Here is a 57302-nt window from a genome sequence, read left to right on the forward strand (position 1 = left end):
CCGTTGAGGTAGATGCTCGGCACGGACATGACCTGGCGAATGGTGACTTCTTCCTGAAACAGCGCACCGTCGATGGCGACGTGGCGGATGTTCGGATTGAGCACGGCCATCAGGTTAAGCGCCTGGACCACGTCCGGGCAGTTCTGGCAGGACAGCGAAAAATAGGTTTCGAAGTTGTATTCACCGTCGAGGTTCTTGATCTGCTCGATGACTTCAGGTGCGGTCTTGGACGGATGACCACCGACCTGCAGCAGGGCCAGCACCAGCGAGGTGAACTCGTGGCCCATCGGAATGCCGGCGAAACGCAGACTGATGTTGCCACCGATACGGTTGAGCGCAAACGAAGGTTTGCGTAAGTCGTTGCCGTCGGTGCGCAGGGTGATCTTGTCGCTCAGGCTGGTAATGTCTTCCAGCATGGCGAGCATTTCCTGGGATTTGGCGCCGTCATCGAGGGATGCAACGATCTCGAACGGCTGGGTGACCTTTTCCAGATAGGTTTTCAGTTGCGCTTTGAGATTGGAGTCCAACATGAGCAGCGTTCCCCTTGTTGCGGAATTCGGGTAATAAAACGCCCGGGCGGTTCACGCCCAGGCGTTGGAACTCGGACCTATGAATCGTCCGAAAAACAGCGAGTTGGACGCTGCGGTGGGCGCAGCGCCTCTCGGCTGTTTAGATCTTGCCGACCAGATCCAGCGACGGGGCCAGAGTGGCTTCGCCTTCTTTCCACTTGGCTGGGCAAACTTCGCCTGGATGCGCAGCGGTGTACTGAGCAGCTTTCAGCTTGCGCAGGGTCTCGGAGACGTCGCGAGCGATCTCGTTGGAGTGGATCTCAACGGTCTTGATCACGCCTTCCGGGTTGATCAGGAAGGTGCCGCGCAGGGCCAGACCTTCTTCTTCGATGTGCACGCCGAAAGCGCGAGTCAGCTGGTGGGTCGGGTCGCCGATCAGCGGGAACTGAGCTTTACCGACAGCTGGGGAAGTCTCGTGCCAGACCTTGTGAGAGAAGTGGGTATCGGTGGTAACGATGTACACCTCGGTACCGGCCTTCTGGAACTCGGCGTAGCTGTTGGCAGCGTCTTCGATCTCGGTCGGGCAGTTGAAGGTAAAGGCTGCCGGCATGAAGATCAGCACCGACCACTTGCCCTTGAGGGACTCTTCGGTGACTTCGATGAACTTGCCATTGTGGAAAGCGTTAACTTTGAACGGCTGGACTTGGGTATTGATCAGAGACATCTACTAACTCCTTTTGGGATTCAGAACTTAACGCCGCCTAAGATAGCGCAGGCAGCGAGATATGGTTAATTGATTGAGGAAATAGACTCGATAGAGTCTTTCTATCTAACCGCTATCAATCTACGACGGCCCGTAAGACACCATCATTGCCCGACAATTCAGGCGAGGGTCGTACGCGAGCCGCTACCGCTCATGGCCAGAATGCCCGAATTCCTGCGACGCCCTGCGCACCAACCTGAGCAGCCCTCGCCACATCACTCGGACCAAGGCCGCCCAGTAGATATGCAGGCTGAGCGAAGCCTAGCAGCAGTTGGGCAGCGCATTGCCACCCCAAAGGTCTCGCTTCGGGGTGCGAGGCGGTAGCAAGTATCGGCGAGAGCACAATGAAATCAACCCCCATCTGCTTCGCCAGATCTAACTCGGCCAAATCGTGGCATGACGCGGCGAGCCATCGCTCCGGTTCTATGGGCCTGCCCGCGTCGGCGTACCTACGCAGCTGCGAGGCCGTTAGATGCCAACCGGCGTCCGGAAAATCATGGGCCCACTCCAATGGCCCTTTTAGCATTACCTGCGCACGCCCCGCACAAATCTCCAGCACTTGAGCTGCCAGCGCCCGGTACCGAGCGTCCGGCAGCGAGGGGCAGCGTAGCTGCAGCAGCCGAACCCCTGCATCCAACACGGACGCCACACCGCAAAGCAGCTCCTGTGGCGCCAAGTTGTCCGGGGTAATCAGGTACGACTTCGGCAGACGAGCCGCAGCGATTATCGGCCGGTTTGCCGCCGGAAAGTCATAACGCGGCAGATCCTCCGCAGACACCCAAGCCAACGGCTGCCCCTCGGCCCCGTGCGGCTCGCCGTCAAACTCAAGCACTTCCCAGACATCGAGGAGCACTTGCTTGTCCGGATAGTCATGGCGCACTTGGATCAGGGGCCTCGCAGCAATTACCGCAATGTCCAATTCTTCTGCCAGTTCCCGCGCAAGCGCAGCCTCTGCAGTCTCACCTTCCTCGACCTTGCCGCCGGGGAACTCCCATAGCCCACCTTGGTGCTTGTCTAAGGGGCGCTTGGCGATCAGCACATGACCGTCGGCGCCACGGATCACGCCGGCGGCGACGTGGAGCCGTTTCATGTTCCGACACCAAACGGAGGTCCGCCCGTCGCTGGGACCTGCCGCAGCAGTTTATTCACCATGCCGATTGCCAACGGATCAGGTGCGGTATTCAGCATTGATCCGCACGTATTCGTGAGAGAGGTCCGTGGTCCAGATCGTCTCGCTGCAATCACCGCGACCGAGTTCGATACGAATCTCGATTTCTTCCTCAGCCATGACCGCGGCGCCCTGTTCTTCCGTATAGCTCGGCGAACGTCCACCCTGGCTGGCGATACATATGGCGCCCAGATAGACATCGATCTTGCTCACATCCAGCTCGGGAACGCCTGCACGACCGACCGCCGCCAGAATGCGCCCCCAGTTCGGATCGGAGGCGAACAGTGCTGTTTTGATCAATGGCGAGTGCGCGACAGCATAACCAACATCGAGGCACTCCTGATGGTTGCGGCCACCGTTGACCTGGACCGTGACGAACTTGGTGGCACCTTCGCCGTCACGAACGATGGACTGAGCCACTTCCATGCTGACATCGAAGACCGCCTGCTTGAGCTTGGTGAACAGCTCACCAGAGGCTTCTGTGATTTCAGCGACGTCAGCCTTGCCGGTAGCGATCAGCATGCAGCAGTCGTTGGTCGAGGTGTCGCCGTCGATGGTGATACGGTTGAACGACTTGTTGGCCGCATCCTGCAGCAGATCCTGCAATACGGGCTGAGCGACCTTCGCATCGGTTGCGATATAGCCAAGCATCGTCGCCATATTGGGACGGATCATGCCGGCACCTTTGGAAATACCGGTCACGGTAACCGTCACGCCAGCGTGCTCGAATTGACGGCTCGCGCCCTTGGGCAGCGTGTCTGTAGTCATGATGCCGGTGGCGGCTTCGGCCCAGTGATTTTCATCGAGGTCGGCCAGCGCTGCGGGAAGCGCCGCCTCGATCTTCTCAACTGGCAGCAACTCACCGATGACGCCGGTTGAAAACGGCAGGATTGCATCGGCGTTAACGCCAGCCAAGGTGGCCAGGCTGGCACAGCTGCGGATGGCTGCCTGCATTCCAGGCTCACCAGTTCCAGCGTTAGCGTTTCCTGTATTGGTCAGTAGGTAACGTACCGTTCCCTGAGTCCGCTGCTTCGCAAGAATGACGGGCGCTGCGCAAAAGGCGTTGAGGGTGAATACACCCGCAACCGTTGAGCCTTCAGCGCAACGCATCACTACGACGTCCTTGCGGCCAGGTCGCTTGATACCCGCCGAAGCGATGCCGAGCTCGAAACCGGGAACCGGGTGCAGTGTAGGTAGGGGACCAAGACCGACAGCCATTGATGCGCTCCTTCAGAAAGGATGGATGGCCTTCGGCCACCGAAAATCAGGGAGAAAAACGCCGCGAGCGGCTAGAGCCGGTCGCGGCGCGGGTCAACACAGAAGGGTCAGCTTACTGAACCTGTCCGTGGCAATGCTTGTACTTCTTTCCGGACCCGCAAGGGCAAGGTTCGTTGCGCCCGATCTTTTGCTCGATACGGGTGGGAGCTGCAGCTGCCGCTACATCGCCCTCAGCCTCTGGATCCTCTTGGTCTGCTTCCAGCGCCGAAACCTCGGCATGCTGAAACTGCATACGCTGCGCCAGCTCTTCAGCGTCGCGGCGCAAACGCTGCTCCTCCTCGGCTGGGTCTTCGCGACGAACCTGCACATGGGACAGAACCCGAATGCTGTCGCGCTTGATGGACTCGAGCAGTTCCTGAAACAGCGTAAAGGACTCGCGCTTGTATTCCTGTTTCGGGTTTTTCTGAGCGTAGCCGCGCAGGTGGATACCATGACGCAGATGATCCATCGTCGACAGGTGATCCTTCCACAGATCGTCGAGTACGCGCAGGACAATCTGCTTCTCGAAAGTGCGCAGCGCCTCGGCGCCAGCCATTTCTTCTTTCTCGTTGTAGGCCGCTATCAGCGCCTCGAGGATGCGCTCGCGCAGCGTCTCCTCGTACAGCTTCTCGTCTTCGTCGAGCCATTGCTGGACCGGTAGCCGCACTCCGAAATCACTGTAGAGCACCGCTTCGAGCCCACTGATATCCCATTGTTCGGGCAGCGACTGCGGCGGAATGTGCTGATTGATAGCGTAATCGAGCGCCTCGCGGCGGAACTCGCTGATGGTCTCTCCGATTTCCTCGGCGGCCAGCAGACTGTTGCGCATGTGATAGATCACCTTGCGCTGCTCGTTGGCGACGTCGTCATATTCGAGCAATTGCTTACGCATGTCGAAGTTGCGGCCTTCGACTTTGCGCTGGGCCTTTTCGATGGCGTTGGTCACCATGCGGTGCTCAATCGCCTCACCGGACTCCATGCCCAGTGCCTTCATGAAATTCTTCACCCGATCCGAGGCGAAGATGCGCATCAAACTGTCTTCCAGCGACAGGTAGAAGCGACTCGAACCGGCGTCGCCCTGGCGCCCGGCGCGCCCACGCAGCTGGTTGTCGATACGGCGCGACTCGTGACGCTCGGATGCGATTACATGCAGGCCACCCGCCTCGAGTACGGCCTGATGACGCTTCTGCCAGTCGGATTTGATTTGCGCGACCTGATCATCCGTTGGATTCTCGAGCGCCGCCACTTCAACTTCCCAGTTGCCGCCGAGCAGGATGTCGGTGCCTCGGCCTGCCATGTTGGTAGCGATGGTCACCGCACCCGGGCGTCCCGCCTGCGCGATGATTTCCGCTTCTTTGTCGTGGTGCTTGGCGTTTAGCACCTTGTGTTCGATGCCTTCGCTGACCAGCAGACGCGAGACATATTCAGATGTTTCGATGGTTGCAGTGCCCACCAGAACGGGACGACCGTTGTTCTGGCAATCCTTGATGTCCGCGATGATGGCAGCAAACTTCTCTTCCTGGGTCAGATAGACCAGGTCGTTGTAGTCCTTACGTGCCAGCGGCTTGTTGGTCGGAATCACCATTACCGGCAGGTTGTAGATCTGCATGAATTCGAACGCTTCTGTGTCTGCAGTACCGGTCATGCCCGATAGCTTTTTATACAGACGGAAGTAGTTCTGGAAGGTGGTCGACGCAAGCGTCTGGCTTTCCGGCTGGATCGGCAGCCCTTCCTTGGCTTCGATGGCCTGATGCAGGCCCTCGGAAAGGCGACGACCTGGCATGGTCCGACCGGTGTGCTCGTCAATCAACAGCACCTGGTTATTCTGGACGATGTACTCGACGTTGCGATGAAACAGCTTGTGCGCACGCAGGCTGGAATACACGTGGGTCAACAAGCCAAGGTTGTGGGCGGAATACAGACTCTCGCCTTCGGCGAGCAGCTCTGCTTTGGTCAGCATTTCCTCGACGAATTGGTGACCCGACTCGTTCAATTCGACCTGACGTGTCTTCTCGTCGATCGAAAAGTGACCTTCCTGGGTAACGACTCCCTCTTCCTCTTCAATGTGCTGCTTGAGCAGAGGGATCAGCTGGTTGATTTGCTGATAGAGCTTGGAACTGTCTTCGGCCTGGCCGGAGATAATCAGTGGCGTGCGGGCTTCATCGATAAGGATCGAGTCGACTTCGTCGATGACTGCAAAATTGAGTTCGCGCTGGTTCTTTTCTTCGAGACTGAACGCCATGTTGTCGCGCAGATAGTCGAAGCCGAACTCGTTGTTCGTACCGTAGGTTATATCGGCCGCGTACGCCGCTCGCTTCTCTTGCGGCGGCTGGAAAGGTGTGACGATACCAACCGTCAGGCCCAGGAACTCATACAGCGGACGCATCCAGTTGGCATCGCGACGCGCCAGGTAATCGTTCACCGTAACGACATGTACGCCTTTGCCCGCCAGTGCGTTGAGGTATACGGCCAAGGTCGCTACAAGTGTCTTGCCTTCACCGGTACGCATCTCAGCAATTTTGCCTTCATGGAGCGTCATGCCGCCGATCAGCTGTACATCGAAGTGACGCATGCCCATCACACGCTTGCCTGCTTCGCGGCAAACGGCAAACGCTTCGGGAAGAATTTGGTCGAGGGTCTCGCCTTGGCCGAGGCGGGCCTTGAACTCTTCAGTCTTGCTCCGCAACTGCTCGTCGGAGAGAGACAGCATCTGCTCTTCGAGCGCATTGACGGATTGAACCGCCTTGAGCATGCGCTTGACCTCACGCTCATTTTTGCTACCAAAGAGCTTCTTCATTAAAGGCGCAAACATATCGACAAAAACTTCCATGCTGGGGATGGAGGCACGGCCGCAGGGCCACCACGGCTTCGTGCAAAGGGGGCATTCTACTCGGAAACGCCCGAGAGGAAAGGTGCCTGCTGCGCAGCTGCGCCAGCCAATGGCGCCTGGAACCAGGCGATCCGGTCGCAGGTTTGACGGGTGACAGCGCGATCAGAAGGCTATTGCAGGGTTCTGCTAATATGTCGGTTCTTCACTCACGAGCGTCAACCATGTCGTTTCGCCCCTTGCCGGCCCGAGCCTCTGCGTCGCTGCTGCGAGAGGCCAAACCGCTAAAAGCGCTGTTTGGCGAAGCGAGGCGACTGGATCGACTACAGCAACTGGTCGACGGCCAGTTGCAGCCCGCAGCACGAGAGTTTTGTCGTGTGGCCTCATGGCGCGAGGGAACACTGCTGCTGATCGTTACCGACAGTCACTGGGCAACGCGACTGCGCTACCAACAACGACGCTTACAACGGCAACTGCTGTGTCTGGAAGAATTCAGCGGCCTGAGTCGTATCCAGTTCAAGGTACAGCCCCCCGAAACGCCGCGGCACAAACCCGGGCCGCCGCCAGCACTGTCGGCGCGTGCAGCAGACAATATCCAGGAAACCGCTCGTGGCATTAAGGACCCCAAGCTCAGGGCCGCGCTTGAGCGGCTCGCCAGCCACGCCCGCCCCGACAGAGATGCTTGAACAGCATCCGCAGGCACCACGGCCACATGCCTGGCAATTGAAAGTCGCACCCCGTGCGAGCCAGCGTTAGGATGTCTGCCGGATCACAGTGAAAAGAGGTTTCAATGGTTAACTATTCGCGCGCCCCCTCGCCATGCTGATCGGCGCGCTTCTAGTCGCAACATGGCTGATCCTATTGGTTCGGTACCCCCTTCGAGCGGTACCGATTTCGCTGGGAGCGCTGCTTGGCCTTGGTATCGTTGCGGCCTGGGTGATCTGGCAAGAACAACGGGAAGAGCAGCTGCTTGCTCAACTCCAGCTGCGGATGTCGTATGCACCGACTAGCTGCCCGGCCGGACAGCCGTTGCTCATCATTCTGGACAACCATAGCCCCAAGCCAATGCGCAAACTGAGCTGGGAGGTAGCCGCCTACTCCCCCGGTTCCAGCCTTAATCTGGTGACCTCCAACTATGACGCGCCGCAATACCGTGGCCCAGGGGACCTGCAACCCGGCCAACGCTGGCAATCCTGCGCCCCGCTACCACCGCTGCGCTCAGGCTACCGGAGCAGCAACCTAGACTTTCGCGCCGAGCGGCTTAGAGGCCACTTCGCCAATTGAGCTGACAGTTTGATACCTCGACGCTTTTCAATCTTCGCCAGGCAGCTTATGCTGTATGGATAAACAGTATCCCATTCATTTGAGCCGAGGTGGCAGATGGCCGTCGAAGTTGTGTACCGCAGCAGCCGGGACCTGGAGCGCTTGTTCATGGATAAAGCCGAAGCCGATCGTCACGACAAAATGCTCGAGCTGGCCGAAGCCCTGGCTGCGGCACTGCAGAAGGCTACGCCTTCACTGAGCGAACAGCAGGCCGACGACATCGGCATCTTTATGGCCAGACACCGTGACCTGTTTGCGAAGGCATTTAAAAACAATCCGGAGGCATTGGAAGAGCTGCCAGCTTCCGCCGCGCCATCCTGAGACATTATGGCCCTGCGGTGATCCGTCGCAAGGAACACGTCCAGCGGGCGAAACTAGTCAATCGGTACTAGGTCCATTGGGGGCAGTCATCCAATTAGGTACCGGCATGAACAGTCCTTTCCAGAAAATCAGCGATGTGTTTCAGCCAGACTACAACGTCAATTTCAGCATCCAGAAACCCGACGGAAGTATTCTGCTAACCCTGACCGACACGGCAGGTGTGGCGGTGAAGCGTTTCATCAGCTCCAGCCAATGGCGGGACCAGCAGCAGCTCGAACGCTTGATCACCAGCCTGCAGTTCAGCCTCGCCATCGAACGAGGCGGACAGACCAGCTCTTATCGCCTGACCAAGCATTCGCACTCAGCCGTTCAGTAACCGTCGACCTGATTGCCAGGAGGCTCTGCAACTCCGACGATCACCCTGACTAAACAAGAACAATAGTTAGCCTCCCTCCGCCGGAGCAGTGCAGCCGGCGCCTGTCATGATTCGCGGCACGCATCTAGCCCTACTTCCCCTGACGAGGGTCACAGCCAGGCCAAAGCCTTGGCTCGTGCCACCGCCTGCGTACGTCTGGCCACCCCGAGTTTGGTATTGATTCGCCGGGCATGAGTCTTGACTGTATGCAGAGAAATAAACAGTTGCTCGGCAATCTCCTGGTTCGAACAACCCTGCGCGATGAGACGCAGAACCGTGAGCTCGCGGTTGCTCAGGATGGCCTCATCACCCGGGGCAGCGCTCTCTTCAGGCTCTCGCTCAAATTGCAGCAACCGATCACGCAGGCTTTCTCCCTTCCCTGCAGGCAACATCTTGGCAAGCCATTGTGGCTGGCGATGCTGCAACTCGTACAACGGCTTGACCAGATGCTGCTTTGCGGCCTCGCCGAGCGCCTTGCGAAGCTCCAGCTCCGCTTCGTCATGCTGGCCTTCCATTTGAAGCGCTTCGGCGAGCGTGAAGCGACACTCACAGGCCAGCCCCAACCGCTGCGAACGGAGGTTTTGCTCGATAAGTTCACGCAGCGTGTCGATGGCCAACGCACCCCGGTCGGACAGTAGATCGATTACCGCAAGGTAACGCTGAACCCGCGGCAGCAACTCGTAGAACCCAGAAGGTGCGATATACGCGTGGCCCTCGTAAAGTTCGAGCACCTGTATAAACACGGCCCTAGCCTTCTTCAATTGCCCCTGATGCAACCACGTCAGTCCAGTTATCAACGGCAGAATGCCGCGGAAACGGGCCTCCGGCACGTGTCGCCACTGTGCCAACCGCTCGGCCTCTCGCAGCCAATGGTAGGCCGTAGGGAATTCCTGATTGCGAGCTGCCAGCTCCGCCAGCCCGGCATAGCCAAAGAAGACATATGAATCACCACAGGTTTCCGTCTCGACTCGACCCTGCTGATACGCCTCGCGGGCCGGCTCGTCGAGCCCCTGATAAGCCAGCAGATGGCCCCATAGCAGCTTCAGTCGGCCGATGATCGGGCTATGGCCGACACCGTCGCGTAGCACCATCAGCGACTCTTCCAGCACTCCAACGGCTCGCTCGAACTCGCCAGTAATTTCCAGCAGTTGGATTCGATCAATGCTAAGCATCGCTTCATACAGCACGCTGCCCTTAAGCCGCGCAAGCTTCATGCCTTCGCTATTGTAATGCTGGGCCAACTCGAGCTGGCTTTCGGCTATCGCCTGCTGGGACAACGCCTGATAACAAAGCACCCGTTGCGCCCAAGCGTGGTCAGACAGAACCTCCAGAGCCTGAAGGCAATAGTCCCTGGCCTCAGGCTCGCCACGCAAACGCGCTAGAAAGCCGCGCAACGCTTGCCACTGAGCAAGCAGCTGCGCCTGACGTCGAGCATCGGGTTGAGGAAAGAACTTGGCCAGATCGGCGAGGCAGTCATCCACTTCGTCTAACCGAGCAGAAATGATCAAAGCCCAGCCATGCAGCACGATCAGCCGGGTCGTGCTGTTGAACAAATCTTGTGGAAGTTCACTGCGCCACTTCATGAAATGCGAAACGTTGTCGCCGATGAGCAGCTGCTCCTGCCCGTAGCGCTGTAAGAAGTTGGCTGCGACTTCTGGCTGTCCTGCCCACAATGCGTGCTCCACGGCCTCACGCATTTCACCGCGATTGGCAAACCACTGACAGGCACGCAGGTGCGTCTGGGTGGGTGATGCAACACCTGGCATGCGTTGCAACATCAACGCTAGCGGCCGCCACAGGCGATACCATTCACCACAGTTGTCGGTTTGGCGAATGAACAGCTGGGATGTCTTGAGCACATCAAGAAGATCATGTCCTATGCCGTCGAGGACATGCTCACACAGCTGCGATGAAAAGCGCGGCATACGTGCCAACGCGAACAGCGCGCGGCAGATATCCTCACTCTGCCCCTCGAGCACCTCGCGCTGCACATAATCCCGCAACAATGACGTACCAGCGGTCAACCGCTCACGAACCGCCTGCTCATCAGCATTTAATAACAGCAGACTGACACCGGCCAACCACCCTTCGCTGCCCGCCAATAGCTGCTTGAACGTGTCATCGGCGAGCTCCAGACGGTGTGCTTTGAGCAACAACCGCAGCTCGCCAGCCGTCAGCGCCAGCGCCTCGGCTTCCAGCTCGAACAAGTCACCTTGCAGCAATAGCCTGGGTAGCTTCCAAGCGGGTTGCCGACGGCTGCTAACCCACCAGCTGACGGATTCGGGCCCCCTTTCGATAAGCAAGTCGAGGCAGGCGTCGAACGGCGCGGTTACCTCTCTTGGATAATCATCCAACATGATCCAAAGCGGCCGCGGAAAGTCATTCAGCAGGTTGATGAGATCTTGCTGAACGTCCCCGCTCTCTGAAGTTGTACCGCTTAACGCCCGGCGCAACTGTGAACACAGAGCTTCAGCAGAGAAAGCCCTGCCGCCGAGATCAAGCCATACGAGATGTGTATCGGCAGGCACCATCCGCGCGCACTCATTCATGAGTACGCTCTTGCCAAACCCGGCGGGTGCGCAGATCAAACGCAGTCGACAACGGGCCTCGAGCAGTGCATCGACGAGTCGTGGCCTTGGTATATGCAGCGGTGGAAGACGTGGAATAGTCGCAACTTGAACCTGCGCGGCGGCTTCTGTGCTGAGGGCACCAGGGTTGAAGCGTACGGACATAGCGAGGTTTCTCTTATTCGTATCAGTCCATTGAGAAGCGCATTGAGCGCTGCGTCAGCACCTATTCCAGGGCCAGTCGACATGGTCGTATCGATGCGCTTGCGCGGTAATAACCTGCACGATTGTTGCACCTTTGTCGACTCGCCTTGCAAGCAAAACCGCCCACACTGGCTGGATACCGATCTCTAATGGCTGAAAAATATCACTCCTGCCGTGCCGACAATAAAAAAGGCGGCCAACTGGCCGCCTTATTCACCGTACAGATACTATTTGATCAGCGCACCCCGGCATTACGCAGTGCAGCAGGCGTAAAGTCGCGAGCAGAGGCTTTGTAGCCGAATTCGTGCGCCGGTTCTTCGTTACTCAAGCCGATAGCGATATAGCGCCCCGAGATAATGTCGTAAAGCGCCTCGAAGGCATAGGCGGGCACTTTGTGCTGATAGTACTGCAACATGTGCGCCTCACCGACGCGCCACAATTGGCCGCGGCCGTCGTACAACTCGGATTGCACAATAGTCCAGGTATCTTCATCTACGAAGAAACGACGCTTGGCGTAGATGTTGCGCTCACCCTCCTTGAGGTTGGCTTCGATCTCCCAGACACGATGCAACTCGTAACGCGCGAGATCCTGATTGACGTGACCGGCTTTCAGAATGTCGCTGTACTGCACGTCGCTAGAATTGATCTCGTAGCTGTTGTAAGGGATATACAACTCCTTCTTACCGACCAGCTTCCAATCGTAGCGATCAGGCGCACCGCTAAACATATCGAAGTTGTCAGTGGTCCGCATGCCGTCTGCTGCGGTACCTGGACCGTCATAGGCAACCTGCGGGGCGCGACGCACGCGGCGCTGGCCGGCGTTATAAATCCAGGCCTGCCGCGGCTCTTTCACCTGATCCAGTGAATCGTGTACGAGCAGAACGTTACCAGCGAGACGCGACGGTGCTGTTACCCGCTGCTTAAAGAAAAGCAACGCGTTCTTCGCGCGCTCTGCATCCAGATCCGTCATGTCGCTAGGGAAAGCCACTTCGTCTTCGAAGTGCACCAAGGTGTAACTGCCATTGGTTTGCGGGGTTGCTTGGACAATATTACGGCGCACGTTGCCGCCGCGGTACCGCGTGATATGGTTCCAGACGACCTCCAGGCCGTTCTTTGGGATAGGAAACGCGTAGTAGCGGCTGTCGGAAAAATTGGCGATACCGTTACCGCCGTCAACCAACTCGGTATTTAAAGCGCTTTTTTTGGCTGCTTCGTAGATGCGGTCTGGCACTGCCGCAGTGCGGTGGGTTGGAAAGACCCGCATCTTGTACGTTTCTGGATAACGCTTGAACATCGCCTGCTGGCCCGCAGTCAGCTTGTCCTTATATTGATCAACATTCTGCGCGGTGATAACGAATTCAGGCTGTTCGCTTTTGAAGGGATTGGTCAGATGCCCGTCATCCAGCGGTGCGGCATCGGTGGACAAACCGCCTGTCCAGGCGGGAATCGTTCCTTCTGCGTTACCCGCCTTCTCGGCACCGAGTGGAGTCAAAGTATTGCCGAGCTTTGCGGCTTCCTCTGGAGAGACTGCAGCCATCACACTGCTTGCCAGCAGCGAGAAGGCCAAGACACTGAATAATTTTTTTGTTGTTTTCATACGCTTCCAGTTCCTCTTGATCTTGTTTTGGCCGGAGGCCTTGTATGTAGACTGGCGCGTAGCGGAGCTCTCAGAAGAGCTCCGTACGGCGATATTGAAATAGCCTCCTTAGAAGTTCACGCCCATGCTCAGGGCAAGAAAGTCGCGGTCAACCAGCGTGTTGTAGTCGCCACCGAAGAAGTCGGTATAAGACAGGCTGGCCGTATAGCGGTTCTGATAGACAGCGTCGACGCCAACGCTCACAGCTTTCGAGCCTTCGTTGAATAGACCGTTCGGTCCGTAACCGTCGACATCGTGAGAGAAGGACACGTTTGGCGTGAGGTTCACCCCAGCGAATACGTTGCTGTAATCCGCAAGTGCGCGCAGGCGGTAGCCCCAGGAATTGGCGGTTACGAAGCCTTCAGTACCGTATTCGGTCGCGCCATATTGTCCATAGATAGAATCACGGCCGTATCGAACTTCGCTCTCGCTCTCTAGACCACCAACGTGAGCGTAACCAATTTCACCTACGACTGTAACCCGACCGGCACCAAGAACCTGGTCAAAGAAATGAGTGAAAGTCGTTTGAAATTGGGTAATTTCCTTGCGGTTATACCCATGAGTATCATTTCCAATATTCGCAGGGTTGGTCAGAGCGAGTGTTACGTCAGTCGTATTGATCTGGATCGGAGCATTTGGGCGATAACTGATTTCGCCTGACCACGCCGTACCAGTAGGCAATGTGGTAGAAAAGCTAGCGCCATATAAGCGGATATCTTCAGGATACTCTAAGAAATACTCGCCGCTGTTAAGAAGTACAGCCGCGGCTAAATTGCCAGCACCACCCGCTGCGATAAACGCTGGCAGGCCTGCAGTGGTAGTGCTCAGCACAGGAGTGCGGCTATGGTAATTCATGGCGTATAGGCCGTACTCCGCGGCATCCGCCAACCAACGGACAGCTAAACCGTATTGACCCGAGTCTTTGGCATCTCGATCGCCCCCCCTAGGGATAACAATCCCCTCCTCATTCACATCAAGTCCAAAATTCGCCGCAAGGAACGCTGCGGTTGCCGGGTCAAAAGAGGTTGCGCCGACCGTGTAGTTGTCATCGCAACCATCCGCGGCTACGTCGTTACTCGCGAAGAACGTCCCACAGTTATCAATAATCGTCTGGTCCCACTCCAGCTGGTAAAACGCCTCCATACTGAGCCGATCACTCAGGCTCTGGGAAACGTAGAGCATATTGACAGGGATCAGGCCTTCCTTTATCTCGGCGCCTGGTCGACGGAACGCCGCAGCATCGAGCGGGTTGATCGAGTTGATCGAGTTACCAATAAAGGTGCTTTCACCCCAGCTGACCACTTGCTTACCAAGGCGAACAGTGCCTGGCAGGTCGCCTAGGTAATAGTTGTGATAGAGAAACGCATCGAGAATTTGAGCGCCTGATGATTGGGCAGCTTCCTTACGATTGTTGTCGCTGATGTCCTTGAACAGCCGGTTTTCATCCTTCAATTCAAAGTCGTACCAATATTTGCCACGAATAAAGGCACCGCTATCGCCATAGCGCAGCTCAAGATCGTGGATGCCCTTAAAGATTTTCGAAAAGGTTTCGCCTTTTTTGAAATTTAAACGGCCGTCGTCACCGGTCTGGGTGTAGCCGGTGCCGCCATTTGCAAGCCCCACCAGATCCATATCCCGGTCCGTCGTTGACCAGCTGGCGCCGATCGACATCGCCGAGTCCAACTGCCCCTCCACTTCCCCAATATTGAACGTGACAGCGTAAGCGGGTGATGCAATGCCCAACGCGACCGCGAGGGCCAGGGTCTTGGGCTGGAAGATTCCTTGCCTTGTTGTTTTTGTCATGAGGCGCTCCTGGTTGGTTCGAAGTACGTTCACCCTAACCACACGAAGGCAGAGGGTTAAGCGCACTAAGGTTTGATTTGCTTTGTCATTCTTAAGTATGAATGGCCTTCCCAGTACTGGCCTGCAACCGGATAGCTGCCAGCGCAGCGGATGACCTTCGACGAAGCTACCCGAGAGCTTAGCCGCCAGTCAAAGAGACGCAACCCTCTAAATAGAGCAGTTGCGATGCTGTTCGCGAGGATTTAGGCGGAGCTGAGCGCAACTGGTCAGCGTTCACTCGAACAGCCGAGCTCCACGCGGGCACAGGAACCATCCGCCGCGACGAACAGACACGCAGCCAGACACGCAGCGATGCGCAAGAGCGTTACCAAAGCGCAACGCGTGGGGCGAAACGAAACAACCGGAAGGGAATGGAACGCCAACGCTCACGGACACCAGAACCGCTGCCGAGGCGCAAAGACAGAGCGAGACAGCCTGTCGGCAGGAAGCCTTTAGGCCGATGCGAGAAAGACCACCGCGCGTTTTTTATCGCTTAGGTCCGAAGCCGCGATCCGAACGTCTACAGAAACGCGACTTTTAGTGCCAGCGGGTAACTCGTCACATGCCTTTAACAGCAAAAATGCCAGGCGCGTTCCGCCAGTATCCCTTGTAGTCCATGCCATAGCCGAACACGTAGCGATCGACGCAGCTGAGCCCAACATAATCAGCCTTAAGATCTGGGCGCGCCTTGCGCTGATGATCCTTATCGACCAGCACCGCAGTGTGCACAGCGGCAGCGCCGGCATGCCGGCAGAAATCAATGATCGCGCCGAGCGTGTGCCCTTCGTCGAGGATGTCGTCGATAATCAGCACATCACGATCCATGAACGAGATTTCTGGCTTGGCTTTCCAGAACAGCTCGCCTCCGCTGGTTTCGTTGCGATAACGCGTCGCATGCAGGTAGGAGAGTTCCAGCGGGAAATTCAGCTTGGTAACCAGCTTGCCAGAGAAAATCAGCCCACCGTTCATCACGCAGAACACCACAGGGTTTCGGTCGGCCAGTTCAGCGTTGATTTTCGCGGCCACCGCGTCGATTGCCGCTTCGACCTCCGCGTCGGAATAAAGGCAGTCGGCTTCAGCCATGATCTGGCGGACGTGTGCAAGATCGACGGACATGGCGATGCTCCAAGACAGTTGAAAGTTGAAGCAGCTCGATCAGCCACCCTCAAATTAAGGGGCGCGACGATACCGATGCATCCATGCGCAGGGCAAGCCCTCTCGGATACATGAATAGCCGCTAACACCCTGATGCATTAATCTACGCCGGTTTATTCGACCGCCGGAGCCAACCATGACCACTCGAGAGATCCGCCACCCGCTTATTCGCCACAAACTTGGGTTGATGCGCCGTGCCGATATCAGTACCAAGAATTTCCGCGAACTGGCGCAGGAGGTTGGCTCGATCCTGACGTACGAAGCGACTCGCGACTTGCCGTTGGAAAACTACAGCATCGACGGCTGGTGTGGCCCGGTCCAGGTTGAAAAGATTTCTGGCAAGAAGATTACCGTTGTGCCGATTCTCCGAGCAGGTATCGGCATGCTCGACGGCGTACTCAGCCTGATACCAGGTGCAAAGGTCAGCGCGGTCGGCATTGCACGTAATGAGGAAACTCTGCAGGCGCACACTTACCTAGAGCGCCTCGTCGATGATCTCGATCAACGCCTGGCGATGATCATCGATCCGATGCTGGCAACCGGCGGATCGATGGTTGCAGCAATCGACATGCTGAAAAAGGCCGGGTGCAAGGAAATCCGCGCCCTGGTTCTGGTGGCTGCACCGGAAGGCATTGAGGCCGTGGAAAAGGCACATCCGGACGTCACCATCTATACCGCCTCCATTGATGACCGCCTGGACGAGAACGGCTACATCATGCCCGGCCTGGGCGATGCCGGAGACAAGATCTTCGGCACCAAGCAGAAGGACATCTGAGATGCCGCAACCCATGGAAGAACCGCTAGGACGTCAAGTGCTGGCGGGTGCGCAGATGCTGTTCGTGGCGTTCGGCGCGCTGGTACTGATGCCGCTGATTACCGGGATGGACCCCAACGTCGCGCTGTTCACCGCCGGTATTGGCACCCTGTTGTTTCAACTGGTCACCAAACGCCAGGTACCCGTATTCCTGGCGTCGAGTTTCGCTTTCATCGCGCCGATCATCGCCGCCAAGGGTGACTTTGGCCTGCCAGCGGTGCTTGGCGGCGTGGTCGCGGCCGGCATCGTTTACATGTTTCTCGGCTTTGCGGTGCGCCTTAAAGGCCCTGGATTCATAGACCGGCTACTCCCTCCCGTAGTGATCGCACCGGTAATCATCTCCATCGGTCTCGCCCTATCGCCCGTCGCAGTCAATATGGCCATGGGCAAAGCCGGTGACGGCAGCGCTCAGCTGGTGCCCTACACCACGGCCATGATGATCTCAATGCCCGCCCTGCTGACGACCCTGCTAGTGGCCGTACTTGGTAAAGGTCTGTTCCGGCTGGTGCCGATCCTGGCTGGCGTCGCTGTGGGCTATGGTCTGTCGTTCGCGTTTGGTGTCGTGGATACGACCGGGATCGCGGCAGCACCATGGCTGGCAGTGCCGAACTTCGTCACACCGGAATTCCACTGGGGGGCAATTCTGTTCATGGTCCCGGTCGCGCTGGCACCCGCTATCGAGCACATCGGTGGCGTGGTGGCGATTGGTGGCGTGACGGGCAACAACTTCATCAAGAAACCGGGTTTGCACCGCACGCTCCTGGGTGACGGCCTGGCGACTTCAGCAGCGGGACTGTTCGGTGGCCCGCCTAACACCACGTATGCGGAAGTGACCGGCGCGGTGATGCTCACCAAGAACTACAACCCGAAAATCATGACCTGGGCGGCGGCCTTCGCCATTGTCCTGGCTTTCATCGGGAAGTTTGGAGCTGGGCTGCTGAGCATTCCAGTGCCAGTCATGGGCGGCATCCTCTGCCTGCTGTTCGGCTCGATCGCGGTGGTTGGTCTGAGCACTCTGATTCGCCATCAGGTGGACCTGGCCGAAGCGCGCAACCTCATCATCGTGTCCGTGACGCTGGTGTTCGGCATCGGCGGTATGACGTTCGGCTACGGGGAATTCAGCCTGTCCGGTATCTCGTTATGCGCCATCATCGCGCTGTTACTCAACTTGGTGCTGCCCGGCGGTGAAGGCTGGAAAAACAAGCAAATCGAAGAAAACAGCTAGCCTATTGCGCCAGCACGAACGTGCTGGTTTACCTTCTCAGCGGCATTAGCGGCATGCAGCTATCCCGATGTAAGACGCGTAGACTGCCGCGATGACTCAATCTGCCATTCCCCACCGCCAGCTGCCCGACGAGACGGTCAGCTGCAGCAGCTGCGCCGCGTGCTGTTGTCGCCTCGAAGTACTGCTGCTGACCGACACTGGCGTCCCGGAGCGCTTCATCGATGAAGACGACTGGGGCGGCCAAGTGATGCGCCGCCTCGACGATGGGTGGTGCGTAGCACTCGACCGGGACAGCATGCGCTGCACCATCTACGCTCAGCGGCCGCTTATCTGCCGGGAGTTCGAGCTGGGCTCGGATGACTGCCTGGACGAGCGCAAGGGCTCAGCAAATGCTTATATGGAAGGCTGACGACAGCGCCATCAACCTCCACAGCCTCCAAGATCAGTGATCAGAACGAGGCTCGATAATGCACTGCGTAGCTTTCGATACCGTCGTTGGGATTCTTGATGCCTGCGTTGGAATAATGGATGGCTCGCACGCCAACCTCATGTCCGCCTGCGAAGCGCAGGCCAGCACCAAAGCGGTCCTCGAACTGAAAAGACGAGCCCAGGTCGTTGTTTTCCACTTCGGTATTCTCGAATGCTGCGATGCCGATGCCCGCTTCGAGATAAGGCGTCACTGACCCGCCGTTGAATTCATAGACGAAGACCGGTGCGAGCGAAATGCTGTGGTTGCTTGAGGTCTCGTCGCCTTCCCAGTAGGTATAGCCTGCATCCCAGTACCCAGTTAGCCGACCTATGCTGGTCTGGAACCAACTACGGTTGAAGTCGAATTGCGCGCCCAGCCGATAGGTCGTCGTCGACTCGCCTGTGCGGCCAACGGCAGCAGTCAGGTCGAGTGCATGTACGGCAGCCACCTGCCCCATCGAGATAGCCGCAACTGCAGCGAGGGAAATCAGTTTTTTCATACGGAATGTCCTTATTGGAACGTTGGCATCGCTTGTCTTTTGCTAAGTATCACCCCAATACAGAGGCCTGCCTGCGTGGGGAGTTCCTAAACAGAACAGTATGAAACTGTACCGTTTTCGCCCCAAAGTACCGGTAGAACGCAGGCCAATCGGCGGGGATCGCCACTGCTCCAGAAGCGCACGGTGGCTTTACCGTCGCTTAGCTGGCCGTTGGCTGCTAGCAAGGTCTCGAGATGCCGCGCGACCGCAGCACCGGTATCGACCAGTGCGACCTCAGGGGGAAGCATTTCGCGCAGCAGCGGCTTTACGAAAGGATAATGGGTACAGCCGAGAATCAGCGTATCGCAGCCCTGCGCGATCAATGGCCGGACCAGGCTCTCAAGCAGCGCGCGGGTGCCTGCCGTAGCGAGCTCGCCCGCTTCGATACGCTCGACGAGGCCCGGGCATGGCTGCGTGATGACACGCACGTCGCTGGCGAAACGGTCCAGCAGCGCCGCAAATTTAGCGCTCTTCAAGGTGCCCGTTGTGGCCAGCACGCCCACCACCCCGCTGCGGGTTGCCCGGGCGGCTGGTTTAACCGCAGGCTCCATCCCAATCAACGGCAGCTGTGGATACTGCTCTCGCAAGTCCGCCACCCCTGCGGCCGTTGCGGTATTGCAGGCCAGCACCAGCGCTTTGGCGCCTTGCTCAAGCAAAAACCCAGCGATAGCCCGGCAGCGCTCGCGGATGAACTCCGGGCTTTTTTCGCCGTAAGGGACGTGACCGCTGTCCGCTACATACAGCAACGACTCATGAGGCAGGCGGGCACGAATCTCCCGGAGCACCGACAGCCCGCCCACACCAGAATCAAAAACCCCAATTGGGCCATTGTCAGACACGGCCGCTTCCGCAGACTGCGCAGGCCGGGTCGCGCTTGACCTTCAGCTCGCGGAAACGACTGGACAGCGCATCCACCAACAACAGGCGGCCAATCAAAGGCTCACCGAAACCGACAAGCAGCTTGATTGCCTCAAGCGCCTGCAGGCTACCCACCAAGCCGACGACAGGCCCGAGCACGCCTGCTTCACTGCAAGTCAGCTCAGCCTCAGTGCCATGGCCGTAGAGGCAGTGATAGCAGGGGCTGGACTCGACCCGAGGGTCAAACACCGATAGCTGCCCTTCGAGCCGTATGGCCGCGCCGCTCACCAGCGGTTTCACGGCCGCTACACACGCTGCGTTAACAGCCTCACGAACCGCAAAATTGTCCGTGCAATCCAGCACCAGGTCGACTCCTGCCACAGCGGCACCAAGCGTATCGGCATCCATCGCTGCCCGGTGCGGCACCAGCTTGACCAAAGGGTTGAGCGCAGATAGCCGAGCCATTGCCGAGTCCACCTTGTGCAACCCCACCGATGGCGTGTCGTGAGCAATCTGACGTTGCAGATTGGTCAAATCGAGCTGATCGAAATCCGCCAGATGGAGTTCACCGACACCGGCGGCGGCAAGATACAAGGCGACGGGCGAACCCAGCCCGCCAAGCCCGACGATCAGCACACGGCTCTGCTTAAGCTTGAGCTGGCCTTCGATATCAACCTGTCTCAGCAAGATCTGGCGGCTGTAACGCAGCAGCTCGTCATCGCTCAGCATGCACTACTCCTCATTGGGTTCATCGCAGCCGCCCGAAGCTGACACGCTCGTGGTCACCGAAATCCTTGCGGCTAGCGACATCGACGAAGCCGCCATCGAACAACAGGGTCCGCACCGCCATAGCCTGATCGTAACCGTGCTCCAGTATCAACCAGCCGGACGAAAGCAGATGAGTAGGCGCCTGCTCGATGATCAGCCGGATGTCATCCAGTCCATCTTCTCCCGCCACTAGCGCACTGCTCGGTTCGAAGCGCACGTCGCCCTGCAACAGATGCGGGTCACTGGCGGGAATGTAGGGCGGATTGGAGACGATCAATCCATAACGCTGGCCCGCGAGCGAAGAGAACCACTGGCTCTCGATAAACCGCACATTGCCGAGCCCAAGTCGCTGAGCATTACGGTTGGCCAGCGAAACGGCTTCGCTGATGCGGTCGACGCCGGTAAGCCGCCAGGTCGAGCGCTCAGTTGCAAGCGCCAGGGCAATCGCACCGGTCCCCGTACCCAGATCGAGCACATCCGCCGGACCAGCTGGAAGCATATCCAACGCCGTTTCAACCAGCAGTTCGGTGTCCGGTCGCGGAATCAAGGTATGTGGCGCCACTTCGAGATCGAGACTCCAGAATCCCTGGCGGCCCAGAATGTAAGCCACTGGCTCGCCAAGCCGACGACGCTCAAGGTAAGCCGCAAAGCGAGCCTCGACCTCGGGTAGCACCTCGCAATCAGGCCAGGTGCGCAGGTAGCTTGTCCCCTTGCCCAGCGCGGCCGCAAGCAGCCACTCGGCATCGAGCTTGGCGCTCGGCGAGTCGGGCAGCTGGGCGGCACGCAGCAGGTAATCGATTGTCGCCATGTTCGGGTTTCCAGGACTCAGAGGTACGCCGCCATCGACAACCGGAAGGATTGGATAAGCGAGCGGTCAGTCGCCCAGCGCAGCAAGCTGATCGGCTTGATATTCCTGCAGCAGCGGTTCGATCACCTGCTCAACTGCGCCGCTGACCACTTCATTGAGCGAATACAACGTCAGGTTGATGCGGTGATCCGTAACGCGCCCCTGTGGGAAGTTGTAAGTCCGAATACGCTCGGAACGATCACCCGAGCCCACCAGCAACTTGCGCGTATCGGAAATTTCCTTGTGCGCTGCGCTGTCCTGCACATCTTGCAGCTTGGCGGCCAACCAGGCCATGGCCCGAGCACGGTTCTTGTGCTGCGAGCGCTCTTCCTGGCATTCCACCACAATGCCGCTGGGCAAGTGGGTAATACGCACCGCCGAATCGGTCTTGTTGATGTGCTGACCGCCAGCTCCGGAGGCGCGGTAGGTGTCGACGCGCAGGTCAGCCGGATTGATTTCGATGGCGATCTGCTCGTCCGGCTCCGGCAGGACCGCAACGGTGCAGGCCGAGGTATGGATACGTCCCTGGGATTCGGTTTCGGGTACGCGCTGAACCCGGTGTGCGCCCGACTCGAACTTGAGCTTGGCGAATACGTTATCGCCCTCGACTCGCGAGATCACTTCCTTGTAGCCGCCGTGTTCACCCGGGCTTTCGGACAGGATCTCGACGCGCCAGCCTTGCCGCTCGGCGTAGCGGGAATACATACGAAACAGATCGCCAGAGAAGATCGCTGCCTCGTCGCCACCGGTGCCAGCGCGAATCTCGAGGAAGACGTTACGCCCATCCTTGGGATCCTTCGGCAGAAGCATGCGCTGCAGCCGAGCCTCGATCGCCTCGAGCTTTCCGCGTGCTTCGGCGACTTCTTCCTCCGCCATCTCGCGAACATCCGGATCGTTGTCCTTGAGCAATGCCTGAGCACCCTCGAGGTCGGACTGCATCTTGAGGAATTCGCGATAGGTGGCGATGACCGGTTCGACTTCGGCGTACTCGCGCGAATAGGCGCGAAAACGGGTCTGATCGCTGATCACCTCAGCGTCACCCAGTAACGCTGTCAGCTCTTCGAAGCGGTCCTGCAGAGTATCGAGTTTGTTGAGCAGCGACGCTTTCATGGTTTGTCCGTGCTGTCTTGCAGGGCGAAGAGGTCCTGGACGATGCTCAGAGCCTCCACACGCCCTTCGGCAGAAAGTTTTTTCAACTGAACGCTGGGCGCGTGCAGCAGCTTGTTGGTCAGTCCCCGCGCTAGCTGCGCCAGCGCATCCTCGGGCGTGCCGCCATTGGCCAACAACCGCTGGGCACGCAGCAGCTCCTCATCACGAAGGCGCTCGGCGTGCTGCCGATAAGCCTTGAGCACATCCACAGCGGCCAGCTCACGGAGCCGCGCCATGAAATCGTCAGTCCCGACCGCAACCAGCTCTTCGGCGGCCTGTGCAGCGCCCTGACGGCTCTTGAGATTCTCTGCCACCACTTCATGAAGATCATCAACGGTGTAGAGATAGACATCATCCAGATCGGCAACCTGCGCTTCTATATCGCGCGGCACGGCAATGTCCACCATGAACATCGGTTTGTGCTTGCGCTTCTTCAGCGCTTGCTCGACCGCCCCCTTGCCGAGAATCGGCAGCTGGCTGGCGGTCGAGCTGATGACGATATCGCTGTTGTAGAGCTCCAGCGGAATGTCAGCAAGCAAGATGGCATGAGCACCGAACTGCTCGGCCAGCGCGCTCGCGCGTTCGAGGGTACGGTTGGCCACCACGATGCGCTTGACGCCCTGTTCATGCAGGTGCCGGGCGACCAGGGTGATGGTCTCGCCAGCGCCGATCAGCAACGCCTGGCTGCGATCAAGGTTGGCGAAGATCTGCTTGGCCAGGCTGACCGCAGCGAACGCGACTGAAACCGGGTTTTCCCCGATGGCGGTGTCGGTACGTACGGTTTTAGCGGTGCTGAAGGTGGCCTGAAACAAACGCCCCAACAGCGGGCCGACGCTACCGGCCTCACGCGCCACAGCATAGGCGGACTTCATCTGCCCGAGGATTTGCGGCTCACCTAACACCATCGAATCCAGACCGGAGGCAACACGCATCATGTGCCGAACCGCCTGGTCGTCAGTGTGCACATAGGCACACGCCTTGAGATCGTCGAGGTTCAACCGATGATAGTTGGCAAGCCAAGCCAGCACCGTCTCAGCCTCGAGCTGCTCCTGTTCCAGGTAAAGCTCGCTGCGATTGCAGGTCGATAGAATCGCTGCTTCACGCGTGGGCGTGACTCGACACAGCTGCTGCAGCGCCTCGACCATCTGTTCTGGCGTGAACGCCACACGCTCTCGCACGTCCACCGATGCGGTCTTGTGATTAATGCCAAGCGCGAGGAAAGCCATGCAGGATCGCTGATTCGAAAACGGAGCGCGCGATTCTCCTACTTCGCCTGCCTCAGAACAACCATTGCCAGACATTGTCTGTAACGGACCAAGCCCAGAAAATGCTGGGCCAAAGCCGAGCCATGTGCTTGCCTGGTCGCTTGTGTCATCATGCCGCGACCGCAGACCAGCCTAATGTTCCCTATGAAAAAACTCCTCGCCCTCAGCGCCGTTCTATTTCTCGGTGGCTGCCAAAGCTTCATGCAGAGCCCCCCGGACAGCGGCCCGCCGATCGAGGAGGTCACGGCGGAGCCTGTGGCAAAAAGCCCAAACGAGTATGGCTCGTTCAGCGGCGATACCCTGTATGCATTACTAGTGGCAGAACTGGCTGGCCAGCGTAATCGCTTCGATATCGCCTTGGGCACCTATGTCCAGCAGGCCAACGCGACGCAGGATGCCGGCGTCGCGGAGCGCGGTTTCCGCATCGCCGAATACCTCGGCGCAGACCAAGCGGCGCTGGATACGGCCATCATCTGGGCGAACAATGCACCGGACAATCTCGACGCCCAGCGCGCTGCAGCCGTTCAGCTGGCGCGCGCGGGGCGTTACGAAGAGTCCCTCTCGTTCATGGAAAAGGTGCTCCGGGGTCAGGGCGACACGCATTTTGACTTCCTCGCGCTGTCCGCCGCTGAAACCGATCCGGACACGCGCACTGGCCTGCTCAAGAGTTTCGACCAGTTGCTGGCAAAGCATCCCGACAATCCCCAACTGAAATTCGGCAAGGCCGTGTTGCTGCAGCAGGACGCTCGCCCTGAAGAAGCACTCGCGCTGCTCGAGGAGCAACCAGCCAGCGAGCAGCAGATCCCGTCGATTCTGCTCCAGGCTCGTCTGCTGCAGGTTTTGGAGCGCACCGATGAAGCCATGCCGCTATTGGAAAAAAGCCTCCGCCAGCACCCCGAAGACAAGCGCTTGCGGTTGACCTACGCACGGCTGCTGGTGGAACAGGATCGATTCGACGAAGCCATGGGTGAATTCGCCACGCTGGTTCAACAATACCCAAGCGACGATGACTTGCGCTTCTCGATGGCGCTGGTATGCCTCGAAGCGCAAGCCTGGCGTGAAGCCATTGTTTATCTAGAGGAACTGATCGAGCGGGGGAGCCATCTCGACGCCGCTCATTTCAATCTGGGCCGGGCCTACCGTGAGCTGGGCAAGCACGAGCAGGCACTGGCCGCGTTCGCCAAGGTCGGCCCAGGCAACGAATATTTGCCGGCGAAACTGATGCAGGCGGAGCTGCTGTTCACCCTCGACCGCAACCAGGAAGCGTCACAGCTGCTGGCAAGCGCTCGAGACGAGCAGCCCGATTACGCCATACAGCTGTACCTCATCGAGTTGGAAGCGCTTTCCGGCCAGCAACAGATCGAAGCAGCCTGGAAACTGGCGGAACAGGCGCTGGTTGAGTTTCCGGACGACCTGAACCTGCTCTATACCCGAGCGATGATTGCCGAAAAGCGCGGCGACCTGGCTCAGCTGGAACGAGACCTTCGCTACATCATCGAGCGCGAGCCAGACAATGCCATGGCTATCAATGCGCTCGGCTATACGCTTGCTGACCGCACCGACCGCTATCAGGAAGCACTTGATCTGATCGAACAGGCTTATCGGATCAACCCTGACGATGCCGCAATTCTCGACTCGCTTGGCTGGGTCAACTATCGGCTGGGCAATCTGCAGGAAGCAGAAGCCCAACTGCGCAAGGCGCTTGAGCGCTTTCCCGACCATGAAGTCGCCGCTCACCTTGGCGAAGTACTGTGGTCTGCTGGCAAGCAGCGCGAAGCGCGGGCCATCTGGGCGAAAGCCTTGAAGGCGCAGCCCGATAGCCAAGTCCTGCGTGACACCATCAAACGACTGACAGGCTCGGAGAAACCCTGACCCATGAAGCTGATGCGTAACCTGCTGGCCCCCACCCTCGCCTTGCTGCTAGCTGGCTGCGCCGGTCTCGGTCCGCAGGAGTCAGTTGAAGGCCCCGGCAATGCCGAAGACTGGAAGACCCATAAAGCCCATATCAGCGAGATCGATGGCTGGCAGATCAGCGGCAAGATAGGAATTCAGGCACCGCAGGATTCCGGCAGCGGCACCTTGTTCTGGCTGCAGCGCCAGGATTATTTCGATATTCGTCTCTCCGGCCCCTTAGGTCGCGGCGCTACGCGCCTGACTGGACGCCCCGATGCGGTGGCGCTGGAAGTTGCCGGCCAGGGACGCTTCGAGGCCGACTCGCCGGAAGCATTGGTTGAAAGCCAGCTGGGCTGGCAGCTACCCGTCTCCAACCTGCTCTGGTGGGTACGCGGCCTACCGGCTCCGGACAGCCGCAGCCGCATCGCCCTCAACGCCAACGGGCAGCTAGCCAGCCTGAAGCAAGATGGTTGGGATGTTCAGTACCTGGGCTATACCGAGGAGGACGGTTATCCGCTGCCAAATCGCATCAAATTGGCAGGTCGTGACCTGAAAATCACATTGGTGGTCAAGGACTGGCAACCGCGCCAGCTCGGACGCTGATGCTCGCATTGACACTCCCTGCCCCAGCCAAGCTCAATCTCATGCTGCATATCCTCGGCCGTCGCGCCGACGGATACCACGAGCTACAAACGCTGTTTCAGTTTCTCGACTATGGCGACGAGCTGACTTTCAGACCTCGATCCGATGAACAAATCCGATTACATACGGACCTCCCGGGCGTCGACCATGACAGCAACCTGATCGTGCGCGCTGCACGCCTGCTGCAAAGGCGCAGCGGCTGCACTCAAGGCGCCGACATTGAATTGAGCAAGCGCTTGCCCATGGGCGGCGGTATTGGCGGTGGAAGCTCCGATGCGGCCACCACCCTGCTTGGCCTCGATCACCTCTGGCAGACCCATCTGGGCGAAGACACGCTGGCGGAGATCGGCTTGGCATTGGGTGCTGATGTTCCGGTATTCGTTAGAGGCTGCGCAGCCTTTGCCGAAGGGGTTGGTGAACGCCTGCAACCGGTCGAATTGAGCGAACCCTGGTACCTCGTAATCGCCCCGCAAGTCTCTGTTAGTACAGCGGAAATATTTTCCGACCCAGAGTTGACACGCAATACCCCGGCCATTACAGTTCGCAGCCTTCTTGCAGGGGGCGGTCATAACGACTGTCAGCCGGTAGTCGAGAGGCGTTACCCAGAAGTTCGTAACGCTTTGAGCTTGTTGAACAAATTTGTTCCAGCAAGAATGACCGGCACTGGAGCTTGTGTGTTTGGGAGCTTCCCAAACAAGGGTGAGGCTGATAAAGTTTGCCGCCAACTTCCAGCCGATTTACCAGCATTCGTCGCTCAAGGCCGCAATATTTCGATGTTGCACCGAAAGCTTGCGCAGCTGGCACAGGAAGCAAGTGGTTAGAGGTTGTAGGTTACAGGGGCGTCGCCAAGCGGTAAGGCACCAGGTTTTGATCCTGGCATGCGTTGGTTCGAATCCAGCCGCCCCTGCCATAACCTTTCGGGGTTAATACAGCCGGACAAGCACTTTCAGGGTTACATCTACAGGGGCGTCGCCAAGCGGTAAGGCACCAGGTTTTGATCCTGGCATGCGTTGGTTCGAATCCAGCCGCCCCTGCCAAACATCACGAGAGCTGTTCAAAACGCCTGGCCTTTTGAACAGCTTTTTGTTTCATCGGATCCACCCTCAGGCAGGTACTGCGCGTGTCCAAGATGATGGTCTTCACGGGGAACGCCAACCCCGACCTGGCCCGGCGTGTTGTACGTCAGCTGCATATCCCTCTCGGTGACGCCTACGTCGGAAAGTTCTCCGACGGCGAAATCAGTGTCGAGATCAATGAAAACGTTCGTGGTAAGGACGTCTTTCTGATTCAGCCGACCTGTGCGCCCACCAATGACAATCTGATGGAACTGGTTGTGATGGCAGACGCCTTCCGCCGGTCCTCCGCCACTCGCATCACAGCCGTCATTCCCTACTTTGGTTATGCCCGTCAGGATCGCCGTCCGCGCTCCGCACGCGTGCCGATCAGCGCTAAAGTCGTGGCTGACATGCTCGATGTGGTTGGGGTCAACCGTGTGCTCACTGTTGACCTGCACGCTGACCAGATCCAGGGCTTCTTCGATATGCCGGTAGATAACATCTACGGTTCGCCGGTCCTGGTCGACGATATACAGGCTCAGCGCTTCGAGAATCTGATGATCGTCTCCCCCGATATCGGTGGTGTGGTACGAGCTCGTGCTGTCGCCAAATCGTTGGGTGTGGATCTGGCGATCATCGACAAGCGTCGTCCGAAGGCCAACCAGTCCGAAGTGATGCACATCATCGGTGATATCGAAGGCCGGACTTGCATCCTCGTCGATGACATGGTCGATACCGCCGGCACCCTGTGCCATGCCGCAACCGCTCTAAAAGATCATGGCGCGTCCAAGGTCTTCGCGTATTGCACACACCCAATTCTGTCCGGTCGCGCCATCGAGAACATCGAAGGTTCGGTCCTCGACGAGCTGGTCGTGACCAATACCATCCCGCTGTCCGCAGCGGCGCAAGCCTGTACTCGTATTCGCCAGTTGGACATCGCGCCAATGGTGGCTGAAGCGGTTCGCCGCATCAGCAATGCTGAATCGATCAGCGCGATGTTCCGCTAAGCCAAACGCTTAGCCCTTTGCGCAGAACGAAAATGTGCCCCGCCTCGTGCGGGGCTTTTTGCCCAACCGCCCGGTAGCGCTGGTCGCGAGCGTTTCGGGTGCGTTGTTATCCTGGAGAAACACAATGACTGATTTCACTCTGAATGCCCAAGTGCGTTCCGACCTGGGGAAAGGTGCGAGCCGCCGCCTGCGTCGTAACGCCAACCTCGTTCCAGCCGTAATCTACGGTGGTGACAAGGCTCCGCAGTCCATCAGCCTGCTGTTGAAAGACGTAACCAAGCTGCTGGAAACCGAAGCCTCTTTCAGCCACGTACTGACCCTGAACGTCGACGGCCAGAACGAATCCGTTCTGATCAAGGCGCTGCAGCGTCATCCGGCCAAAGGCTTCGTTCTGCACGCTGACTTCGTCCGCGTCGTCGAAGGTCATAAGCTGACTGCTACCGTACCGCTGCACTTCCTGAACCAGGAAACTTCGGTAGGCGTTAAGCAGCAAGGCGGCGAGATCCTGCACAACATCAACGAAGTGGAAGTCTCCTGCCTGCCGCAGGATCTGCCTGAGTTCATCGAGGTCGACATGGCCAACGTTGAAGTCGGTCAGGTACTGCACATGACTGACCTCAAGCTGCCGAAAGGCGTTGAGCTGGTCGCCCTGGCCCACGGCAGCGATCTGCCGGTTGCCAACGTTCACGCACCTCGCGTGAACAAGGAAGACACTCCGAAAGAAGAAGGCGCTGCCGAGTAATCCACTCGCCATCACCTGAGGAAGGGCCTCTGTCGTGACTGCCGTTAAACTGATCGTCGGCCTGGGTAACCCAGGCCCTGAATACGACCAGACCCGGCATAACGCAGGGGCCCTTTTCGTTGAGCGTCTGGCTGCCCACAAGGGCGTCAACCTCAGCGTCGATCGCAAGTATTTCGGCCTGGTCGGCAAGTTTCGCCACCAAGACGAAGACGTCCGCCTGTTGATCCCCACCACCTTCATGAACCGTAGCGGTCAAGCGGTGGCGGCACTGGCCGGTTTTTTCCGAATTCCTCCCGAGTCCATCCTGGTTGCCCACGATGAGCTCGACATGCCCCCCGGCGTCGCCAAGCTCAAACAAGGCGGCGGCCATGGCGGGCATAACGGGCTTCGCGACATCATTGCCAAGCTCGGTAATCAGAACAATTTCTACCGCCTGCGTCTGGGCATCGGCCACCCAGGTCATAGCAGCCTGGTGACCGGTTACGTACTGGGCCGAGCGCCCCAGGCCGAGCGCGAAAAGCTGGACGCCAGCATCGACTTCACCTTCGACGTGCTACCCGAAATTCTCGCCGGTGACTGGACGCGTGCAATGCAGCGTCTGCACAGCCAGAAGGCCTGATCGAACTCGACGCAGGAACGCAAGACAAGACAACGGCTGAGCTGAAGGCTTGTACTACAGCGCATCACGAAGCCGTTTAACGCAGTTTGGCAACGCCGGTAGCGCAGAGCTGCCAGCCAACACCGAGGCAAGACACCATGGGATTCAATTGCGGCATCGTCGGCCTGCCCAACGTCGGCAAGTCCACCCTGTTCAACGCGCTGACCAAGTCCGGAATCGCTGCGGAAAACTTCCCCTTCTGCACCATCGAGCCGAACAGTGGCATCGTGCCGATGCCCGATCCTCGCCTGCAGGCCTTGGCCGACATCGTCAAGCCCGAGCGAATCCTGCCGACCACCATGGAATTCGTCGACATCGCCGGCCTCGTCGAAGGGGCTTCAAAGGGTGAAGGTCTGGGCAACAAGTTCCTCGCCAACATCCGTGAGACCGATGCGATAGCCCACGTGGTGCGTTGCTTCGAAGACGAAAACGTCATCCACGTCTCCAACTCGGTCGACCCCAAGCGCGACATCGAAATCATCGAACTCGAACTGATCTTCGCCGATCTCGACAGCTGCGAAAAGCAACTGCAGCGCGTGACGCGCAACGCCAAAGGCGGCGACAAGGAAGCCGTAGCGCAGAAAGCGCTGCTGGAAAAATTGATCCCCCACTTCACCGAAGCTAAGCCGGCCCGCACGCTCTTGAAGAAGCTGGGCGATGATGATGTTCAACTGGCCAAGGGCTTCCATTTGCTCACCAGCAAGCCGGTCATGTACATCGCCAACGTGGCCGAAGACGGCTTCGAGAACAACCCGCACCTGGATGTGGTCAAGGCAATCGCCGCCGAAGAAGGCGCCCTCGTGGTACCGGTGTGCAACAAGATCGAAGCGGAAATCGCCGAGCTCGACGATGGCGAAGAAAAGGACATGTTCCTTGAATCCCTCGGCCTTGAAGAGCCCGGCTTGAATCGCGTGATCCGCGCCGGTTACGAGTTGCTCAACCTGCAAACCTACTTCACGGCAGGCGTGAAGGAAGTCCGCGCCTGGACTGTGAAAGTCGGCGCTACAGCCCCTCAAGGCGCAGGCGTAATCCACACCGATTTCGAGAAAGGCTTCATCCGCGCTGAAGTGGTCGCCTATAACGACTTCATCCAGTACAAGGGCGAAGCTGGCGCCAAGGAAGCTGGTAAATGGCGCCTGGAGGGCAAGGAATACATCATCAAGGATGGCGATGTGATGCACTTCCGCTTCAACGTTTAAGCGAAATTGCCACATTGGCATTCATTGATTGCCGCGCTCAAAGCCTCGCTCACGCGAGGCTTTTTTGTGTTCCGAGGTAAGAAGTCGTCGCTGTAAAAATTCGGGGAAGCCCCGCTTTCAAACATTCGGCTGACGACCGGTACGGAATCTGTTGATCAAGCGCGGAATATTCGCCCCGCTTGTGCGGTCGGAACAGGCAGACCTGCCGAAGCCGGAGCCCTGATGAACAGCCTCACCGAACCACCGCTACAACACCTCGACGATGCCTTTTTTGACCGGGACGCGCAAATTGTCGCTCAGGCATTGCTCGGTACCGTAATTCGCCACTGCGTCGACGGGTTGTGGTTGTCGGCGCGCATCATCGAGACCGAGGCCTATTACATCGACGAGAAAGCCAGTCACTCGTCGCTCGGCCACAGCCCCTCGCGGCGCGCCATGTTCATGCCGGCCGGCCATCTCTATCTCTATTACTCGCGGGGCGGGGACTCACTGAACTTTAGCGTTCAGGGGGACGGCAATGCGGTCTGCATCAAGGCCGGATACCCTTGGGTCGATTCGCTGTCATGTGAAGAATCTATCGAACGCATGCGCGCTAACAGCCCCGCCGCCGCAGGAGGCCCACGTCCCCTGACCCGCCTCTGCTCTGGCCAGACGCTGCTATGCAAGGCGCTGGGGCTGAAGGTAACGGAGTGGAATGCCCAGCGCATGGACCCTATGAAACTACGCTTGGATGACATCGGTGCGCGTCCGGATATCATCCAGACCACCCGCCTCGGCATTCCCGCCGGTCGTGACGAGCACCTGCCGTACCGATTTGTCGATGCCGGCTTTGCCGCACACTGCACGCGCAATCCGATGCGCCGTGGGCAACAGGAGGGTCAGGACTACGTACTACTACGCCGCGAGCTGTTAGCAAGCTAGCTCATCAGTCAAACAGCCCTGACCAGACGAACCCGGGTGATCTCCGACGGCGCCCCGAAGCGCAGCGGCGGTCCCCAGTAACCCGTGCCACGGCTGATATAGATCTGCATGTCACCAACGCGCTGCAGCCCCGCCACCCAGGGCTGCTGCCAGCGCACAAAATGCATCCACGGCCAAAATTGCCCGCCATGCGTATGGCCGGACAACTGCAGATCGCAGCCAGCCTCAACTGCCGCCTTAGCCGACCGCGGCTGGTGCGCCAACAGTAAGCGCGGCACGCCATCGGGCGCGCCTGCAAACGCAGCGATCGGATCGCTTCGATGGCTGGGCCGGAACAGCTCAGCTGAATAGTCGGCGATGCCAGCCAATACCAAGCGAGCACCGTCGTGTTCGAGTTGAACATGACGATTGAGCAACACTGCCATACCCAGCCGCTCAAACTCGGCAATCCAGCTGTCGGCACCGGAATAGTATTCGTGGTTGCCGGTCACCACGTAAGTGCCATGACGGGCGCTCAGTTGAGCCAATGGCGCAATGTCATCGGCCAGATCGGCAACACTGCCGTCCACAAGATCGCCAGTGATAACGATCAGATCGGGAGAAAGTCCATTGGCCCGCCTGACGATCGCATCGATATATCCCTGTTTGATTGTCGGCCCGACGTGGATGTCACTGAGCTGCACAATGCTGAAACCCTCCAGTGCCGGCGGAAGATCTCGCAAGGCGATGTCGCGCACGACTACTCGAGCCGTGCGCCGGGCGTTGAGCACGCCGAACAGAGTAACGGCAGCAACCGCGACGATGACCGCCAGCGCCGAGCCCTGCGCAATTGCAGCCGACTCCCAGCCCAGCAGTGAAGCCAACACCAATGCAAAGGCTCGCAGCAGTGCGAATATCGCCAGGCTGGAAAAGATTCCCATCGCCAGCAATCCGGACCACGCCAGCAGTGCACTGCCCGCCCCTCGCACCAGCACGCCGTAGCGCATCAGTACAGCCGAAAGCACGAGATAGCCCCACGCCAGAACGCTGCCGAACAGCCCAAGGGCAAGATCAGAAATCAGCGTGACACCGACGAATACATGCAAGCCAATCAGCAGTACCGCAACCAACAACCGCCTGTTCATGCAATACGTCTCTTGAGCAAGGGGGGCATTGTTACGCCTGCAACGAACGGGCTGCGTATCGGTAAGGACAAGTAGTTGAGAGGACTTACATGCACAGAAGCGCACCATCTCAGTCGAACACGCCACTTGCCCTCAAGAAGGGTACCTCGCAGCTTTCACCTCACAACAGGCGTACTCGGAATCGAAGACCATCACCACGGACATAGGCCGATCTGGACTTCGCCTCTCGGGGACGGCACAGCCGTCCTGATACGAGCAGACAAGTGACCGAGCGCATAGAGTTTTAGCGGAACGAACCCTGCGGTTCGTGTGCCCGATATTTGGCATGGCCCGTATCCGCGCAGTCAAAAGCTTGCGGTCTGATCTCGGAGCACCAGGCGCACGTCCCCGTCCGCCCCATCAACAATTCATGCGTGCAAGCTCGGACATCCGGCTGCGTGTAACGGCCCACGCGATTGAGGGCGTTCGGCAGCGCTCGGCGTATCCGGCCCTGCAGCCGGGGGCAACCAAACCGCTACATCACGCCTGGGTCAGGCATCGGATCCGGCGGTGGCGGCTCTTTTTCCAATTGTTCAAGTACTTCGTCCGGCAGAACGCCGCCATCATCCAGCTCGGTGTCACTCTCGGCGTCGTCGAGGTCGTTCATTGGCGATTCGTCCGCCAGCCAGGGATACAGCGGCGGATCGCTTGGGTGGGTAGTGCTGAGCATGATGATCTCCTCGCAGGGGTGCCTGCAAAGTTAGGCAGGCCCGACCCTGCATCGTTCGGACCGGTCATCCGTGACGCGCACAAGCTGCTTCACTCAGTAATAAGGGAAACAGCCGATGCGCGCGGTAAGCCTGATAGGTAGAAGTAGACAGCCAAGCGGCTGCAGCACGTGAGGTCAGTCCGGCGGGCCTCGCCCAGCGAGCTCTGAGCATGGCCATAAACCGCGACCACCTCGCAGCCAACCTGGCTGCGGCTGGCTGACCAAGGAGATCCAACAGAACGCCACGCTGGTACGCAACGAGCATCTAGCCAGCCTCGCTTTGCGCCGAAATTGGGCTTGATCGACAGCGCGCCGGCAAAGGTCGGACCGGCGGCATAAGCATTTGAAAAAGCAGGCAGAAAAAGCGCACCAGGAGGGTTGACACACAACTGCGCGGCGCGAATAATGCGCGCCACTTGGCTACGTAGCTCAGTTGGTTAGAGCATAGCATTCATAATGCTGGGGTCCGGGGTTCAAGTCCCTGCGTAGCCACCAAACTCAAGAAAGGGTTCAGCGAAAGCTGAACCCTTTTTTTTTTGGCCGCCGTTTAGCCAACCTCACCGAGAGCGCACCATGAGAGACGATTTCGACAACATCCGCGCCGAGCGCGAAGCACCCTACCTAGCTGTTGCCACTAACGCTAACAAGCATGCCGGACTTTGGAAACAGATCGCGATCGGCATCGTGGTTGGGCATCTGTCGTTGGCGTCGATTGGTGCGGTGGTCTGGATGGTCGCGGCTCAGCTGCTTGTTGGGGATGTGCAAATCGTTGCGCCGTGGGCTGGGAAGCAGGGGTAGAAACCCGCTCACACCGAAACACTTGATCTCCAAACATAAACGCGCGGCCCTCCTCTTCCGCGATTTACTGAAGCCGAACATCCACTGTCTCTAACAGCCCAGCGGCTTCCACGAAGCCACGGATTGGCTGTACTGAAATCGGCGACCAGCCTTAGGCTCAAGGCGAGCACGGCGACCCGGTCGCTCACCGGGTCGCCGCAGAAGGTAACGCTGCCCGTATGTCAGGGCTTCAGATAACCCGTCAAGCTCTCGATGCTTGCCATCCAGCGGGCGACGTGGCTGTATGGCGTGATATCCACACCCCCTTCCGGCGCCAGCACCACGTAGGGGTAGACCGCGCAATCGGCGATGGTCGGCCGGTCGATCGCCAGCCAGTCATAGCGCTGCAGATGATCGTCCAGCAGCTTGAGAACCGCCGGTGACTTTTCCAGTGCCGCGGCCTTGTCCAGTGGATAACCGAACTTCTGCACCAGCCGCGCTGCATTCAGGCTGTGCTGGATCTCGTTGGCGGTGAAAGACAACCATTGCACGATCTCCGCCTGCCCGCGGGGATTGTCCGGCCACCACGCCAGGCCGCCATAAGCGCCCGCGAGATAAACCAGAATGGCCTGCGAGTCGCGAACGACATGCCCGGCGTCATCCAGAATGGGTAATTGCCTCAGCGGGTTCAGTTCGGAAAGTGGCGGCCTCTTGTGTTCGCCATTGAGAAAATCGACGGCTATCAGCTCCAGATCGATGTTTGCCAGCGCTGCGAACAGCCGCACCTTGTAGCAATTGCCGGACGGACCCAGGTCGTACAGTTTCATTGCGCACCTCCTTCGATGAGCTGATTGAATTCAAGAACGTTGCCGTCGGGGTCGCGAATGAACAGCGCGATCCGCCGCGGGCCGATGGGATGCGGCCCCTCGGTAATGACGATGCCCTGCTGGTCCAGCCAGCCCTGAAGAGCCTCCAGGTCATCGACGATAAAGGCCGGATGAGTCATACCGGGCCGCTTGACCGGCGCATCCAACAGCACGTTGTGCGAGTCCTGAGCACGCGCACCGTTGAAGATCAGGTTGATGCGCACGCCATCCGGGCTGAGCATTTCATTCGCCTCGAACAGCGGAAAGCTCGCGCTCTCGACGAAGCCCAGCGCCTGGTAGAAGGCCATCGCGCGCGGCCGGTCGCTGACACGAATACCGATGTGGTCGTAGGCGAGAATTCGGGCGGGGCTGGCTGATTGATTCATGTGCGAAACTCCAAGAGACCTCAGTCCCTGTAGTGTCAGCCGCCCTGCGGGTTTCACCTATGCCGCGGGCCTGACAACATCTATGCAGCAATCGCACAAATCCAGGGGTGGCAATGGACAAGCTCAAGGCAATGGCCAACTTCGTTCGCATCGTCGACAACGGCAGCCTGAGCTCGGCCGCCGATGCCACCGGGCAGTCCGTGGCGTCGGTGGTGCGCTCACTGGCCGCGCTGGAACGCCACCTCGGCGTGCGGCTGCTGAACCGCAGCACCCGGCGCATGGCCCTCACCGACGAGGGCACGGAATACCTGGCCTGGAGCCGGCGCATGCTGGCGGACTTCGCCGACATGGAACAGCGCCTGGAGGCCAGCGACGGCGCCGTCCGTGGCCTGCTGCGCATCACCGCGCCAGTGGAGTTCGGCCAGCGTTACGTTGCACCGTTGGTGATCGGATTTCTCAAGGATCATGCAGAGATCCGCGTCGAGCTAATCCTGAGCGACCAGATCGTCCCGCTGCTCGACGAACGCCTCGACCTCGCCCTGCGCATCGGCCACCTGCCCGACTCGGCCATGGTCGCCCGACAAATCGGCAGCACCCGGCTGGTCACCTGCGCCAGCCCCGACTACCTGAGCACCGCCCCCGCCATCGACACCCCGGCGGCCCTCAAGAACCACGCCTGCATCGCCTTCGCCGCCCAGGGCCGCCACTGGTACTACCGCCACGGGGAAAAGGAACAGGCCGAAGAAATCACCCCACGCCTGACCTGCAACCAGATCCGCGCTGCCAGCCTGGCTTGTATACAGGGCGTGGGCATCACACGGCTGATGCACTATCAGGTCGCCGATGAACTGGCTGACGGTCGTCTGGTGAGGCTTCTTCGGGATTACGAGCCTGAGGACCTGCCGATCCAACTGGTCTACCCCCACGCCTTGCAGCTGTCGCCTAGGGTGCGGGCATTCGTTGAATGGGCGTGTCCGCGGTTGGAGCGCTTGATGCCGGGGCCGGATGAGAGATAAAGGGTGCGTTCGGCCAAGCTGCAGTGGATTCCTCTCAAAGCGAGCCTTGCCATTTCATGCGTGCTCACTAAGCGCCAGACAAACCTGATTGCGCCCTTGCGCTTTCGCTCGGTACAAGGCCTCGTCGGCAGCTTTGGCGTAGGTTAGCGGGCTGTCGCCCGTCGCGGGAATCCAGGCAGCGACGCCGATGCTGACCGAAAAGCGGATAGAACCGGCAGGCAGCTTGAGCTCCAGCTGAGCCACAGCGACCCGAATCTTTTCGGCAATGGCCTCAGCACTAGCTGCACTCATGCCGTAGAAAATTACTGCAAACTCCTCTCCGCCAAGACGAGCCGCAAACTCGTTATCGCGTCGGCTGAACGTCGCAAGCGTAGCGCCCAGCACAGCGAGACATTCGTCACCCACACCATGACCGTACTGGTCATTGATACGCTTGAAGTGGTCGATGTCGAGCATCAGGAAGGCGAGACACTGGCCTTCCGCACGGCCCCGCTCGATCGAGGCGCTCACCCGTTCCTCGAAGCCGCGCCGATTGCTGACGCCAGTGAGCGGATCGGTGCTGCTCAACCGACGAAGCTCCTGATTAGCTTGCTCCAACTGGTGCGTTCTCGAAGCGACTCGGTCTTCGAGCAGTGCATTGGCTTGCTCCTGCGCGACCAACAGCGCTTTCTGGGCGCGCAAACGGGAGGCTTTTTCTCGGTTGATGCGATCGGCCAACGCGATGGATAGAAGCAGGAATTCCAGTACGAAGCCCATCAGTTGAGCGGAACGCACGTAGCTGCTCATGGGAATCAAGCCTGCCATTGCCAACGTGAGGCACAGGGTGGTCGCAACCAACCCTGACCACGCGACGAGGAAGAAACCTGCAGAGGCATTACCCCGCAACCAGACGAGGAAAGCGATTGATAAGGCCAGTACACAGGTAATGAAGCCGCCGTGCTCGATATAGAGGTAGCCCATGGCCCAGGGGTTAACGACAGATACCAGCGCAGCGACACTCCAGTAAGCAATCACCAGATTGCTCAGACGCAGAACCCAGCCGCCTTCACCCTTGAGGTTCAGAAACTGCCGTTCGAAAAGACCTGCTGCGAGGAATGCCAAGCTGACGGAGAGAAAGTTCGAGCGTTGGGCGAACCATTGCCAGTCTGACCAAAGGAAGTACGGACCGTAGCCATACTCGCTTGCGACGTAGAACGCGGCAGACGCCAGATACCAGCAGTAGGAGATATACGACCGGTCTCTGGTGAATATAAAAAGCGAGGCGTTGTACAGCATCATGACCAGCATGGCGCCAAAGAAAGCGCCCATACGCAGGTTCTCGTTACGCTCTTCCAGATTGAACGCGGCCAGGTCGATGAGCCGAATGGGAAGAACCATGGGCTGCGTTGCCTGCAAACGCAGGTAAACCTCAGCTGCACCGGGCGGCAGCGTGAGAGGCAAAACCAGTACTGGACTCTTGAGAGCCCGTTCTGACGGGGTGACAGTACTGCCGGTGCTGACCACCTCCGACCAGCCACCACTGGCCCGGCCCAGCACTCGCGCTTCGACTCTTTCAAAGCTCCAGTCGATCAGGAGCAAGCGCCTCACCGTGTCCGGGCTGGGATTGACGAGGTGAAAACGCACCCATGCCCCCGCTGGCTGGTAGCCAATGTTGAGGGTCGGTTTTTCGTTTGATTGCCATGCACCCGCATAGGCGGCGCCGGCTACTGCGCTGAATGTCTCGGAATCAGGCGCAATCAGATACTCGAGGTTGATATCCCGGTTGTCGAAAGACTGCGCGATTGAAAGGTCGGTTATGGGTAACGCATAGGAATTGGCGCTACCCCACCCCAATACTGACAGGGCAAACACGCATACAAGGCAAACCAGAAGTCGCTGCATGTTGGCTGACGCGCTCGGAAAAGGGAGGATGCGAGTGGTGGCTCATGCGAGACGACCTCTCGGTTTAATATCGACCGATCGCCGCGCAGCTTGATAGCTGCGAACGCAACCACAGCACATCGCCCCCAAATCCAGGCCATTAGTTGAACGTCAGCTTCGCCCCCGCATAAATCGTCCGCCCTGGAGCAGGCTCGTAGTAGCGGCCGAAGTTATCGTTGATGCGCAGGTTGTCGTAGTAGTTGCGGTCCAACAGGTTGTCGATGCCGATGTAGGGCTCCCATCGCTGATCGCCCCACACCATCCGCCAGCCCAGGCGGGCGTTGGTTACCGCGTAGCCGGCGACCCGGTCGAGGTTGGCGTTGTCCGCGTACTGATGGTCGTAGGCATTGACGTTGACTCGTGCATACCAGTCGTCACGGTCATAGCTGACTTCGGCGAACAGGCTCTGCCTCGGAATCCCCGGGATGCGGTTGCCGCCGTAGCTCTCGAACTGGTCGAAACGGTAGCGGTTGTAGCTCCAGGCACCGGTCAATCGCCAGTAGTGTCCCAGCAACCAATCCCCGCTGAGTTCGACACCGTCGCGGCTTGAACGCCCCGCGTTGGTGTAGAAGGTGCGTCCGTCGACTTCCGGGACCAGCTCGTCTTCGATGCGCATGCTGTAGAGCACCGCTTCGTAGCGCAATCCCGGGTGCTCGCCCTTGAAGCCTATTTCGCGGTTGACCGACTGTGCAGCGCCGAGCGATGGGTTGAAGCCGCCCCCGGTTGGGTTGGCCATTTCGTTGATGGTCGGCGTCTCGAAGGATGTCGCATAACGCACGTACGCCACATGATGGGCGTCCAGTTGTCGGCTTAGCCCCAAGCTGTAGTTCCAGTCATCCAGGTTGCGCTCGCCCGAGGCATCGCCGTCGTTCAGATAGAGGTCCTTGGCCTCGAGCCGCACGCTGTCATAGCGCACGCCAGCGGTGAGCAGCCAGGCGTCGCCGAGGCTCAGCTGATCTTCGATAAACACACCCCGGCTGTCCGCCGTTTCGCGCTGACGCTGAGTCAGGGCGCCGGTGATGCCGCCGGGCAGGTTGTCGTTGCGCGAGCGCTCATCCCGCTGGCTTTCCAGGTCCATCCCAACGGTCAACTGATGTGGCAGGCCCGCCAGTTCCCGGTTAAAGGTGCGTTGGGCACCCACTCCGGCAAACCAGCGGTCGTAGGCTGTCTGGCCGTTGTTCTGCAACGGGAGACGGTTGCTGAACTCGCGCTGGCCGTAATAACTGCGCAACTGGTAGGTATCGCCGCCTGCAGCCTGGCCATCCCAGACCAGCGAGAGGCGCTGCTGCTCGACAGTTTCGTCAGCATCGAACTGAAGGCTCTGCGGCCGCGCCTGGGAACGGTCCGCCCGGACCTGGTCCAGGTTCAGACCACCGGGATCTTCGGCTCGGTTGTCGATCGCATGCAGGGTGAGGCCGAGCGTGCCGCCCTCCCCTTGCCAGCGCAGCTTGCCGGTGAGGTGGTTGGTTTCAGCGGTACCGTGCGTGCGGTAGCCGTCGAGCTGTGTGGCGTTGACGGCGAGCAAGGCGCCCAGTGATCCGGCGCTGCCACTGGTTTCCGCGCGCATGCGGCGATAGCCCAGCTCGCCGCCGGTCACCTCGACCTGCGTGAACGGTGTATCCCCTGGCTGCCGCGTCTGGATCGCCAGGACGCCACCGGCGGCATTGCCGTAAATGGTCGACGAGGGTCCGCGGATCACCTCGATGCGCTCCACCAACGACGTATCCAGCCCATCCATTTCGGTCTGCCCGTCAGGCATGGTCAGGGGCACCCCGTCGACCAGCACCCGCACGCCACGAACGCCAAAACTGGAACGGGAACCAAAGCCGCGAATAGACAAGCGCATGCCCTGGGACAGGTTGTAGCGGCTCTGCGAAAGCGCGCCCGGCACAGGCCCGAGCAAGCTGTCGAGGGTGAGCAACTGCTCGCCCGGATGGTCCTGCGCCGACACGGCGGATACTGCCATCGGCAGGGTAAACCAGTCGGATTCGGCTCGCGGCGAGCTCACCAACAGGGGATCAAGGGTGAGCGGTTCGCCCGTCTGCGCGAGCAATGGTCCGGTAGCCAACAAGAGCGATCCGGCAAGTAAGAGTCGATACATGGTTGAACCTTGTTGTTATGAAGTGACGTGGCTGTCGCCAACCGCTGTTGCCAGGCAAATTGCTCAATTGCCCTGGCCAAGAGGACGCGATTGGGCAGCCTCGGGAACAGGCACACCGGAACGCGCGTTCAAAGTACAGAAACCACTCGATGCGGAAAACCCTGCAAAGGCTGTGCGTCTGTAAGGCAACGCACATGCCAGGCAAGCCTGAAGACGTTACCCGTTGCCGTTTACGCCTCCGCAACGGCTTGCCAGCCGCCAGTCCTGCTGCCTCGGCAGGCCATTCTCAATCGCCGCCTCTGCATCCAGACTGCGGAAAACAGGCTGGGAGGCGCGCGCCTTTGTCGCAGCCGCGCGACAGTTGTCGCAGCCCCGCAACGGTTTGGTTGCGACAAGCCGCGTAAGGCGCGGCGACCGCGACCCGCGCCAGCCAGCGTCATAGCTGGCTTTGCAGCCATATCGGAACGGCTGGCACAGCGGTTGCTCTCCCTGAAAGACCTGCCCCACGGGGCGGCCAGACCAATAACAAGAGAGAGCCTGCGATGAAGCACCTAGATCCCTACCTGGGCCGACGGCCCACCACACTGCTTGGCGCCAGCCTTGCCGCCCTGCTGTCCCTCCCGCTGCACGCCGCCGAAGTCGACGGCAAACGCATCGCCAATGCCGACGCCGAGCCCGGCAACTGGATGAGCCACGGCCGCGACTACGGCGAGCAGCGCTTTAGCCCGCTGAAGAAGATCACCGACGGCAACGTCGACGATCTCGGGCTGGCCTGGAGCTACAAGCTGGACATCGACCGGGGTGTCGAAGCCACGCCCATCGTGGTCGACGGTGTGATGTACACCACCGGCCCGTTCTCCATCGTCTATGCGCTGGATGCGCGTACCGGTAAGGAAATCTGGAAGTACGATCCCAAGTCCGACCGTTCCCGCGCGGGTGAGGCCTGCTGCGATGCGATCAACCGCGGCGTCGCCGTGTGGAAAGGCAAAGTCTACGTCGGCGTGCTCGATGGCCGTCTGGAAGCCATCGACGCCAAGACCGGCGAGCGCGTTTGGTCAGTCGATACGCGCTACGACAAAGCCCGCAGCTACTCCATCACCGGCGCGCCGCGCGTGGTCAACGGCAAGGTGGTGATCGGCAACGGCGGCGCCGAATTCGGCGTGCGCGGCTACGTCACCGCCTATGACGCCGAGACCGGTGATCAGGCCTGGCGCTTCTTCACCGTGCCCGGTGGCCCCGACAAGCCCGCCGAAGGCAAGGGCATGGAGATCGCCAAGAAGACCTGGCACGGCCGCGCCTTTGTCGAACAAGGCGGCGGCGGTACCGCCTGGGATTCCTTTGCCTACGACCCGGAGCTGAACCTGCTCTACATCGGCGTCGGCAACGGCTCGCTGTGGGACCCGATCTGGCGCAGCGAGGGCAAGGGCGACAACCTGTTCCTGTCCTCCATCGTCGCGGTCAACGCCGACACCGGCGAATACGTCTGGCATTACCAGACCACGCCGGGCGATGCCTGGGACTACACCGCCACCCAGCACATGATCCTTGCTGACCTCGAGATCAAGGGCAAACAGCGCAAGGTACTGATGCAGGCGCCGAAGAACGGCTTTTTCTATGTCATCGACCGCGCCACCGGCGAGCTCTTGTCTGCCGAAAATATTGTGCCGATCAACTGGGCCAAGGGTGTGGATCTGAAGACAGGCCGCCCAATCGTCGACGACGAAGCCGCCGCATACTGGAAGGGTGAGAAAAAGGCCAAGCTGGTCCAGCCGGGCTTCTGGGGTGCACACGACTGGCACCCCATGTCCTACAGCCCGGACACCGGGCTGGTCTACATCCCGGCACACATCATGTCCGCCTGGTACGAGCACGTGCCGGATGCGCCGGCACGCAACAAGTTCAAGAGCATGTATCAGCTGGGCCTGAAGACCGGGATGATGCCGGAGGACCCGGAAGGGCTTGGCAAGTATGCCGACACCTGGTCCGGCAAGCTGATTGCCTGGGACCCGGTCAAGCAAGAGCAGGCCTGGGAAGTGCCCTACGTCACCATCTTTAACGGCGGCACCCTGAGCACCGCTGGCAACCTCGTGTTCGAGGGCAGCGCCGACGGCCGTGTCATCGCCTATGCCGCCGACACCGGCAAGAAGCTCTGGGAGCAGCCCGCTGCCAGCGGCGTCATGGCCGCCCCGATCACCTACAGCGTGGACGGCGAGCAGTACGTGACCTTCATGGCTGGCTGGGGCGGTGCCTTCTCGACCTTTGCCGGCGCCCTGTCGCTGCGTGCCGGTGTGCAGCCCTATGCCCAGGTGCTGACCTACAAGCTCGGCGGTACTGCCGAACTGCAGGAACCCGCGCCGCGTGAGGATGCGCCCAAGCCACCGCCTTTGACGGCCGATGCGGCTACGGTCGAGGCCGGCGCCAAGCTTTATGACGGCTACTGCTCGCAGTGCCACGGTATCCACGCCGTCAGCGGTGGCGTGCTGCCGGACCTGCGCATGCTCACCCCGGAAAAGCATGAGCAATTCATCGGCATCCTCCATGGCGCGCGCATCCCCGATGGCATGCCCTCCTTTGCCGAGGCTTTCGATCGCGAACAGATGGAGCAGATCCACCAGTACCTGATCAAGCGTGCCCACGACCGGATCGAGCACGGCCCGAACGACCTGCCGCAGTCCACCCAGAAAACGGCCAGCAACTGACCCTCAGGAGACCGACATGACTGATCCAATCACCTACCAGAACTACATTAACGGCGCCTTCGTCGCCTGCGACAACCACATCGAGGTGCGCAATCCGGCCACCGGCGCGGTGCTTTCCCGCGTGCCCGAGTCCGACGCCGCCACGGCCGAACGCGCCATAGCTGCTGCTCGCGCTGCGCAGAAAGCCTGGAGCCAGAAGCCCGCCATCGAGCGCGCCGGCCACCTGCGCACCATCGCCAGCAAGATCCGCCAGAACGCCGAACGCCTGGCCCGGGTCATCACCGAGGAAGGCGGCAAGATCCAGAGCCTGGCGCTGGTGGAAGTCAACTTCACCGCCGATTACCTCGACTACATGGCCGAGTGGGCGCGCCGCATCGAAGGCGAGATCATTACCAGCGACCGCCCGGGCGAGAACATCTTCCTGTTCCGCAAGCCGCTGGGCGTGGTGGCCGGTATCCTGCCGTGGAACTTCCCCTTCTTCCTGATCGCCCGGAAGATGGCGCCCGCGCTGGTGACGGGCAACACCATTGTCATCAAGCCCAGCGAGGAGACGCCGAACAACTGCTTCGAATTCGCCAAACTGGTGGCCGAGACCGACCTGCCCAAAGGCGTGTTCAACGTGGTCTGCGGCAGCGGCGCGGGCGTCGGCAGCGCCCTGACCACCAGCGACAAGATTGACATGATCAGCTTTACCGGCAGCGTCGGTACTGGCCAACGGATCATGGCCGCCGCGGCGCAGAACGTCACCAAGCTCAACCTGGAGCTGGGCGGCAAGGCCCCGGCAATCGTGATGAACGACGCGGACCTGGACCTAGCCGTCACCGCCATCCGCGCCTCGCGCATCATCAACACCGGGCAGGTCTGCAACTGCGCCGAGCGCGTCTACGTCCAGCGCGGCGTGGCCGAGCAGTTCATCGAGCGTATCGCCAGCGCCCTGGCCGAGACACGCTATGGCGACCCGATCGCCCAGGCGGACGTTGAAATGGGCCCGCTGATCAACGAGGCCGGGTTGCGCAAGGTCGAGCAGATGGTGCGCACCGCCCAGAGCCAGGGCGCGCAGCTGATTACGGGCGGTGCCGTGGCGGACCTGGGCAACGGCTTCCACTACCAGCCGACGCTGCTCGCCAACTGTTCGCACGACATGGAGATCATGCGCAAGGAAGTCTTCGGCCCGGTGCTGCCGGTGCAGATCATCGACGACCTGGACGAAGCCATCGCCCTGGCCAACGACTGCGAGTACGGCCTCACCTCATCCATCTACACCCGCGATCTCTCCGCCGCAATGAAGGCGGCCGCTGGGCTGGACTTTGGCGAGACCTACATCAACCGCGAGAACTTCGAAGCGATGCAGGGCTACCACGCCGGAGTGCGCAAGTCCGGCATCGGAGGCGCCGATGGCAAGCACGGGCTGTACGAGTACACGCATACCCATGCTGTGTACATACAGAGCTGAGTGACCTGAGGTGACCAAGAACCCCGCCCCGGCGGGGTTCTTGTTATTCGGCCGAGGCAATCGGCCAGCCCACCGAAACTACCGAGTCGCCAGCGCAGCGTCACCTGCGCGGCGCGGTGAGTCCGTGACGGTGGAGCTTGCGATACAGAGTGGCGCGGTTGATGCCGAGAGAACGAGCCGCTGACGTAACGTTGCCGCCGTGCTGTTCGAGTGTCGCTTGCAAATGGGCCGCTTCGGCAGCGTCGCGGGTCGTCTCCAGCGACTGCGCAACGGATGACCGCTCTGCCAGTACCGCCATGATCTCTGGCGGCAGGCAATCGAGACCGATCACCACATCGTCAGCCAGCGCGACGGCACAGCGCAGCACGTTGATCAGCTGCCGCACGTTGCCGGGCCATCGGTAATCGGCCAGCCGCTCCATCGCCTCGGAGGTCAGCTCGACCTTTTCATCACCGGCCTCGCGTCCTAGAACGCGACGGATTAGCCCGGCGCGATCCGCCCGGTCGCGCAAAGCGGGCAGCCTGACCGTCAAACCGTTGAGTCGGTAATACAGGTCCTCACGAAATTCGCCTGCGGCCACCATGGTGGGCAGGTCACGGTGCGTCGCGCAGACCAACTGCACATTCAGCGACACCGGCGTTGCGGCGCCCAGCGGCACCAGCTCCCGCTCGGCCAGCACGCGCAGCAACCGCGTCTGCAGGTGGGCCGGCATATCGCCAATTTCGTCGAGGAACAAGGTCCCGCCATTCGCCTGTTCCAGCTTGCCCTTCATCCCCTGTCGGCTGGCGCCGGTAAAGGTCCCGGCGCGATAGCCGAACAGCTCGCTCTCGATCAGCGACTCCGGAATCGCCGCGCAGTTGAGCGCCACGAAGGGCCCCTTGGCGCGCACGCTGCCCTGATGGATCGCCCGCGCGAAGGCTTCCTTGCCGGTGCCGGTCTCGCCGGTCAGCAGCAATGAAATATCCCGATCGAGCACGCGCCGCAGCTTTAGGACGCAGCGTTGCAGGCCTGGATCCTCCCCGGCCAAGTCTTCAAGCGTAGGCTCTACCGGAATGACGTTCAGGCCGCGCTCGCTTCTGGCGCGCGGCGCGGGGGTCGACGGCATACGTAGCGTGACCTCCAGCGCGGACCCGCCCTCCAGCCGTAACGATGCGCTGCGCTGGCCACCGTGCGTCAGGGTGATCAGCTCATCCAGTGACGTTGACAGGACATCCTGAACCGCCTCCCCCAACAGCGCGTTCCCATGGCCTGCGGCCATGAAGGCGGCGCGATTGGCGCCGAGGATCCGGCCTGCCGCATCGAGCGCCAGCAAGCGCTCATTGCCCAGGTCACCGGCATCGCCGCCCAGAGTCAGCATGGCGCAAGTGGCATAGCGCTGGTGGAAACTGGCGTTTTCGATGAGCCGGGCGTACAGGCCCACCAACTGGAGCGTCAGGTACTGCGCCTGCTTCGGCCCGCCACTGTTGAGGCACGAGGCATTGAGACAGCCCAGCAACGCACCCTGTGGATCGAACAGCGGCGCCACCGAGCAACTCAACATGGCGTTGCTGCTGAGAAAGTGCTCGTCCCGGTGGATGATCAGCGGCTGGCCCGCTGCCAGCCCCGTGCCGATGCCGTTGGTGCCTACCAGCGACTCGTCCCAGCAACTGCCGACCAACAGGCCCGAATCCGCATAGGGGCTGTACTGCCCGGGCAGCCGCGCGTCGAGCGTGATACCGCGGCGGTCACTGAGCAGCACCGCGAACCCGGCAGGATTCAGACGCCGCGACAGCCCTTCCATGCCCTGGCTCGCGATGGCCAGAAAGTCATGGTGCTCTTCCTGATGCAGACGGATCTCGTGATGCTCAAGCTGAACGTGGGCGGCAGGTTGAGCCGGGTCGAGCCCGTGCTCGTGAACACTGCGGTACCAGGATTCGGCAATCAGCCGATCCGGGTTGGATCCTCGGTCGGCAAAGTGCGTGGCAACAAATGCAGAGAGTTCGGTTGAAAGCTCTGATGGCGGACGCGCGTTCATGTGGGACTCCAGACAAGGCGCCGAGTCGGGCCTTGCGTAATTGTTCGTATCGGCCGTGGAGCAGCCAAAACCAAGCCTAGCACGGCCAATCCAGGCCGGGCCGCCGCCTGCCAGGTTGCGGTCTTCAAGGTGCCCGTTTCGTTGATTGAGCTTCGTGGCGCTGAGAGGCTTGCGTGTTGTCGCTGGGGAGGAGCAGATATCGGCCTAGAAGCGGACAGTCAGCCCAGAAATATCTCTTTCACCTCTTGGTTGCGCGAAGCGCTTACGCAGAACGACCTCGGCAGTAAGCAGTGCTGAGTTGCTGCCATATCCAAAAGCAGCCCGTCGAAAAAAACCAACGAAACTAGCCCTAATCAGGAAATACGAATATTGGCGTCACATTCTCAATTGACATTTGAGACGATCGGTCTAAATGAGGAGCTGATGATGTTCAAGGCAATTCTTATTGAAAAAGATGCAGAGGCTTATCGGGCTCGCTTGACTGACCTTGATGAAGCGCAGCTCCCTGAAGGTGATGTAACCGTTCGGGTGGCCTACAGCACGCTGAATTACAAGGATGGGCTAGCCATCAGCGGTGGCAGTCCAGTTGTGCGTCAGTTTCCGATGGTGCCCGGTATTGATCTGGCCGGAACCGTGGAAGCCAGCAGCAACCCTCACTACAGGATCGGCGACCGGGTCCTGCTTAACGGCTGGGGTGTGGGCGAAGGGCACTGGGGCGGGTTGGCTCAGAAGGCCAAGCTACGAGCGGAATGGCTGATCCCGTTGCCCGAGACATTGAGCGAACGCCAGGCAATGGCAATCGGAACCGCAGGCTACACAGCAATGCTGTGCCTGTTAGCGCTGGAACGCCAAGGTGTGACGCCGGAGCGTGCTGGTTACAGGCGCCAATGGCGGAGTTGGCAGCTTTGCCATCGCGCTGTTAGCGCGTAAAGGTTATTCGGTCATTGCAGCTACGGGGCGTCCGGCCGAAGCTGATTACCTCAAGCGCTTGGGCGCAACATCCATCATTGATCGGAATGAATTGTCCAATCCCGGGCGTGCTTTGGCAAAAGAGCGTTGGGCTGCGGCGATCGACTCAGTAGGCAGCCACACGTGGCCAACGTATGCGCAGGCACACGCGCAGACGGGGTGGTCGCTGCGTGCGGTTTGGCCCAAGGTTTGGACTTCCCAGCGACCGTGGCGCCCTTCATTCTGCGTGGGGTTAGTCTGATTGGCATCAATAGTGTCACCCGTCCCTACAAGGAACGTGTGGAGGCCTGGGGCCGCCTGTGCACCGACCTGACCTATCGATATTAGATGAAAAAAACCAATGAAATTGGCCTGAGTGAAGCCATACCGGTTGCACAGGAGTTACTCGAAGGCAGAGTCCGGGGGCGTGTGGTGGTTGATGTAAACCGGTGAGCACCAGATAACTGCCCTCACCATTTACAGATCGTATTTTTCATAACGGAGCCGCCACCTTTTAGCTGCGCCAAGAGTTGACTGCCGTGGATGCGCAGCGCTCTTGCCAGCTATTCGTTCCTGCCGGCGGTCCCGCGGCGCGAGCCCAACCGGGATGACGACCCACCTCCGGCGAGGGCAGCAAATCCAGCCGCTCGGACTGAATTCGCTTGGCTTGGAACGTGGCCGAGAAAGACGACCCAAGCCAGCCAACAACCGGGCGCGCTCAGCGAACAAAAGTGGGATCAACCCGAGCCGCCGTTGATCCCCCAGAACCCCGTTGACGTCCCGCTTCATGCCGGTGCTACATTGCTCGTCCACAGCCGCACAACCAACCCCACTTAGCGAGGCCCTCATGCTCAACCATGTAATGGTCGGTTCGAATGATATTGAACGGTCAAAGCGGTTCTACGATGCCGTGCTCGGCCTACTCGGCGCAGGCGAGCCGATCCGTAACACCGGGCCTACTGGGCACACCCGCCTCTTCTACCGACACGATGGCAGCCTCTTCGGTGTTACCGAGCCCATCAACGGTGAAGAAGCGACGGTCGCCAATGGCGGCACGATTGGTTTCAAGTGCAATTCGGCCGAGCAGGTCCAGGCGTTCCACGACATCGGTGTGGCCCATGGCGGCACAACTTGCGAAGATCCACCGGGGCTGCGCGAAAGCAGCCTAGGCCCGATGCACCTGGGCTATGTGCGCGACCCTGACGGCAACAAGCTGTGCGCCATCTACCGCGCGCCATAATCTGCACTGCACCGCACAACCAAGAGCGGCGCCACCGTTGAACGTCTATGCGCTGCACCCCGGCTGCGGCGCATGAACGCTAACAAGACGGCTGCGTTCCGGGGCCCTCCATCCAGACGCACAAGTTCCCTGGCAGGCCTTAAGCGAACCCGCTAGCGCGGGCTTTGTTTCGCCTGACTTAAGAGCGGGCTACCTGCCCTAACCTGAGTCGCCAGCAGCAAACCGGCAAAAATCAGTCCGCCACCGATCCAATGAAATAGCTGCAAGCCCTCCCCTAATAGCAGCCAGCCGAGAATGGCGGTGAATACCGGCATCAGGTAGGTCGCCATCGCCGCTTTCGCCGCGCCAACGGTTTTGACGCCGTGATTCCAGGAAAGGTAAGCCACCAGCGACGCGAAGACCGCGGTATAGGCGATGACGGAAAGGTTGATCGTGCTTGGTTCGAAACCGCCGACATGACTGAGCTCGAACAGGTAGAACGGCAGGATAAACGGCGTACCGATTGCCATCAGCACGCCTAGCAGTGTCAAGGGCGGAACCTGGAGGAAGCCGCTCCAACGTCTCAATGACAGGGTGTACAGCGCCCATACCAGAACCGCTGCGAGCATGATGAGATCGCCGGCCTTGAAGGCCAAATGAGTGAACGCATCCCAGCTGCCGCGGCTGATGAGGTAGACCAGCCCGCACGCGGCGATGGCCATGCCGAACCAGGCGCGACGCGCGGGCCATTCGCCCAACAGCAGGCCGCCGCCGATGAAGGTGAACAGGGGCAGGCAGGTGTTGACCAGGGTGAGATTGATGGCCTCGGTGCTTTGCGCCGCGGAGTACAGCAATGAGTTGTAGCTGCTGATGCCCAATGCGGCGATCACTGGCAGCCGCCAACCCGCGGCGCGTAGCGTGGCCCTGTGTGTCCAGATGGAGCGCGCTACGAACGGCAGCAACAGGCAGGTCGCCAGCACCCAGCGCCAGAACGACAAGGTCAGCGGCGGTATAGCATCATGAAAGGCGCGCGCCACCAGCGCGTTGCCACTCCAGCAGAGCACAGCGAGCAGCAGGCCAGCGAAAGCCCATCCCTGACGCCCGTCCATCAGACCGGCCGGCGCGTGCGGAGGCGGTACTGCGGCGGCAGTTGATCAAGACCGCTGATCGTAACGTTGAGGTTCTTCCAGATGCCGTCTTTGATGCCGTAGATGCAACCGTGAACGGACAGCGGTTGATCGCGATGCCAGGCATTCTGGACGATGTTGGTGTGGCTGACGTTGGCCACCTGCTGGATGACGTTGAGCTCACAGAGGCGATCCACCTGTGCTTCTTCGGTGGGGAAGCTGGCGATGTGCTCGCGGTGTTCGTAATACAGATCGCGGATGGTGCGCAGCCAGCCGTCGATCAGGCCTAGCTGATCGTCACGCATCGAAGCGCGAACACCTCCGCAGCCGTAATGACCGGTGACGAGGATGTGTTTCACCTTGAGCACATCCACCGCGTACTGAATCACCGATAGGCAATTGAGGTCGGTGTGCAGCACGACGTTAGCGACGTTGCGGTGAACGAAGAGATCGCCGGGCAGCAGGCCGACAATCTCATTGGCAGGCACGCGGGCGTCGGAACAGCCGATCCAGAGATACTCCGGCAGCTGCTGCTTGGCCAGTTTGGTGAAAAAAGTAGGGTCTTCTTCGATGATCGCTTCAGCCCAGCGCGCATTGTTCTCGAATAACTGTTGAAGCTCGTTGCTCATCGCCTGCCCCTTCCATTCCGACACGCACGTTACGAACCGGTCGGCGTTTTGACAAGCACGCAGACCGGTGCGTCACAGCATTAGACCGTGAACAGCGGATTCGAAGGGACCTCAGCTCTCGGGCGGGAGGAAAAGGCGCGCAGGTCGCGCAGGAAATTGTCGCGCCAGGCGTCCAGGTCAGCGGCGCGTATTGCCCGCATCATGTGCTCGTAGCGATCCTTGCGCTCGGTGAGCGACATACGCATCGCCCGATCCAGCGCCTCGGCCATGCCGATGCAATCGTAGGGGTTGATGATCAGCGCTGAGGTCAGCTCGCGGGCAGCGCCAGCGAAGCGCGATAGCACCAGCACGCCAGGATCTTCGGGGTCCTGAGACGCGACGAATTCCTTGGCGACCAGGTTCATACCGTCGCGCAGCGGGGTGACGAAGCCGATGTCGGACTGGCGGAACAACCCCATCAGGGCTTTCCGATCATGGCTTTTGTTGAGGTAATGCAGGGGCGTCCAGTCCAGGTCCGACAGCCAGCCATTGATGTGGCCCGCTGCGCTTTCCAGCTGCTGACGAATATGTTGATAGGTCTTTACGTCCGAACGCGACGTCGGCGCGATCTGGATGAACTCGACGGCGCGACGATGCTCCGGGTATCGGTCCAGGAACGCTTCGTACGCCTTGAACCGCTCGACCAGGCCCTTGGAATAATCCAGCCGGTCCACGCTGATGATCTTCTTGCGATCGACGTCCGTGGTGCGCCGCATGGGCTTGCTTCGGCCTTTGTAGGACTCGGCGAGCGTCTGGATCTCATCCGGGACCACGCCGATGGGATACACCCCGGCGCGGAAATTCTGACCATACGCGGTCAGGCTCCCATCGGACTCAAGGATTCCCCGCACTTCGCGGGTCATGTAGTCCTGGAAGGCGAGCCGATCCGTTTCCGTCTGGAAGCCGATGAGGTCGTAAAAGCAAAGTGTTTTCAGCAACTCATTGTGCGGCGGAATGACGGTCAGGATTTCCGGCGGCGGGAACGGAATGTGAAGGAAGAAACCGATGCGGTTGCGGATGCCGAGCTGGCGGCAAGCTTCGGCGAAGGGAATCAGGTGATAGTCGTGGATCCAAATGATGTCGTCAGGTTCGAGCAGCGGTTTCAGTTTCTCCGCCAGCATCGCGTTGACCCGTCTGTAACCTTCGTACTCCTGCCGGTTGTACCGCGCCAGGTCGATCCTGTAGTGAAAGATCGGCCACAGCGTGGCATTGGAAAATCCACGGTAATACTGGTCGTAATCCTGCTTGGTGAGGCCCATCGTGGCGTAGGTGATATTACCGACGGTCTCGGTTCGGGTTTGCGGGGTGCTGCTTACATCGCCATTCCAGCCAAACCAGATACCGCCGGCCTGGCGCAATGCGTCGTGAACGCCAACTGCAAGCCCGCCAGCAGCGACCTTCCCCGCCTTGATCGGCGCTACACGGTTGGAAACCACTACTAGTCGGCTCATGTAGTTCTCGCTTCAGTCTGGTTTTATTGGATGTTGCTGCGGCTCGGACAGCGTGCTCTGCAATCCGTCGAGCCAGACGGCGACGGCTTCTACTGACGCCAGCCGCTGCATGGCTTCGGTCGGACCTGTGCCCACCTTGATCGAGACCCCGCCCAGTTCGTTGACCACCGTGAAGCCTGCCTCATCGGTCAGGTCATCGCCAATGAAGACGGGTGTCCGTCCGGCAAAAGGCGCCTCCTGCATGAAAGTCCGAATGACCTCACCCTTACTGGCGCCACGCGGCTTGAGTTCGAACACACACTTGCCCGGCTGTAGCGCCAGCACCTCACCATAACGGGCCACGAAATCTTCGGCCACGCCGCGCGCTATCTCTTCAAGCTCAGGAGCCAGGCGGAAATGCAGCGCAAAGGCGACGCCCTTGTTCTCCAGCGTCAGGCCAGGATGCTCAGCACATGCTTGCGCCAACTCGCGCTGGATGGCGTCGAACACGTCATTATCGAGGGTCAGGTTTTGCAACTCGCCGGTAGCGGTACGACGCTCGGCGCCGTGCACGCCGGCAGCGGGCAGTTGCAAAGGCGTGAGCAGCGCATCGAGCTGGCTGATCGGCCGGCCCGACACGACCGCAACAGGAATGCCATTGGCGCTCAGCTGTTCCAGTGCCGCCAGTGAACGAGGGGGGATGAAAACGAGTTCAGGGCGCTGTTGGATATCAGCGAGCGTGCCATCAACATCGAAGAAAAAAGCGCAGCTCCGAGCCTCTAGCTCGGGTTGATCATATTGTTTACTCATGTAACTGGGACCCCCGATCAACGGTGGTGGTTCGCGTTTTTTATCGCGGCCGCTGCCTGTAGTTCAAGATGCACGGCCACTGCAGCTTGGTTCATAAAGGCAGAACCGGCCAGCGGCCGGCCTGAATCTTCACATCGTCACCGGGTCACAAACTGCAAGACCAGAGTTCTAGCAGGAGGTTGTCATGAACGATTCCAAGCCTTACACCCCAACGGAAATCGACACTACCGAGGACCGCATGGGTTCAATCGAACAGCTCGATTTCGACCAGCATCGGGACGACCGTAAAGGCCGCATCGGGGATGAAGTTCCTGCCGAAGAACGCGAGAACGAGTTCCCGCCGGAGCGAGTCGCCGAAGCTGGAATGACAACGGGCGAGGTGCCAGGCGGCCAGACGACGATGGACGACATGGCGCCGGAAACGCTCATACCTGACGACGGCTCCCGCTCGCCACACGAGCCGGGCCATGGCGGGCCGGCCGACCAGGATCTGAGTGAAGTTTCGGAGCATCGCATCGGAGCCGATGTGGACCTGGACGAGGCCGAAGAGGGCCGCTCCGACCCACTGGACGGTAAACCCTGGGACGGCCCGGCAGATGGCGATCCGGACACCGGACTCGGCGGCGGTGACGCTGTACTACACGAAAATGACGATGTGATGGATGACAACGAACTAGGCGGTGACGCCCCGCTGGACTCTGGCCGGGACAAGGCGCCAGGACAGTAGCCTCACGCAACCGGCTGTCTGCCGTACGCAACGGATGTATGGCGACGATAAAGAAGAAGGCCCGGCTCTTTCGAGTCGGGCCTTCTTGCGTCAGACCTTCGCTTGATCAGTCGATCAGCGTACAGGCCATTACCAGCGCATCCTCCCGCCCTTCGGCAGATGGATAGTACCCACGGCGACGCCCCACCTCATTGAAGCCATAACGCTCATACAAGCGATAAGCCGAGGTGTTGCTCGCACGCACTTCAAGGAAGCATTCGCGACCGCCACGCTCCTGAGCACGCTGCATCAGGTGTTCCAGCAGTCGCAAGCCAAGCCCGTGACCCTGGCTCTGTGGTTTGACAGTGATGTTGAGCAGATGCGCCTCATCGAGGATGACGTTGATCACGCCGTGGCCGACCTGCTGCTCGCCCTCGAACATCACCCAGCACTCATAGGCGGTGAGCGCATCGGTGAAGATGCCGCGGGTCCAGGGGTGGCTGAAGGCGGCGTATTCGATTTTCAGAACGGTTTCGATATCAGCCGCGGTCATCGGGCGGAAGCTCACTGCATCACTCATGAACACTACTCGTGGATCCACTCAAACCGATCACCCAGCGCGGCATGCTGCGGCGCATGGCTCGCCACAGCTGCGCCTTGCTGCCGGGCTGCTCCATCAACTGCTCGAGCCCCGGCATCGTCAACGCAACGCCTAAGCCTTCGATTGTCAGCTCGCGATAGCAGGCGTCCGCCTCGACTTCGCCAGCAAACCGCAGCGCAGGCGAGCCGATCAGCCAGAGGCAGGCACAACCCATTTGTTCCAACTCGGCAGCGACCACGCCCTGCACGTAGTCACGTGCAGCTTCGCCGCCCTGATCGAGGCTGCCGCGATGGAGCAGCGGCCAGCGAATCGGCTCACCGTCTCCAACCTGCTGTGGGCTGTCCGGTAGTCTGGCAGCACGCAACAAGTCCTTGAGCAGGATGTAAGCAGGATCGCGGCTCTGGAAAGACTCACCCGTCGGCAGCTCGACCAGCAACAGCACATTGCCGGCACGCAGCAGCTGCAAGGCGAAGCGAGGGGGCGGTACGGCGGCTTTCTGCTCGGCGGCAACCACCTGCGCTTCGCGGGCCTTCGCCGCAGGTTTTTTCGGCTCGGGCACGGCGATGCGTGGCATGACCGAGCGAACCGCATCTGCGGCCGGACTCGCCGAAGCAGCCGTCGCCGTCGCAGCCGGCTCGGGCGCTGTGCTGCGGCTCGGCTGTGGCGTTGGTCGAAGCTCGACGACTGGCGCGGGCTCGGATACCGTCTCGACTATTTGCAACAGCTCTGGGCGCGAAGGCGCGGCAAAGGGCAGTTCGGCTCGTGGCAGCCAGGTGGTGATCTGCATGGCGTTGAGGAAGGCTCGACGCCGGCTTTCGGTAATCAAACCCCGGTCACCTGTGGATGAGCCTTGGCGCCAACCTGCATCAGGTTCAGCGCGTTGAGGTAGGCCTTGGCCGAGGCCACGACGATATCGGTATCGGCACCGTTGCCGTTGACGATACGTCCGCCCCTCTCCAGCCGCACCGTGACCTCGCCTTGAGAATCGGTGCCCTTGGTGATTGCGTTGACCGAGTAGAGCTGCAGCGTGGCGCCCGAGTTGGCCACCGACTCAATGGCTTTGAAGGTTGCGTCGACCGGCCCAGAACCCTGCGCTGACGCAGCCTGCTCGTTGCCATCCACGTTCAGCACGAGCTTGGCGTCCGGCACCTCGCCAGTCTTGCTCGCCACTTCCAGCGTCACCAGCTTGAAATGCTCGTGCACGTCCTCGGCCAGGGTGTCAGAAACCAGTGCCTGCAAATCCTCGTCGAAAATCTCGTGCTTCTTGTCGGCCAGCTCCTTGAAGCGCGCAAAGGCCGCGTTCAGCTCGCCTTCGCCCGGCAAAACGATACCCAGTTCCTCAAGCCGCGCGCGAAAGGCGGCGCGTCCAGAGTGCTTGCCCATGACCATCTTGTTGGCGTTCCAGCCGACCGACTGCGCGGACATGATTTCATAGGTTTCGCGGTGCTTGAGCACGCCATCCTGATGGATGCCGGATTCATGAGCAAAGGCGTTGGCACCGACGATGGCCTTGTTCGGCTGCACTGGGAAGCCCGTAATGCCGGATACCAGGCGCGAGGCGCTGAGAATGTGCTCGGTCTCGATCCGGGTGTGCACGTCGAGCAGGTCCTGACGCGTCTTGATCGCCATGACGATCTCTTCCAGCGCGGCGTTACCAGCGCGCTCGCCCAGGCCGTTTATGGTGCACTCGACCTGCCGAGCCCCCGCGACGACCGCCGCCAGCGAGTTGGCCACCGCAAGGCCCAGGTCGTTGTGGCAGTGAACGGAGAAGACGGCTTTGTCCGCGTTGGGAACGCGCTCGAGCAGCTGGCGGATGGTCTCCGCATATTGGTGCGGGATGGCGTAGCCGACCGTGTCTGGAATGTTGATGGTGCGCGCGCCAGCGTCGATGGCCGCTTCGATGATGCGGCAGAGGAAATCGATTTCCGAGCGGCCGGCGTCCTCGCACGAGAACTCCACATCAGCGCAGAGATTACGCGCCTTGGTCACCGCACGTACGGCCTGCTCGACCACCTGATCCGGCTGCATGCGCAGCTTGTATTGCATATGGATCGGGCTGGTGGCGATAAAGGTGTGGATGCGACCGGAGTTGGCGCCGGCCAGCGCTTCGGCGGCGCGCTCGATGTCCGCATCCACGGCACGGGCCAGACTACAGACGGTGCTGTCCTTGATGTGATCCGCCACCGCTTTGACCGCGGCGAAGTCGCCCGGGCTGGCGATGGCGAAGCCGGCCTCAATCACGTCCACTTTCAGCCGCTCGAGGGCCTTGGCGATGCGCAGCTTTTCTTCGCCGGTCATAGAAGCGCCGGGACTCTGCTCACCGTCTCGCAGGGTAGTGTCGAAGATGATGACGCGGTCGTTGCTGCTCATAGTCAAATCCTCACGGCTGCCGAGCGCCTCTGAGGGGGCGCTTGTAGACGGTGGATTGTCGCGTGAAATGAACAAGCCGGGAAGGCACAGCTGCATTCGTAGAGTGGATGTCGTTTTTTACATCCACCGTAAGCAGCATCGGGTGGAAAACGCCGGAGCTTTTTCACCAACCGCGGGGGGAACGTCAGTGGAAAACGCTTCGCGGTTTTCCACTCTACGAAAGCCGAAACGCCCGCCTTGGCCCGTAGAGCGAATGTTGCTTTATATCCACCACAGCCCTCA

The 57302-nt window shown here is 60.0% G+C and carries 50 protein-coding genes, 3 tRNA genes and 1 pseudogene; 25 read left to right on the forward strand and 29 right to left on the reverse strand.

Annotated elements, in window-relative coordinates; genetic code table 11:
• The 5 genes from ACQKEK_RS22030 to secA form a co-directional block, all read right to left on the reverse strand.
• A partial coding sequence (locus tag ACQKEK_RS22030) for a thioredoxin family protein (protein WP_499167698.1) occupies window positions 1–530 on the reverse strand: 530 nt, incomplete at its 3' end.
• A gap of 139 nt (window positions 531–669) precedes the next feature.
• Window positions 670–1233 (reverse strand): alkyl hydroperoxide reductase subunit C, encoded by a 564-nt coding sequence (ahpC, locus tag ACQKEK_RS22035; protein ID WP_046162591.1) that lies wholly within the window; start codon window positions 1231–1233, stop codon window positions 670–672.
• Between the two features lie 190 nt (window positions 1234–1423).
• Window positions 1424–2362, reverse strand: a complete 939-nt coding sequence (locus ACQKEK_RS22040; protein ID WP_499144337.1) for a Nudix family hydrolase — start codon at window positions 2360–2362, stop codon at window positions 1424–1426.
• Between the two features lie 78 nt (window positions 2363–2440).
• Window positions 2441–3658, reverse strand: coding sequence for a bifunctional glutamate N-acetyltransferase/amino-acid acetyltransferase ArgJ (gene argJ, locus ACQKEK_RS22045; RefSeq protein WP_499144338.1), 1218 nt, complete (start codon window positions 3656–3658; stop codon window positions 2441–2443).
• A 112-nt stretch (window positions 3659–3770) separates the two neighbouring features.
• Window positions 3771–6509, reverse strand: coding sequence for a preprotein translocase subunit SecA (gene secA, locus ACQKEK_RS22050; RefSeq protein WP_499144339.1), 2739 nt, complete (start codon window positions 6507–6509; stop codon window positions 3771–3773).
• A 239-nt stretch (window positions 6510–6748) separates the two neighbouring features.
• Between secA and ACQKEK_RS22055 the strand changes: the two genes are divergently transcribed.
• From ACQKEK_RS22055 to ACQKEK_RS22070, 4 genes are all read left to right on the forward strand, one after another.
• A complete protein-coding gene (locus tag ACQKEK_RS22055) occupies window positions 6749–7210 on the forward strand; it encodes a DUF721 domain-containing protein (RefSeq protein WP_128121788.1) in 462 nt (153 codons plus the stop codon).
• A gap of 133 nt (window positions 7211–7343) precedes the next feature.
• Window positions 7344–7808 (forward strand): multidrug transporter, encoded by a 465-nt coding sequence (locus ACQKEK_RS22060; protein WP_128121787.1) that lies wholly within the window; start codon window positions 7344–7346, stop codon window positions 7806–7808.
• Between the two features lie 96 nt (window positions 7809–7904).
• On the forward strand, window positions 7905–8168 hold the full coding sequence (locus ACQKEK_RS22065) for a YebG family protein (protein ID WP_128121786.1): 264 nt from the start codon (window positions 7905–7907) through the stop codon (window positions 8166–8168).
• 106 nt (window positions 8169–8274) lie between these two features.
• Window positions 8275–8544, forward strand: a complete 270-nt coding sequence (locus ACQKEK_RS22070; protein ID WP_128121785.1) for a DUF3509 domain-containing protein — start codon at window positions 8275–8277, stop codon at window positions 8542–8544.
• A gap of 149 nt (window positions 8545–8693) precedes the next feature.
• On the opposite strand, the gene ACQKEK_RS22075 is transcribed toward ACQKEK_RS22070, so the two are convergent.
• From ACQKEK_RS22075 to ACQKEK_RS22090, 4 genes are all read right to left on the reverse strand, one after another.
• A complete protein-coding gene (locus ACQKEK_RS22075; protein ID WP_499144340.1) occupies window positions 8694–11315 on the reverse strand; it encodes a LuxR C-terminal-related transcriptional regulator in 2622 nt (873 codons plus the stop codon).
• Between the two features lie 274 nt (window positions 11316–11589).
• Window positions 11590–12951, reverse strand: a complete 1362-nt coding sequence (locus tag ACQKEK_RS22080; RefSeq protein WP_045424971.1) for a DUF1329 domain-containing protein — start codon at window positions 12949–12951, stop codon at window positions 11590–11592.
• Between the two features lie 108 nt (window positions 12952–13059).
• On the reverse strand, window positions 13060–14793 hold the full coding sequence (locus tag ACQKEK_RS22085; RefSeq protein WP_499144341.1) for a DUF1302 domain-containing protein: 1734 nt from the start codon (window positions 14791–14793) through the stop codon (window positions 13060–13062).
• A 597-nt stretch (window positions 14794–15390) separates the two neighbouring features.
• Window positions 15391–15948 carry a hypoxanthine-guanine phosphoribosyltransferase gene (locus tag ACQKEK_RS22090; protein WP_101153319.1) on the reverse strand — a complete coding sequence of 186 codons (558 nt, stop codon included), beginning with the start codon at window positions 15946–15948 and terminating at the stop codon, window positions 15391–15393.
• A 175-nt stretch (window positions 15949–16123) separates the two neighbouring features.
• Between ACQKEK_RS22090 and upp the strand changes: the two genes are divergently transcribed.
• The 3 genes from upp to ACQKEK_RS22105 all read left to right on the forward strand — a co-directional run bounded on the left by upp (window position 16124) and on the right by ACQKEK_RS22105 (window position 18435).
• Window positions 16124–16762, forward strand: coding sequence for a uracil phosphoribosyltransferase (upp, locus tag ACQKEK_RS22095; RefSeq protein WP_045424968.1), 639 nt, complete (start codon window positions 16124–16126; stop codon window positions 16760–16762).
• Between the two features lies 1 nt (window position 16763).
• Window positions 16764–18026 (forward strand): uracil-xanthine permease family protein, encoded by a 1263-nt coding sequence (locus tag ACQKEK_RS22100; protein WP_499144342.1) that lies wholly within the window; start codon window positions 16764–16766, stop codon window positions 18024–18026.
• 91 nt (window positions 18027–18117) lie between these two features.
• Window positions 18118–18435, forward strand: coding sequence for a YkgJ family cysteine cluster protein (locus ACQKEK_RS22105; protein WP_499144343.1), 318 nt, complete (start codon window positions 18118–18120; stop codon window positions 18433–18435).
• A 40-nt stretch (window positions 18436–18475) separates the two neighbouring features.
• On the opposite strand, the gene ACQKEK_RS22110 is transcribed toward ACQKEK_RS22105, so the two are convergent.
• From ACQKEK_RS22110 to hemA, 6 genes are all read right to left on the reverse strand, one after another.
• Complete coding sequence (locus tag ACQKEK_RS22110) at window positions 18476–18994, reverse strand: acyloxyacyl hydrolase (RefSeq protein WP_446697697.1); 519 nt, start codon at window positions 18992–18994, stop codon at window positions 18476–18478.
• 86 nt (window positions 18995–19080) lie between these two features.
• On the reverse strand, window positions 19081–19872 hold the full coding sequence (gene murI / locus ACQKEK_RS22115; protein ID WP_499144344.1) for a glutamate racemase: 792 nt from the start codon (window positions 19870–19872) through the stop codon (window positions 19081–19083).
• Entirely contained in the window at window positions 19865–20620 is a 756-nt protein-coding gene (locus tag ACQKEK_RS22120) for a molybdopterin-synthase adenylyltransferase MoeB (RefSeq protein ID WP_128121779.1), read from the reverse strand. The genes murI and ACQKEK_RS22120 overlap by 8 nt, the downstream gene beginning before the upstream one ends.
• A 19-nt stretch (window positions 20621–20639) precedes the next feature.
• On the reverse strand, window positions 20640–21467 hold the full coding sequence (gene prmC, locus ACQKEK_RS22125; protein WP_499144345.1) for a peptide chain release factor N(5)-glutamine methyltransferase: 828 nt from the start codon (window positions 21465–21467) through the stop codon (window positions 20640–20642).
• Window positions 21468–21533: 66 nt separating this feature from the next.
• The gene (prfA, locus tag ACQKEK_RS22130; RefSeq protein WP_045424959.1) at window positions 21534–22616 is read right to left on the reverse strand and encodes a peptide chain release factor 1; all 1083 of its coding nucleotides are present in this window, start codon (window positions 22614–22616) and stop codon (window positions 21534–21536) included.
• Window positions 22613–23881 (reverse strand): glutamyl-tRNA reductase, encoded by a 1269-nt coding sequence (hemA, locus tag ACQKEK_RS22135; RefSeq protein ID WP_101153329.1) that lies wholly within the window; start codon window positions 23879–23881, stop codon window positions 22613–22615. The genes prfA and hemA overlap by 4 nt, the downstream gene beginning before the upstream one ends.
• Before the next feature lie 183 nt (window positions 23882–24064).
• Here hemA and ACQKEK_RS22140 point away from each other — a divergent pair, with 183 nt between their 5' ends.
• The 10 genes from ACQKEK_RS22140 (at window position 24065) to ACQKEK_RS22185 (ending at window position 32037) form a co-directional block, all read left to right on the forward strand.
• Window positions 24065–25792 carry a tetratricopeptide repeat protein gene (locus ACQKEK_RS22140; protein WP_499144346.1) on the forward strand — a complete coding sequence of 576 codons (1728 nt, stop codon included), beginning with the start codon at window positions 24065–24067 and terminating at the stop codon, window positions 25790–25792.
• Window positions 25793–25795: 3 nt separating this feature from the next.
• Entirely contained in the window at window positions 25796–26416 is a 621-nt protein-coding gene (gene lolB, locus ACQKEK_RS22145; RefSeq protein WP_499144347.1) for a lipoprotein insertase outer membrane protein LolB, read from the forward strand.
• Entirely contained in the window at window positions 26416–27276 is an 861-nt protein-coding gene (gene ispE, locus ACQKEK_RS22150; protein ID WP_499144348.1) for a 4-(cytidine 5'-diphospho)-2-C-methyl-D-erythritol kinase, read from the forward strand. Before lolB ends, ispE begins: the two co-directional genes overlap by 1 nt.
• A 14-nt stretch (window positions 27277–27290) precedes the next feature.
• Window positions 27291–27365: transfer RNA gene (locus tag ACQKEK_RS22155), tRNA-Gln, on the forward strand.
• Window positions 27366–27417: 52 nt separating this feature from the next.
• Window positions 27418–27492 (forward strand) — tRNA-Gln (locus tag ACQKEK_RS22160).
• A gap of 83 nt (window positions 27493–27575) precedes the next feature.
• The gene (locus ACQKEK_RS22165) at window positions 27576–28517 is read left to right on the forward strand and encodes a ribose-phosphate pyrophosphokinase (protein WP_019341796.1); all 942 of its coding nucleotides are present in this window, start codon (window positions 27576–27578) and stop codon (window positions 28515–28517) included.
• A 124-nt stretch (window positions 28518–28641) separates the two neighbouring features.
• Window positions 28642–29259 carry a 50S ribosomal protein L25/general stress protein Ctc gene (locus ACQKEK_RS22170; RefSeq protein ID WP_128121775.1) on the forward strand — a complete coding sequence of 206 codons (618 nt, stop codon included), beginning with the start codon at window positions 28642–28644 and terminating at the stop codon, window positions 29257–29259.
• Window positions 29260–29293: 34 nt separating this feature from the next.
• The gene (gene pth / locus ACQKEK_RS22175) at window positions 29294–29878 is read left to right on the forward strand and encodes an aminoacyl-tRNA hydrolase (RefSeq protein WP_045424951.1); all 585 of its coding nucleotides are present in this window, start codon (window positions 29294–29296) and stop codon (window positions 29876–29878) included.
• Window positions 29879–30015: 137 nt separating this feature from the next.
• Entirely contained in the window at window positions 30016–31116 is a 1101-nt protein-coding gene (ychF, locus tag ACQKEK_RS22180; protein WP_064480475.1) for a redox-regulated ATPase YchF, read from the forward strand.
• A gap of 222 nt (window positions 31117–31338) precedes the next feature.
• Window positions 31339–32037: a DNA-3-methyladenine glycosylase gene (locus tag ACQKEK_RS22185; protein ID WP_499144349.1), complete on the forward strand. Its 699-nt coding sequence runs from the start codon at window positions 31339–31341 to the stop codon at window positions 32035–32037.
• An 8-nt stretch (window positions 32038–32045) separates the two neighbouring features.
• Here ACQKEK_RS22185 and ACQKEK_RS22190 read toward each other — a convergent pair whose 3' ends face one another.
• Window positions 32046–33161 (reverse strand): metallophosphoesterase, encoded by a 1116-nt coding sequence (locus ACQKEK_RS22190; RefSeq protein WP_499144350.1) that lies wholly within the window; start codon window positions 33159–33161, stop codon window positions 32046–32048.
• 514 nt (window positions 33162–33675) lie between these two features.
• Window positions 33676–33870 (reverse strand): hypothetical protein, encoded by a 195-nt coding sequence (locus ACQKEK_RS22195; protein WP_045424943.1) that lies wholly within the window; start codon window positions 33868–33870, stop codon window positions 33676–33678.
• 457 nt (window positions 33871–34327) lie between these two features.
• Here ACQKEK_RS22195 and ACQKEK_RS22200 point away from each other — a divergent pair.
• Window positions 34328–34404: transfer RNA gene (locus tag ACQKEK_RS22200), tRNA-Met, on the forward strand.
• Window positions 34405–34482: 78 nt separating this feature from the next.
• Window positions 34483–34707, forward strand: a complete 225-nt coding sequence (locus tag ACQKEK_RS22205; protein WP_446697689.1) for a hypothetical protein — start codon at window positions 34483–34485, stop codon at window positions 34705–34707.
• 221 nt (window positions 34708–34928) lie between these two features.
• Here the strand turns inward: ACQKEK_RS22205 and ACQKEK_RS22210 are convergent, their stop codons facing one another.
• On the reverse strand, window positions 34929–35513 hold the full coding sequence (locus ACQKEK_RS22210) for a glutathione S-transferase family protein (RefSeq protein WP_446697688.1): 585 nt from the start codon (window positions 35511–35513) through the stop codon (window positions 34929–34931).
• Window positions 35510–35938 carry a VOC family protein gene (locus ACQKEK_RS22215; RefSeq protein WP_499144351.1) on the reverse strand — a complete coding sequence of 143 codons (429 nt, stop codon included), beginning with the start codon at window positions 35936–35938 and terminating at the stop codon, window positions 35510–35512. Before ACQKEK_RS22215 ends, ACQKEK_RS22210 begins: the two co-directional genes overlap by 4 nt.
• A 113-nt stretch (window positions 35939–36051) precedes the next feature.
• On the opposite strand from ACQKEK_RS22215, the gene ACQKEK_RS22220 reads away from it, so the two are divergent.
• A complete protein-coding gene (locus ACQKEK_RS22220) occupies window positions 36052–36954 on the forward strand; it encodes a LysR family transcriptional regulator (protein ID WP_499144352.1) in 903 nt (300 codons plus the stop codon).
• A 54-nt stretch (window positions 36955–37008) separates the two neighbouring features.
• On the opposite strand, the gene ACQKEK_RS22225 is transcribed toward ACQKEK_RS22220, so the two are convergent.
• A complete protein-coding gene (locus ACQKEK_RS22225) occupies window positions 37009–38835 on the reverse strand; it encodes a sensor domain-containing diguanylate cyclase (RefSeq protein WP_499144353.1) in 1827 nt (608 codons plus the stop codon).
• A 139-nt stretch (window positions 38836–38974) separates the two neighbouring features.
• Window positions 38975–40975, reverse strand: a complete 2001-nt coding sequence (locus ACQKEK_RS22230; RefSeq protein WP_499144354.1) for a TonB-dependent receptor family protein — start codon at window positions 40973–40975, stop codon at window positions 38975–38977.
• A 542-nt stretch (window positions 40976–41517) separates the two neighbouring features.
• Between ACQKEK_RS22230 and ACQKEK_RS22235 the strand changes: the two genes are divergently transcribed.
• Both ACQKEK_RS22235 and aldA read left to right on the forward strand, forming a co-directional pair.
• Entirely contained in the window at window positions 41518–43674 is a 2157-nt protein-coding gene (locus tag ACQKEK_RS22235; RefSeq protein ID WP_499144355.1) for a PQQ-dependent dehydrogenase, methanol/ethanol family, read from the forward strand.
• A 16-nt stretch (window positions 43675–43690) separates the two neighbouring features.
• A complete protein-coding gene (gene aldA / locus ACQKEK_RS22240; protein ID WP_499144356.1) occupies window positions 43691–45127 on the forward strand; it encodes an aldehyde dehydrogenase in 1437 nt (478 codons plus the stop codon).
• A 100-nt stretch (window positions 45128–45227) separates the two neighbouring features.
• On the opposite strand, the gene ACQKEK_RS22245 is transcribed toward aldA, so the two are convergent.
• Window positions 45228–47141: a sigma-54-dependent Fis family transcriptional regulator gene (locus tag ACQKEK_RS22245; RefSeq protein ID WP_499144357.1), complete on the reverse strand. Its 1914-nt coding sequence runs from the start codon at window positions 47139–47141 to the stop codon at window positions 45228–45230.
• Window positions 47142–47567: 426 nt separating this feature from the next.
• On the opposite strand from ACQKEK_RS22245, the pseudogene acuI reads away from it, so the two are divergent.
• Both acuI and ACQKEK_RS22255 read left to right on the forward strand, forming a co-directional pair.
• Window positions 47568–48542 (forward strand): annotated as a pseudogene (gene acuI, locus ACQKEK_RS22250) (acrylyl-CoA reductase (NADPH)).
• Window positions 48543–48936: 394 nt separating this feature from the next.
• Complete coding sequence (locus tag ACQKEK_RS22255) at window positions 48937–49329, forward strand: VOC family protein (RefSeq protein WP_200637327.1); 393 nt, start codon at window positions 48937–48939, stop codon at window positions 49327–49329.
• 152 nt (window positions 49330–49481) lie between these two features.
• Here the strand turns inward: ACQKEK_RS22255 and ACQKEK_RS22260 are convergent, their stop codons facing one another.
• From ACQKEK_RS22260 to otsB, 4 genes are all read right to left on the reverse strand, one after another.
• Complete coding sequence (locus tag ACQKEK_RS22260) at window positions 49482–50417, reverse strand: DMT family transporter (RefSeq protein ID WP_499144358.1); 936 nt, start codon at window positions 50415–50417, stop codon at window positions 49482–49484.
• Window positions 50417–51064: a carbonate dehydratase gene (gene can, locus ACQKEK_RS22265; RefSeq protein WP_046162638.1), complete on the reverse strand. Its 648-nt coding sequence runs from the start codon at window positions 51062–51064 to the stop codon at window positions 50417–50419. The genes ACQKEK_RS22260 and can overlap by 1 nt, the downstream gene beginning before the upstream one ends.
• Before the next feature lie 80 nt (window positions 51065–51144).
• Complete coding sequence (otsA, locus tag ACQKEK_RS22270) at window positions 51145–52554, reverse strand: alpha,alpha-trehalose-phosphate synthase (UDP-forming) (protein WP_046162639.1); 1410 nt, start codon at window positions 52552–52554, stop codon at window positions 51145–51147.
• Window positions 52555–52566: 12 nt separating this feature from the next.
• A complete protein-coding gene (gene otsB / locus ACQKEK_RS22275) occupies window positions 52567–53343 on the reverse strand; it encodes a trehalose-phosphatase (protein ID WP_499144359.1) in 777 nt (258 codons plus the stop codon).
• 184 nt (window positions 53344–53527) lie between these two features.
• Between otsB and ACQKEK_RS22280 the strand changes: the two genes are divergently transcribed.
• Entirely contained in the window at window positions 53528–54070 is a 543-nt protein-coding gene (locus ACQKEK_RS22280) for a hypothetical protein (RefSeq protein WP_499144360.1), read from the forward strand.
• Between the two features lie 106 nt (window positions 54071–54176).
• Here ACQKEK_RS22280 and rimI read toward each other — a convergent pair whose 3' ends face one another.
• The 3 genes from rimI to ACQKEK_RS22295 are packed head-to-tail and all read right to left on the reverse strand — an operon-like array spanning window position 54177 to window position 57020.
• A complete protein-coding gene (rimI, locus tag ACQKEK_RS22285) occupies window positions 54177–54629 on the reverse strand; it encodes a ribosomal protein S18-alanine N-acetyltransferase (RefSeq protein ID WP_045424930.1) in 453 nt (150 codons plus the stop codon).
• On the reverse strand, window positions 54622–55476 hold the full coding sequence (locus ACQKEK_RS22290; protein ID WP_499144361.1) for an energy transducer TonB: 855 nt from the start codon (window positions 55474–55476) through the stop codon (window positions 54622–54624). Before ACQKEK_RS22290 ends, rimI begins: the two co-directional genes overlap by 8 nt.
• The gene (locus ACQKEK_RS22295; protein ID WP_499144362.1) at window positions 55473–57020 is read right to left on the reverse strand and encodes a 2-isopropylmalate synthase; all 1548 of its coding nucleotides are present in this window, start codon (window positions 57018–57020) and stop codon (window positions 55473–55475) included. Before ACQKEK_RS22295 ends, ACQKEK_RS22290 begins: the two co-directional genes overlap by 4 nt.
• Between the last annotated feature and the right edge of the window lie 282 nt (window positions 57021–57302).

It is taken from the genome of Pseudomonas sp. NPDC077408, from assembly GCF_050269105.1.
Classification (GTDB): Bacteria; Pseudomonadota; Gammaproteobacteria; order Pseudomonadales; family Pseudomonadaceae; genus Stutzerimonas.

Excerpts from the sequence above, each read along its gene's own strand:
- ahpC (WP_046162591.1), bottom strand. The coding sequence starts at position 1,233 with ATGTCTCTGATCAATACCCAAGTCCAGCCGTTCAAAGTTAACGCTTTC.
- ACQKEK_RS22040 (WP_499144337.1), bottom strand. The coding sequence starts at position 2,362 with ATGAAACGGCTCCACGTCGCCGCCGGCGTGATCCGTGGCGCCGACGGT.
- argJ (WP_499144338.1), bottom strand. The coding sequence starts at position 3,658 with ATGGCTGTCGGTCTTGGTCCCCTACCTACACTGCACCCGGTTCCCGGT.
- secA (WP_499144339.1), bottom strand. The coding sequence starts at position 6,509 with ATGTTTGCGCCTTTAATGAAGAAGCTCTTTGGTAGCAAAAATGAGCGT.
- ACQKEK_RS22055 (WP_128121788.1), top strand. The coding sequence starts at position 6,749 with ATGTCGTTTCGCCCCTTGCCGGCCCGAGCCTCTGCGTCGCTGCTGCGA.
- ACQKEK_RS22060 (WP_128121787.1), top strand. The coding sequence starts at position 7,344 with ATGCTGATCGGCGCGCTTCTAGTCGCAACATGGCTGATCCTATTGGTT.
- ACQKEK_RS22065 (WP_128121786.1), top strand. The coding sequence starts at position 7,905 with ATGGCCGTCGAAGTTGTGTACCGCAGCAGCCGGGACCTGGAGCGCTTG.
- ACQKEK_RS22070 (WP_128121785.1), top strand. The coding sequence starts at position 8,275 with ATGAACAGTCCTTTCCAGAAAATCAGCGATGTGTTTCAGCCAGACTAC.
- ACQKEK_RS22075 (WP_499144340.1), bottom strand. The coding sequence starts at position 11,315 with ATGTCCGTACGCTTCAACCCTGGTGCCCTCAGCACAGAAGCCGCCGCG.
- ACQKEK_RS22080 (WP_045424971.1), bottom strand. The coding sequence starts at position 12,951 with ATGAAAACAACAAAAAAATTATTCAGTGTCTTGGCCTTCTCGCTGCTG.
- ACQKEK_RS22085 (WP_499144341.1), bottom strand. The coding sequence starts at position 14,793 with ATGACAAAAACAACAAGGCAAGGAATCTTCCAGCCCAAGACCCTGGCC.
- ACQKEK_RS22090 (WP_101153319.1), bottom strand. The coding sequence starts at position 15,948 with ATGTCCGTCGATCTTGCACACGTCCGCCAGATCATGGCTGAAGCCGAC.
- upp (WP_045424968.1), top strand. The coding sequence starts at position 16,124 with ATGACCACTCGAGAGATCCGCCACCCGCTTATTCGCCACAAACTTGGG.
- ACQKEK_RS22100 (WP_499144342.1), top strand. The coding sequence starts at position 16,764 with ATGCCGCAACCCATGGAAGAACCGCTAGGACGTCAAGTGCTGGCGGGT.
- ACQKEK_RS22105 (WP_499144343.1), top strand. The coding sequence starts at position 18,118 with ATGACTCAATCTGCCATTCCCCACCGCCAGCTGCCCGACGAGACGGTC.
- ACQKEK_RS22110 (WP_446697697.1), bottom strand. The coding sequence starts at position 18,994 with ATGAAAAAACTGATTTCCCTCGCTGCAGTTGCGGCTATCTCGATGGGG.
- ACQKEK_RS22120 (WP_128121779.1), bottom strand. The coding sequence starts at position 20,620 with ATGCTGAGCGATGACGAGCTGCTGCGTTACAGCCGCCAGATCTTGCTG.
- prmC (WP_499144345.1), bottom strand. The coding sequence starts at position 21,467 with ATGGCGACAATCGATTACCTGCTGCGTGCCGCCCAGCTGCCCGACTCG.
- prfA (WP_045424959.1), bottom strand. The coding sequence starts at position 22,616 with ATGAAAGCGTCGCTGCTCAACAAACTCGATACTCTGCAGGACCGCTTC.
- hemA (WP_101153329.1), bottom strand. The coding sequence starts at position 23,881 with ATGGCTTTCCTCGCGCTTGGCATTAATCACAAGACCGCATCGGTGGAC.
- ACQKEK_RS22140 (WP_499144346.1), top strand. The coding sequence starts at position 24,065 with ATGAAAAAACTCCTCGCCCTCAGCGCCGTTCTATTTCTCGGTGGCTGC.
- lolB (WP_499144347.1), top strand. The coding sequence starts at position 25,796 with ATGAAGCTGATGCGTAACCTGCTGGCCCCCACCCTCGCCTTGCTGCTA.
- ispE (WP_499144348.1), top strand. The coding sequence starts at position 26,416 with ATGCTCGCATTGACACTCCCTGCCCCAGCCAAGCTCAATCTCATGCTG.
- ACQKEK_RS22170 (WP_128121775.1), top strand. The coding sequence starts at position 28,642 with ATGACTGATTTCACTCTGAATGCCCAAGTGCGTTCCGACCTGGGGAAA.
- ychF (WP_064480475.1), top strand. The coding sequence starts at position 30,016 with ATGGGATTCAATTGCGGCATCGTCGGCCTGCCCAACGTCGGCAAGTCC.
- ACQKEK_RS22185 (WP_499144349.1), top strand. The coding sequence starts at position 31,339 with ATGAACAGCCTCACCGAACCACCGCTACAACACCTCGACGATGCCTTT.
- ACQKEK_RS22190 (WP_499144350.1), bottom strand. The coding sequence starts at position 33,161 with ATGAACAGGCGGTTGTTGGTTGCGGTACTGCTGATTGGCTTGCATGTA.
- ACQKEK_RS22195 (WP_045424943.1), bottom strand. The coding sequence starts at position 33,870 with ATGCTCAGCACTACCCACCCAAGCGATCCGCCGCTGTATCCCTGGCTG.
- ACQKEK_RS22205 (WP_446697689.1), top strand. The coding sequence starts at position 34,483 with ATGAGAGACGATTTCGACAACATCCGCGCCGAGCGCGAAGCACCCTAC.
- ACQKEK_RS22210 (WP_446697688.1), bottom strand. The coding sequence starts at position 35,513 with ATGAAACTGTACGACCTGGGTCCGTCCGGCAATTGCTACAAGGTGCGG.
- ACQKEK_RS22215 (WP_499144351.1), bottom strand. The coding sequence starts at position 35,938 with ATGAATCAATCAGCCAGCCCCGCCCGAATTCTCGCCTACGACCACATC.
- ACQKEK_RS22220 (WP_499144352.1), top strand. The coding sequence starts at position 36,052 with ATGGACAAGCTCAAGGCAATGGCCAACTTCGTTCGCATCGTCGACAAC.
- ACQKEK_RS22225 (WP_499144353.1), bottom strand. The coding sequence starts at position 38,835 with ATGCAGCGACTTCTGGTTTGCCTTGTATGCGTGTTTGCCCTGTCAGTA.
- ACQKEK_RS22230 (WP_499144354.1), bottom strand. The coding sequence starts at position 40,975 with ATGTATCGACTCTTACTTGCCGGATCGCTCTTGTTGGCTACCGGACCA.
- ACQKEK_RS22235 (WP_499144355.1), top strand. The coding sequence starts at position 41,518 with ATGAAGCACCTAGATCCCTACCTGGGCCGACGGCCCACCACACTGCTT.
- aldA (WP_499144356.1), top strand. The coding sequence starts at position 43,691 with ATGACTGATCCAATCACCTACCAGAACTACATTAACGGCGCCTTCGTC.
- ACQKEK_RS22245 (WP_499144357.1), bottom strand. The coding sequence starts at position 47,141 with ATGAACGCGCGTCCGCCATCAGAGCTTTCAACCGAACTCTCTGCATTT.
- ACQKEK_RS22255 (WP_200637327.1), top strand. The coding sequence starts at position 48,937 with ATGCTCAACCATGTAATGGTCGGTTCGAATGATATTGAACGGTCAAAG.
- ACQKEK_RS22260 (WP_499144358.1), bottom strand. The coding sequence starts at position 50,417 with ATGGACGGGCGTCAGGGATGGGCTTTCGCTGGCCTGCTGCTCGCTGTG.
- can (WP_046162638.1), bottom strand. The coding sequence starts at position 51,064 with ATGAGCAACGAGCTTCAACAGTTATTCGAGAACAATGCGCGCTGGGCT.
- otsA (WP_046162639.1), bottom strand. The coding sequence starts at position 52,554 with ATGAGCCGACTAGTAGTGGTTTCCAACCGTGTAGCGCCGATCAAGGCG.
- otsB (WP_499144359.1), bottom strand. The coding sequence starts at position 53,343 with ATGAGTAAACAATATGATCAACCCGAGCTAGAGGCTCGGAGCTGCGCT.
- ACQKEK_RS22280 (WP_499144360.1), top strand. The coding sequence starts at position 53,528 with ATGAACGATTCCAAGCCTTACACCCCAACGGAAATCGACACTACCGAG.
- rimI (WP_045424930.1), bottom strand. The coding sequence starts at position 54,629 with ATGAGTGATGCAGTGAGCTTCCGCCCGATGACCGCGGCTGATATCGAA.
- ACQKEK_RS22295 (WP_499144362.1), bottom strand. The coding sequence starts at position 57,020 with ATGAGCAGCAACGACCGCGTCATCATCTTCGACACTACCCTGCGAGAC.